The organism is Nonomuraea sp. NPDC005501 (assembly GCF_040605905.1).
Taxonomy (GTDB): Bacteria; Actinomycetota; Actinomycetes; order Streptosporangiales; family Streptosporangiaceae; genus Nonomuraea.
Genome location: NZ_JBEXDT010000079.1, coordinates 1 through 45,251 on the forward strand (window position 1 = coordinate 1; position 45,251 = coordinate 45,251).

The window sequence follows — 45,251 nt, forward strand, 5'->3', positions numbered from 1 at the left end:
CTGCCAAGCGGGCGGCGGCCGCGGGGCTCGGCGCCGCGGGGACGACCGGCTACGACGAGATAACCGGCGAGTACGACGTGGTGCTGGACGGCGTGGGCGGCGAGGTGGGCGTGGCGGCGTTCGGGCGGCTGGCGCCGGGCGGCGTGTTCTTCGCCTACGGCGCGGCGGACGGCTCACCGGCGCCCGTGGACCCGGCGGAGGCGGAGCGCAGGGGGGTGCGGCTGGTCGGCATGGAGCAGGTCCAGTTCACGCCTGAGGAGTTCCGGACGCTCGCCGGCCGGACGCTGGCCGAGGCGGCGGCGGGCCGCCTGTCCACGGTCGTCGGCAGGGCGGTGCCGTTGCGGGAGGCGGCGGAGGCCCACGCCGCCCTGGCCGGCCGCGAGCTGGTGGGCAAGGCGGTGCTGCTGGTCACGGGCGAGGCCGTGCGCTACCGCCGTCACGGCGGCCCGGAGGTGCTGGAGCTGGAGGAGGCGCCGCCGCCCGAGCCGGGACCCGGGCAGGTCCGGGTGGCGGTCAGGGCGGCCGGGGTGAACCCGGTCGACTGGAAGATCCGCTCCGGCCTGATGGGGGCGCCGCCGGACGGTCCCTCGGGCACCGGCCTCGAACTGGCGGGCACGGTGGACGCCGTCGGGCCGGGCGTCACGCGCTGGGAGGTGGGGCGGCCGGTGTTCGGCCGCGCCACGGGGGCGCTCGCCACGCACGCGCTCGCCTCCGCCGGTGACCTGCTGGCCAAGCCCGGGTGGCTGGCGTACGAGCGGGCCGCCGCGCTGCCCGTGGCGGCCGAGACCGCCTACCGCGCGCTCGGCCTGCTCGGCGATCCGGCCGGCCGCACGCTGCTGATCCACGCCGTGGCGGGCGGTGTCGGCCTGGTCGCCGCGCAGCTCGCCGTGGCCCGGGGGGCCACGGTCGTCGGCACGGCGGGCGAGCGGCACCACGCCTTCCTGCGCGAGATCGGCGTCCACCCGGTGACCTACGGCGACGGGCTGGAGGAGCGGCTGCCCGGTCCGGTGGACCTGGTGCTGGACGCCTCCGGCCGGGACGTCCTCGGGCTTTCGGTGCGGCTCACCGGCGATCCGGCGCGGGTGGTCACCATCGCCGACCCGGCGGGCGCCGCGCGGCACGGCGTCGTCTTCTCCACCGGGTCGCCGGGGGCGCCCCTGGAGGAGGTGTTCGCCGAGGTGCTGCCGCTGGTGCGCGCCGGGGCGCTGAGGCTGCCGATCGCCGAGGTGTTCCCGCTGGAGCGGGCCGCCGACGCGCATCGCCGCAGCGAGGACGGCCACCACCTCGGCAAGCTCGTCGTGGCCGTGGCGGGAGACCTGAACGCGGAAGCGGGCCTTCCTCGATAGGCGGCAGACTGGGCGCATGCTGGAAACGTCCGCGCGCCTGCTGAAGCTGCTGTCCCTGCTCCAGGCGCACAGGGAGTGGTCGGGCCCCGAGCTGGCCGGGCGGCTCGGGGTGTCGACCCGGACCATCCGCAACGACGTCGAGCGCCTGCGCAGCCTCGGCTATCCGGTCCACGCCACGCCCGGTGTCGCGGGCGGCTACCGGCTGGGGGCGGGCGCCGCGCTGCCGCCGTTGCTGCTGGACGACGAGGAGGCCATCGCGGTGGCGGTCGGGCTGGGCCGGGCCGCGGGCGGCGGCGTCGAGGGCATCGAGGAGACCTCGGTGCGCGCCCTGGCCAAGCTGGAGCAGGTGCTGCCGTCGCGGCTGCGGCACCGGGTGAGCGCCCTGAACGCCTACACCGTGCAGGTCCCCGGCAGCGCCCCCTCCGTCGCCCCCTCCGTCGCCCCGGAGGTGCTGACGACGATCGCCAACGCCGCCCGCGACCGGGAGCGGCTGCGCTTCGACTACACCGGCCACGAGGGTGAGGTGACGGCGCGCGACGTGGAGCCGTACCGGCTGGCGCACCGGCGCGGCCGGTGGTACCTGCTGGGCTACGACGTGCGGCGGGAGGACTGGCGGACCTTCCGGGTGGACCGGCTGCGCCCGCGCGTCCCGTCCGGGCCGCGGTTCGCCCCGCGGGAGCTGCCCGGCGACGGCGACGTGGCCATGTACGTGGAGAAGGGCGTCAACACCGCGATGTGGCGCTACCGGGCGACGGTGCTGCTGCACGCCCCGGCCGGGCAGGTGGGCCACCTGCCTCCCGGCCTGGAGCCGGAGCCGGTGGACGAGGCGACCTGCCTCCTGCGGCTGGGCGGGGACGACGTGGGCGGGATGGCCGCGTGGCTGGGGTTCCTGGGCGTGGACTTCGAGGTGCTGGACCCGCCGGAGCTGGTGGAGGCGGTGGCTGTGCTCGGCGAGCGGTACCGGCGGGCCGCGGCCCGCCGGCCGTCGTCATGAGCCGCCGTCGTCACGAGCCCGCCGGTGTCATGAGCCGCCGTCGTCATGAGTCCGTGAGCCGTGACAGGTACGCCTCGCGGACCTTGGAGCGCGACAGCTTGCCCGTCGGCGTGCGCGGCAGGCTCTCCAGGTACTCCACCACCCGGGGGTGCTTGAACCGGGCCAGGCGCGGCGCGCAGTGCTCCAGCAGCTCGGCCGTCAGCTGCGGGCCCGGCGTGGCGCCGGGGGCGGGCTGGACGAGCGCGACCACGCGGTGCCCCCACTCCTCGTCCGGCGCCCCGATGACCGCCACGTCGGCGACCGACGGGTGCTCCAGGAGCGCGGCCTCGACCTCGGCCGGGTAGATGTTGACGCCCCCGGAGACGATGAGGTCGCTGCGCCGGTCGCAGAGGAACAGGTAGCCGTCCTTGTCGAGGTAGCCGATGTCGCCGGGGGCGTACCACTCGCCGCGCATGCTGGCGGCCGTCTTCGCCGGGTCGTTGCGGTACTCGAACCGGCCGAGGCTCGACTTGACGTACACCATGCCCGGCTCGCCGGGCGGCAGCTCGCGGCCGTCCTCGTCGAGGATCCGCGCCTCGAACGTCGGCGCGGGACGGCCGACCGTGCCGGGCCTGGCCAGCCACTCCCGCGGCTTGACCGCGAACGCGATCGTGGACTCGGTCGAGCCGTAGTACTCGTACAGCACCGGCCCCCACCACTCCATGATCTCCCGCTTGACCGCCACCGGGCAGGCGGCGGCCGTGTGGATCACCTGCCGCAGGCTGGACACGTCGTACGACGCCCGGACCTCGCGCGGGAGCTGGAGCATGCGGTGCAACATGGTCGGCACCATCATGGCGTTCGTCACCCGGTGGCGCTGGATCAGCTCCAGCACGTGCACCGGCTCGAACCCGGCCGTGATCACCACTGTGTGCCCGAGGTGCAGCGCGAACTGCGTGTGCGCGCACGGCGCGGAGTGGTACATCGGCGAGGTCACCAGGTGCACGCCCTCGCCCGGCGTCAGGTCCACCACCTCGCCGAGGAACCAGGTGTAGAGGGGGGCGACCGCCTCAGGCTCCGCGCCGGACAGCCGGCGCTGCACCCCCTTGGGAAAGCCGGTCGTGCCCGAGGTGTACCACATGACCGCGCCCGAGGTGCGCCCGCCGGGCGCGGTGTCCGGCTGGCCCTGGGCGAGCCGGGCCGTGCCGATCTCGGCGCCGGCCGGCACCTTGTCCGCGTACGCCTCGCCGGTGACGACGAGGCCCGCGTCGCAGTCGCCGAGGATGTAGGCGATCTCCGGCTCGGTGAGGTGCCAGTTGACCGGCACGTAGAACAGGCCGATCTGCCCGGTGGCCATGAGCATGACGACGGCGTCGAGGCCGTTGGGCAGCACGCCCGCGACCACGTCGCCGGTGCCGAGCCCGCGGGCGCGCAGGCCGTGGGAGACCTGGTTGACGCGGGCGAGCAGCTCGCCGTACGTGGTCCGGGTGCCGTCGGCGTCGATCACCGCGAGCCGGCCGGGGTCGGCGGCGGCCAGCGCGTAGAAACCCGGCGGATGCCCTGCCGTGGGCTCGTCGGCCGCCATCACGCCTCCATCAGGGCGGCGAGGCGGGCGCGGTGGACGCGGGGCGGGCCGAGCAGCACCTCGTCGGCCTTGGCCCGCTTGTAGAACAGGTGCGCGTCGTGCTCCCAGGTGAAGCCGACGCCGCCGTGCAGCAGCAGGTGGTCGCGGGCCACCTCGAAGCAGGCGCGGCCGACGTACGCCTGGGCGAGCGCGGCGGCCTGCGGCAGCTCGGCGGGCGCCTCGCCGGCGGCCCAGGCGGCGTAGCGGACGATGGAGTCGGCCTGTTCGAGCTTGCAGTGCATGTCGGCCAGCTTGTGCTTGACGCCCTGGTAGGAGCCGATGTAGCGGCCGAAGGTGACGCGGATCTTGGCGTAGGCGACGATGGCGTCCAGCGCGGCGCGCAGCACGCCGAGCTGCTCGGCGGCGAGCGCGACGGCCACCAGGTCGCCCACGGCGGCGGCCCCGTCCGGGCCGAGCGGGCCGAGCACCCGGGCGGGCGCGTCGGCGAGCTCCACGCGGGCCTGGCCGCGCGTGAGGTCGAGGGTCTCCAGCGGCGTCCGGGTGACGCCGGGGCCGTCGAGGTCCACCGCCACCAGCACGGGGCCGTCCCCGGCGGAAGCCGTGGCGAGGAGCACGGCGGCCTCCGTGCCGCTCAACACCTGCGGCAGCGTCCCCCGCACGGTCACCCCGGCCACCCCGCCCCCCGCCACCCCGCCAGCCGCCACCTCGCCGCCCGCGGCCCGCGCCGTCACGTCGTGGGAGGTGACGGGCAGCGCGAGCGTGGCGGCGATCCGGCCCTCGGCGATCCCGGTCAGCAGCTCCTTGTCCGGTACGCGGGTGAGCGCGAGGGCGGCGAACGCGGTCGCCAGGAACGGTCCCGGCAGCAGCGCCGCGCCCGTCTCCTCCAGCGCCACGGCCAGCTCGGCCATGCCGGCGCCCGCTCCGCCGTACTCCTCGGGGACGATCAGCCCGGACAGGCCCAGCTCGCCGTTGAGGCGGGCGTGGACCGCGGGGTCGTAGCCGTCGCGGACCTTGGGCAGCGGCGAGACGGCGGCCAGGAAGGAGCGGACCGCCTCCCGGAGCTCCCGCTGCTCCGGCGTGAGCACGAGCCTCATCCCTGCGTCCCCACCTTCAGGTCCTTGAACGGCACGGTCTTGTCCACGCGCGGTCCGGGCGGCAGGCCCAGCACGCGCTCGCCGATGATGTTGCGCATGATCTCGTTGGTGCCGCCGCCCAGCGACATGGCGGGGGCCAGGGAGATCGCGTGCGCGAGCGGGCCCGCGTCGCCGGGACCCGCGACGGCGGAGGGGCCGGCCAGCCGGGTGGCGAGGTCGGCCTCGAACAGGGTCAGCTCGGCCAGCAGCAGCTTGGCGGCGCTGCCGCGGGCGCCGGGGAACAGGCCCGCCTCCGCCTCCTGGGCCAGCCGCTGGTTGAACAGGGCCAGCGCCCGGCTGCGGATGTGCAGCTCGACCAGCTCGTCGAGGACCAGCGGGTCGCTGGTGTCGGCGGTGCGGCGCAGGGCCTCCAGCGAGGTGGGGTCGTCCTTGGCGCGGCCCATGCCGACGCCGGAGGAGATCGACAGCCGCTCATGCAGGAGGGTCGTCACGGCGACGCCCCAGCCGTCGTCGACGTCGCCGACCCGGTGCGCGTCGGGCACCACCACGTCGTCGAGGAACACCTCGTTGAAGTGGGCGCGGCCGGTCATGTCCTTGAGCGGCCGGACCGTCACGCCGGGGTCGCGCATGCCGACGACGAGCATGGTCAGGCCCCGGTGCTTGGGCGCCTCGGGGTCGGTGCGGGTGAGCAGCAGGCCCCAGTCGGCGTGCTGGGCGACCGACGTCCACACCTTCTGCCCGTTGACGATCCAGCGGTCGCCGTCGCGGACGGCGCGGGTCTGCAGGGCGGCCACGTCGCTGCCGGCGCCCGGCTCGGAGAAGAGCTGGCACCAGATCTCCTCGCCGCGCAGCAGCGGCCGGACGAATCGCTCGCGCTGCTCGTCGGTGCCCCGGTCCACCAGGGTGGGCCCGGTCATGCCCAGCCCGATGGAGAAGACGTAGGTGGGCAGGGAGAAGTGGCGGGCCTCGGCGGCGAACGCTCGCTCCTCGGCCTGCGTCAGGCCCTGGCCGCCCCATCGCTCGGGCCAGGTGATGCCGGAGTAGCCGGCGTCGTACAGCCTGGCCATGAAGTCCTTGGCGTGGGAAACCGCGTCCTCGCCGGCGGTGTCGCCGGTGGGCGCGTTCTCGAGCAGCCATGCCCTGGCGGCCCGCCGGTACTCGTCGAGATTCACGTTCTCTCCTCCGGCATCAGTGTTCACTTACTCTAACCAGCCCCGCCGGACCGGCATAGAGCACCGACTTATGCACCTTTTATCCGGATTTGCCGGTGAATCTCCGTTGATTAGGACGAGAGCGACTTAGTGTGATCATCTGATCACCGGGGGGAAAGGATTGGTCACACGGTTCGGCAGGTCCATCCGGACGCGCCTGACGCTGTTCGCGGGGATCGCCATGGTGCTGCTCAGCATCGTGGTCAACGCGTTCGTGCTCTGGGCCGTTCACAGCACCGCGGAGGACTACCGCAAGACGGAGGTGCTGACCTCCGGCCTGCAGGTGGTCCACCTGGTCAAACGCGGCGCGCTGCCCACCGTGATCTCCAGCGACCTGGACGGCATCCAGGTGGTCGACGCCGATGGACGGGTGATCGCCTCCACCGACAACCTCGTCGGCAGGCCGCGCATGAGCGCCGTCGTGCCCGACGTGTACAGCGCCACCCGCATGCAGGTGATCTGCGACCTGCCCTACTGGCCGGGCCGGTGCGAGTTCATGTCCGTCTTCCGGGTCTACCAGCAGAACGGCGACTGGATGGTGTACGCCGTCGGGAGCACGGTGCCCTGGTACGTCCATCCGGCCGTGCTGGCGTTCCTCATCGGCATCTCGGTGGCCATGGTGGCGCTGGCCTGGTTCGGCGTGTCTCGCGTGGTGGCCGGGACGCTGGCGCCCGTGGAGGAGATCCGCGACAAACTCGCCGAGATCACCAGCAGTGACCTGGGCAAACGCGTGCCCGTGCCCGGCCGGGCGGACGAGATCACGTCGCTGGCCCAGACCGCCAACCAGACGCTCGACCGGCTGGAGGCGGCGGTGGAGCAGCAGCGCAGGTTCGCCTCCGACGCCTCCCACGACCTGCGCAGCCCGATCACCGCGATGCGCGCCCAGGTCGAGGAGGCGATGCTGCACCCCGAGGACGCCGACTGGCCGGAGATCGGCCGCGCCCTGCTGTCCAGTCTCGACCGGCTCCAGGCCATCGTGACCGACCTCCTGACGCTGGCCAGGCTGGACGCGGGGTCGCCCATGGTCCGGGAGCCGGTGGACCTCGCGGAACTGGTGGGCTCCGAGACGGCCAGGCCGCGCGCGAAGAAGCTCGCCACCACGCTCCAGCAGGGCGTGGTGGTGACCGGCGACCGGCTGCAACTCGCCAGGCTGCTGACGAACCTGCTCGACAACGCCGAGCGCCACGCCGAGTCCACGGTCAGCGTCACGGTGCGCAAGGCCGACGGCCAGGCGACGCTGGAGGTCGTGGACGACGGCGGCGGCATCGCTCCGGAGCAGCGCGAGCTCGTCTTCCAGCGTTTCACCAGGCTCGACGCCTCCCGCAACCGCGACGCCGGCGGCACCGGGCTCGGCCTGTCCATCGCCCGGGACATCGCCCACGCCCACCGCGGCACGCTCACGCTGGAGGACTCCGACGCCGGGGCCCGGTTCGTCCTGCGGCTGCCGCTCAGGGCGGTCTGACCGCACCTGCTGGTCACGCTCCCATACCCATGCCTGGTTTGTCCTATATCTCGCTGTGATCACTAGTTAGAGTGGCCCGCTGTGACACCAGGTTTCAGCCGATTACGACGTGAGGACTTGCTCAAGACAGCCTGCGAGGTGATCTCCTCCCAGGGGTTCGGGCACACCAGGACACTCGACATCGCCCGGGCCGCCGGCGTGAGCCAGGCGCTGCTCTTCTACCACTTCGAGACCAAGGACCGGCTGTTCGCCCAGGCATTCGCCTACGCGGCCCGCCTGCACCGCGACACGCTGGAGAGCATCGAGCGCCTGCAGCGGCCCCCGCTGGAACGGCTGCGCACGCTGCTCAGGCGCTGCTCCCCGGCCGGGTCTGCCGACGGCTGGCGGCTGTGGATCGACGCCTGGGCGGAGTCGATCCGCAGCGCCGAGCTGGAGGAGACCACGCGCAGGCTGGACCAGCAGGGCCGGCAGGTGCTGCGGGGCATCATCGAGGACGGGGTGAGGCACGGCCAGTTCGACTGCGAGGACCCGGAGGGGGCGAGCTGGCGCATCTTCGCGCTCATCGACGGGCTCGCCATCCAGATCCAGGTCCACCCCAAGGCGCTGTCGCGCCGCCGCGCCAACCAGCTCATCCGGACGGCCGCCGCGGCCGAGCTGGGCCTGACCCCCGCCGACCTGTGACCGCCGCCGGCCGCACCCCGCGGTGGTCCGGCTCAGGCCCGCCTGGCGAGCAGGTCCGTCACGGGTGGGAGCATAGACGGGTTTGGAACGCGTTCAAGGGAAGGTTCTCGATCGGTGAGGCGGCTACTCACGGTCCTGCTGCTCGCGTCGGCCGCGGTGGGGATCTCGCTCCCGGCCCGCGCGCACAACGTGCTCATCAGCAGCGACCCCAAGGACGGGGCGGCGCTGGCGGCGTCCCCCGCGCAGATCACGCTGGTGTTCGATCAGGCGGTGCGCCAGGGATACGCACAGGTGGGCGTCACGGGCCCGGACGGGGCGGCGATGGCCGACGGGGCGGCGTCCGTGGCCGCCGAGAAGGTGACGGTCAAGGTCCGGCCGCTGACGGCGGCGGGCGCGTACGTGGTGGGCTACCGGATCCTGTCGGCCGACGGGCACCCCGTGACAGGGAAGATCAGCTTCCGCCTCACGGCCGGGGCGGCGGCGTCCCCGGCGGGCTCCGCGGCCCCCGCGGAGAGCGCCGCGGCCGGCGAGGCGGACACCGCGCGGGCGGCCGAGGCGGCGGCCAACGGCGGAGCGGGCATGGCGGTGGTGTGGATCGTGGCCGCGCTCCTGCTGCTGGCGGCCGGCACCGGCGTCGCCCTGCGCCGCTCCCGGCTCGCCCCTGGTGAGCCCCCAGAGGGCGGCCCAGAGGGCGGACTCGCGGGCGGCTCCGGCGAGGAGGGGCGCGCGTGAGCGTCGAAGCTCCCCCGCGACGTGGCGTCGCCGTCGGCGGCGGCGTGGTGGCCGGCGTGTTCCTGGCCTGCGCCGTCGTCGCCGCCGTCGTCGCCTCCGGCCTGACCGCGCAGGAGGCCGTGCCCGGCATCCCCATGCCGGGCCCCCTCGTGGCGTACGGGCTGCCGGTCGTGCGGGTGGTGCTCGACCTGGCCGCCGTGGCCGTCGTCGGCACGAGCCTGCTGCCCAAGCTGCTCGGCTTCAACGCCCCCGAGCGCACCGAGCCGGTCATGCGCCGCGTACGGCCGCTGACCGTCACCGCCGCGTGGGTGTGGGCGGCGAGCGCGCTGCTCACGATCGTCTTCCAGACGGCCGAGCTCAACCCCGGCGTCGTGCCCACGCCCGCGATGATCGCCGGTTACGTCGACAGCGTCGGCACCGGGCAGGGACTGCTGTTCAGCGCCGCGTGCGCGCTGGCCGCGGCCGGCATCGGGCTCATGGCGGTGCGCTTCGGCGAGAAGGTGCCGGCCGAGTTGCGGATCGTGGTGGCGCTGTTCGGGCTGCTGCCGATCCCGGTGACCGGCCACGCGGTGAACTCGGTCTGGCACGACCCCATCATGATCTCGATGGAGACCCATGTGATGGGGGCGGCGGCGTGGGCGGGCGGCCTGGCCGCGGTGATGGTGTTCGTCGCGCCGCGCCGCGAGCTGCTGGCGGTCGTGCTCCCCCGCTTCTCCAGGATCGCCACGGTCTGCCTGCTGCTGGTGGGCCTGTCCGGGCTGGTGACGGGGCTCGGCACGATGGCGCTCACGCCCGGCGTCGAGCTGCCGGGAGCGCTGCTCACCAGTGAGTACGGCCTGCTGGTGCTGGCCAAGCTGACCCTGGTGGCGCTGCTGGTGCCGCTGGCCGCGCACATCCGCTACCGGCTGCTGCCGGCGATCCGCGGGGGCGCGGCCACGGCCGTGGTGGCGTGGGCGACGGCCGAGCTGGCCGTCATGGGCCTGGCCTACGGAGTGGCGGTGGCGATCACCCGGGCCTCGATCGGCTGACGGCCGGCCCGGCCGCGCCACCACTCGAAGGTCAGCCAGGCCGCCAGCAGCCCCGCCCCGGCCCAGACGGCCGTGCCGGTGGCCAGGGGCGGCGCGCCCAGCAGCCCCGTCTGGCCCTTGACCGCGCCGTACACCTGGCCCATGAGCGCGCTCTGCGCCGCGAGCGCGCCGTAGACGGCGGCGGTGACGCCCACGGCGCCGAGCAGCGCCCGGGCCGGCGCCATCCGCACCGCGAACGCGAGGTCCACGCACAGCCCGCCGACGACGAGGAAGAACGGCACGGCCGACGGCGGGAAGCCGGTGAAGGTGAGCAGCGGCCAGACCAGCGTCCGGAACCCGACATAGCCCGCCGCCACCAGCGTCGCCGCGCCGAACCTGCCGATGAGCATGCGCGCCACGACGAGCACGCTCAGCCCGGCGACCACCGCGTAGACGGGGTAGAGGGCGTCCGGCACGGGCAGCGCGAACGCGGTCATCATCTCCCGGTCGACGGAGCGGCCCATCTGGTCGGCCGCGAACCGCAGCAGGATCGGCTCGGCGTAGGTCGCGTGGTTGTCCCACGCGCCGATCGACAGCACGCCGTACTCCTGGTGCTGCTCGGGGAAGTGCACGTTCTCCAGGAAGAACGCGAAGAACGCGCCCAGCAGCACCGTGCGCTCCCGGCCCGGCGGCGCGCCGGTGTACCAGCCCCGGATGACGCCGGCGATCATGAAGAACGTTCCCAGGTAGAGCATGATGTGCGACGGGCTCCACGAGGTGATGTCGAGCCCGTTGACGCGGTGGTTGATCAGGTCGAGCGGCACCGCCACGAGGAAGATGCCCGTGCCCCACTGGATGAGCCGCAGCGCGGCCCGGTCGACGCCGTAACCGGTGTAGCCGTGGACGATGGTCAGCACGAGGGCCAGGGCGGTGCCGGCGGAGTTGAGCAGGTGGGGCGGGGCCAGGTCGTCGCGCAGCCACTTGAAGTGCCACGAGACGTCCCACGCCGAGCCGAGCAGCTTGAGGGTGAGCGCCACCAGCCACCCGTAGTAGAGGACCCGGAACAGGTCCTCGGGCGTCTCGCGGCCCGCCGGTCCCCGCGTCCAGTAGGGAACCGCCCAGGCGGCGGCCTTTCTGACGATTGCTGGTGCCTTCACGGGCTGAATCTTACGGCGATCGCGCCCACCGTCCACGCCTGGCGGAAGCGATGCGGCCAGGACGAGATCTCAGGGTCCTCTCAGGTGCGGAAAGTAGGCTCTCGCTCATGAAACGTGCGGTCGCCCTCCTCGTGGCGCTCATCCTGGCCGGAGTGGGGGCGTGGCTGGCGTGGCCGTCGGCGCCCGACGTGCGCGACAGCGAGCAGCGGATAGCCGTCCTCGACGGCCCTTCGGGCGACCAGCGCGTGGAGCTCGACACGACCTTCTACGCGCCGGCCGGCGGCGGGAAGGCCCCCGCCGTGCTGCTCGCCCACGGCTTCGGCGGCAGCAAGGACGGCATGCGCGACCAGGCCGCGCGGCTGGCCCGCGACGGCTACGCCGTGCTCACCTGGTCGGCGCGCGGCTTCGGCCGCTCCACCGGGCAGATCGCGCTCAACTCCCCCGACTACGAGGTCAAGGACGTCAAGCAGCTCGTCGACTGGCTGGCCAAGCGGCCGGAGGTGCGGCTCGACGGGCCGGGCGACCCTCGGGTGGGCATCGCCGGCGGCTCGTACGGCGGGTCCATCGCGTTGATGACGGCCGCCTACGACACCCGCGTCGACGCGATCGTCCCGCAGATCACCTGGGCCGACCTGGCCGACGCGCTGTTCCCCGACGCCACCGGCAAGGGGCCGGAGAACGGCGTGTTCAAGCGCATGTGGGCGGGTTTCTTCTTCGGCCGGGGCGGCGGCGAGATCCAGGGCCTGGGCGCGCTGAGCAAGCGCAGCGCCCGGCCGCTGACGGCCGAGGAGGCGCGCTGCGGCCGCTTCACGCCCGAGATCTGCGGCGTCTACCAGCAGGTCGCGCAGACCGGACGGGCCACGCCCGAGGCGATCGCCGTGCTGCGCGCCTCCAGCCCCGTCACCGTGGCCCGCCGCATCAAGGCGCCGACGCTGCTCCTACAGGGCCAGCGTGACTCGCTGTTCCCGCTCGGGCAGGCCGACGCCAACGCCAGGGCCATCGCCGCCGCCGGCACGCGGGTGAGCGTCGCCTGGTTCGACGGGGGCCACGACGGCGGCAACGGCGAGGAGGACTGGCTGTACGAGCAGACGGCCGCCTGGTTCGGCCGCCACCTCAAGGAGGACGGCTCTCCCGTCGCGCAGCCGTTCACGGTGACCCGCGACGCCGGGCGCGACCCGGGCACCCGCCAGCGCGTCCGGCTGCACCCGGAGACCGGCGCCTACCCCGGCCTCGGCGGCACCGCGGCCACCACCGTCACGCTGACCGGTCCCGACCAGAACGTCGTCAACCCGCCCGGCGGCGCGCCCGCCGCGATCTCCACGGTGCCGGGCGTCAACGGCCTGCTGGGCGGCGGCCAGACCAACGTGAGCGTGTCGCTCGACATGCCGGGCCAGAGCGCCTCCTTCGACTCCGCGCCGCTCACCGCGCCGCTCCAGCTCACCGGCAGCCCGTCCGTACGGCTCAAGGTGTCGGGCAAGGGACAGGTGACGCTGTTCGCCAAGCTCCTCGACGTGGCCGACGGCGTGCAGCCGCCCACGCTGCCCGCCGGGCTGGTCGCGCCGTTCCGGGTGACGATCCCGGAGGGCGCCACCAGCGCCGAGGCGACGGTCGCACTGCCGGCCGTCGATCATCTCTTCGCCGCCGGGCACCGGCTGCGGCTGACGGTGGCGACCACCGACATGGGCTACGCGACGCCGGCCGAGGCGGCCTCGTACCAGGTGGGGCTGGCCTCGCCCGCCCTGGCCGTGCCGACGGTCGCCGCGCTGGAGACGCCCGCGACCGGCGTCGCCTGGTGGGTGTGGGCCATGCCGCTGGCCGGTGTCGTCGTGGCCGTGGTCCTGCTGGCGACGGGCCGCGCCCGCCCCAGGTCCGCGCCGCGGGCCGCCTCCGTCACCGGGTCCGCGTCCGGCGCGGACGTGCCGCTGGAGATCAGCGGGCTCACCAAGGCGTACCGTAACGGCGAGAAGGCCGTGGACGGGCTGTCGTTCCGGGTGGAGAGCGGCCAGGTGCTCGGCCTGCTCGGCCCCAACGGCGCGGGCAAGACCACCACGATGCGGATGATGATGGGCCTCATCCGGCCCGACGGCGGCGAGATCCGCATCTTCGGCGACCCGGTCACGCCGGGCGCGCCGGTGCTGTCGCGGCTGGGCTCGTTCGTGGAGGGGCCCGGGTTCCTGCCCCACCTGTCCGGGCGGGACAACCTGGAGCTCTACTGGGCGGCGACCGGCCGGCCCGTCGCCGACGCGCACTTCGAGGAGGCGCTGCAGATCGCGGGGCTGGGCAAGGCGCTGGAGCGGGCCGTGCGCACGTACTCGCAGGGCATGCGGCAGCGGCTGGCCATCGCCCAGGCGATGCTCGGACTGCCCGACCTGCTCGTGCTCGACGAGCCCACCAACGGGCTCGACCCGCCCCAGATCCGGGAGATGCGCGAGGTGCTCAAGCGCTACGCCCGCGACGGCCGCACGGTCATCGTCTCCAGCCACCTGCTGGCGGAGGTGGAGCAGACCTGCAGCCACGTCGTGGTCATGCACCGGGGCCGGCTGGTGTCGGCCGGGCCGGTGTCCGTGCTCCTGGAGGGAGCGGTGCGGACCAACGGTCACGGCCCCCGTCTGGAAGACGTGTTCCTCGATCTCATCGGAGAGAAGTCGTGACCGCCTCCCCCAGCCAGGCCGGCGGTCACGCGCCGTCCCACGCCCCCGGCTACGCGCCCCGCCGCACCCTGCCGCTGCGCGTCGAGATCGTCCGGCAGTTCAAGCGCCGGCGGACGCTGGCCATGTTCGCGCTGCTGCTGGCGCTGCCGTGGGTCCTCGTGCTGGCCTTCCAGCTCGGCCCCCAGGGAGGGGGCCAGCAGCAGGCGACGCTGCGCATCTCCGACCTGGCGACCGCCGGCGGGCTGAACTTCGCGGCGTTCGTGCTGTCGGTGTCGGCCAACTTCCTGCTCGTGGTGGCGGTCGCGCTGTTCTGCGGCGACACGGTGTCCAGCGAGGCGAGCTGGTCGTCGCTGCGCTACCTGCTGGCCGCGCCGGTGCCGCGTGACCGGCTGCTGCGGCAGAAACTGATCGTGGCGCTCGGCTACTCGGCCACGGCCGTCGTGTGCCTGCCGCTGATGGCGCTGCTGGCGGGCACGCTCGCGTTCGGCTGGCACGACATCCAGGTGCCCGGCACGGGTGAGACGATCGCCGCCCTCGACGTGCTGCCGCGCTTCGGCATCGTCATCGCGTACGCGCTCGTCAGCCAGCTCGTGGTGGCGGCGCTGGCCTTCCTGATCTCGACGGTCACCGACTCGCCGCTCGGTGCGGTGGGCGGGGCCGTGGGGCTGTGGATCGTCAGCACCATCCTGCAGGCCGTGGAGGCGCTGGGACCGGTGCGGGAGTTCCTGCCGACGTTCTGGAACACCGCGTGGCTGGACGCGCTGGCGCCCGAGCCCGATCTGAGCGGCATGGTGAGGGGCGCGTCGGTGTCGGTCACCTACGCGGCGGTCCTCGTCGCGGTGGCCTTCCGCCGCTTCCGCCACAAGGACGTGGTCAGCTGACGGGCCCGCCCATCGGGCCCTCTCCGTCCGGCCCTCTCTGTCCGGCGCGTGAGGGTCAGGCCCAGTGCGGGGGCTTGTTGTCGAGGTAGAAGGCGTCCGGGTCCTCGTCGCGCTCGTCGCCCCAGCCGCGGTCGGTGTCGTCGGACGTCTGCTCCGGGAGAAGTTCACTCACGGCATCCATGCTATCGAGACGTACAAACCTGACCCACAAGGCCGCCCGAGCGGCCGGACATCCGCGGGCGGCGAGGGTACGATGCCAGGGCAGGTTGTCGCCTACCCCCACGTGAGGCTGCCCATGGCCACCCCGACCGGCTGGCGGCGAGAGGGCAATCTGCCGGCGGAGCTCACGAGCTTCGTGGGACGCACCCGCCTTCTCGCCAACCTCAAGCGTCATCTCGGCGAGTCGCGGCTGGTCACCGTGACGGGGATCGGCGGGGTCGGCAAGTCGCGGACGGTGCTGCGGCTGGCCCACCAGGTGCGCTCCCAGTTCCAGGACGGCGTCTGGTTCGCCGACCTGGCCCGGCTGCAGGACGCGGGCATGGTCAGGCACACGATCGCCTCCGCGCTGGGCATCGCCGACCAGTCGTCGCGGGCCGCCTCGGAGTCGCTGTCGGAGTGGGTGGCCGACCGCGACATGCTGCTCATCATCGACACCTGCGAGCACCTCGTGCAGAGCTGCGCCGAGCTGGCCGAGGAGCTCCTGGAGAGCAATCCCCGGCTGAAGGTGCTGGCCACCAGCCGCCAGTCACTGCAGCTGCCGTACGAGCACGTGGTGCCGGTGCCGCCGCTGCAGGTGCCGGGCGACGACCCGGCGGAGAGCCTGTTCACCAACGAGTCGGTGCAGCTGTTCGCGGCGCGGGCCGGGGCGGTGACGCCCGACTTCCTGCTGGACGAGCGCAACATCGGGGCGGTGGCCGAGCTGTGCCGGCGCCTGGACGGCATCCCGCTGGCCATCGAGCTGGCGGCCGTGCGCCTGCGCGCCCTGTCGGTGGAGCAGATCGTGGAGCTGCTGGCCGACCGCTTCAGCCTGCTGGCGGGCGCGAGCCGCACCGCGCTGCCGCGGCACCAGACGCTGCGTGCGGCGATCGGCTGGAGCCACGAGCTGTGCGACCCGGCGGAGCGGCTGCTGTGGGCGCGGCTGTCGGTGTTCGCCGGCGACTTCGAGCTGGACGCGGCCAGGTTCGTGTGCGCGGACGAGCGGCTGCCCGCCGCGCGGATCACCGACCTGGTGACCGGCCTGGTGGAGAAGTCGGTGCTGATGATCCGGAGCAACCACGCCGGCGTGCGCTACAAGCTGATCGACACGCTGGCCGAGTACGGCGAGGAGTGGCTGGAGAAGCTGGGCGAGCGTGAGCGGATGCGCCAGCGCCACCTGGAGTACTACCTGAGCCTGGCCCAGCGCGGCGAGGACGCCTGGTCCGGTCCCCGGCAGATCTACTGGTTCGTCCGGATGCGCCAGGAGCACGACAACGTCCGCGTCGCCCTGGAGCACGCGCTGCGGACGCCCAGCTCGTCGGTGCAGGCGCTGACGCTGCTGTCGTCGCTGTGGTTCATGTGGGTGTGCTGCGGCTTCGCCCGTGAGGGCCGCCTGTACCTGGAGCGGGCCCTGCACGCCAACCCGGGCGTGAGCAAGGAGCGCTGCAAGGCGCTGTGGGTGCTGTCGTACGTGCGCAGCGCCCAGGGCGACAGCGCGGCCGCGCTGGAGGCGGCCGAGAAGTGCAGCGCCGAGGCGGTCCGGGTGGGCGACTCCCGAGCGGTGATCCTGGCCTCCAAGATGCAGGGCACCGCCGCGCTGCTGCAGGGCGACCTGCAGAAGGCGAGCGCGCTGCTGGGCGTGGCCATCGAGTTCAACACCGACAACAAGGAGCTCAACCCGGGTCTGCTGCCCGCGATCGTCGAGCTGTCGCTGGTCCTGTCGTCGCAGGGCGAGCTGTTCGAGGCGGAGTCGCTGCTGATCGACTGCCTGCAGGTGTGCCGTGAGCGGGGCGAGCTCTGGGTGAGCTCCTACGCGCAGTGGGCGCTGTCGATCACCCGGCTGGCGACCAGGCGGACGAGCGAGGCGCTGGAGAGCTCACGCGAGGGCGTCCGGATCAAGCGCCACTTCCACGACACGCTGGGCACGCTGCTGGGCCTGGAGACCATGGCCCGGATCTTCGCCGCCGCGGAGGAGACGACGATGGCGGCGAAGCTGCTGGGCGCGCTGCACCAGAACTGGCGGACGGCCGGCCTGCCGATGCTCGGCGCCCCGTTCCTGACCAGCGACCACGAGCAGTGTGTCAAGGAGTGCCAGAAGGCCATGGGCGAGGCCGCCTACCGCGCCGCCTTCGACGAGGGCTCGCGGCTCGACCTCGACGAGGTGTCCGCGCTCGCGCTGGGTGAGCTGGACGGCCTCGACGCCTGACCCACCCCCATGGGCCGCGCGGAGACCGCCCGTCGTGTCAGTCGGCGTGCGGCCAGCGGGTGCCCGGGGGCCAGGCGTGCACGTAACGGGCGCTGCCCAGCGAGAACGCGATGTGTCCCCGCACCCAGTTCTCCAGGCCCCGCACATACCTGCGGACGGGCTGCGACGCCCACTGCTCCAGGGCCGCGCGCCGCGCGACGAACGCGGTGATCGCCGCCTCGTGCATGCGCGCCACCTCCTCCAGCGCCTGCTGCAGGGTGAGGCCCCGATGGGTGGCCAGCACCGTGACGAGGTTGTGCCGGGCCTTGTCCCGGTCGCGCTCCTTGGCGTACGAGAGCAGGTCGTTGTCCCAGCCGATGAGGTCGCACGCGAGGTCGGACAGGGCGCGCACGTCCGGGTGGTGCCACTCCTCCGCTTCCAGCCGGTAGCCGCCGCCCACGTCGATGAGCGCGAAGCAGGTGAAGGTGGCTCCGGTGATGCGGCGCATCAGGATGTAGTCGTCCGGGGCGGGGATCAGGTCGACCTCGCGGTTGGCCGCCTCCCAGATCTGGGCGAACAGGTACTCCTTCACCGTGATGCGCCACCGGTCCACCTGCGCCGGCGTGGCGTACTCGGAGATGCGGTGGAGGAGCTCGTCGAGGGCGACCCCGAACGGGTCGGCGAGGTCGGGCTTCCTGCGGCAGTCGACGATCTCCAGCATCGGCGGCAGGGCCCGGGCCAGCGCCGAGGCCCGGGACCCCATCAGCTCCCCCTCGCAGAAGGCGTCGTCGAACGCGAACAGCCAGTTGTACCAGTCGTTGATCAGCCGGAGGCTGTCGCGCGGGACGGCCGGGTTGGTCCGTGCGGCCAGCAGGCCGATCTGGGAGCGCCGGAAGTGCTCGATCGTGTCGGCGCCGGCGAGCATGCCGGAGGCGGCCAGCCAGGCGTGGCTCTCCGCGTCGACCTCCGTGGCGTGCACGTTGATCTCGTTGGGGAACGGGCATGGCAGCGGGGGGATGCGAAGGGGTCGCCTCGTGAACGGATTCGCAGAAGTAGCCACGCCTCCAGCATGACGAGGGACAGCCCGAAAGGCCACAGTAGATTACTTCAATGCCATTTCAGAGCATTTTCCCCCATTTGTCGCTATTTGCCCATTTGACGACACCATTCGAGAAATTGGTCGTCTGCGAGCATGCGGGCCGTGTCCTCCGCGGACGGGCGCCCGGCCCTGGGATCCGCTCCCGCGTCGAGCAGCGCCCTGACCACGGCCGACTCCTTCTTGGACACGGCGCTCGCCAGCGGCGTCCGGCCACGCTCGTCGGTCCGGTCCGGATCGGCCCCGTGCTCGGCGAGCATGCGCACAGTCTCGGCGTGAGCGTGACAGGCCGCCAGCATCAGCAAGGTGTCACCTTTGCCGTTGGTGAGGTCGGCGGGCACCCCGGCTTCCACATAGGCGCGCAGGGCTTCCGTCTCACCCCTCCTGGCCAGGTCGAACAGCTTGGCCGTGAGCTCGTCGAGCTCCGGATCCCCGTCCATGTGTCCCATTCTGCCTCGATAGGGTGCCGTGGACGGAATCGTTCAGGCTCGCCGTGGGTTTCAGGAGAGAGTAGCTAGGGAAAGGCTGTCCAAACGTGTTCGACCCGACGGATCTCTACAAGCTGGCCGACGACGTGCCGGAGCCGGCCGATCCGGTGCTGCTCTACCACTTCGAGGGCTTCGTGGACGCCGGCGGCGCCGGGCGGCTCGCGCTGGCGCACGTACTCGCCGAGCTGGATCACCAGGTGGTGGCCAGGTTCGACGTCGATCGCCTGCTCGACTACCGCTCCCGCCGGCCCGTCATGACGTTCGACACCGACCGGTGGGTGTCCTGCGAGACCCCCGAGCTGGCCCTGTACGCGGTGAAGGACTCCACCGGCGTGCCGTTCCTGGTGATGACCGGGCCCGAGCCGGACCGCGAGTGGGAGCTGTTCACCCGGGCCGTGGGCACGCTGGCCGAGCGGCTGGGCGTCAGCAGGCTGATCACCGTCCACGGCATCCCGATGGCCGTGCCGCACACCCGTCCCCTCGGCATCACCCCGCACGCCAGCCGTCCGGAGCTGCTCAACGCCGATCAGACCAGCTCGTTCGGCCGGGTGCAGGTGCCGGGCAGCGCCGCCGCGCTCATCGAGTACCGCCTGGGCGCCGAGGGCCGCGACGCGCTCGGGTACGCGGTCCACGTGCCGCACTACCTGGCGCAGGCGGAGTACCCCCAGGCCGCCGTGACGGCGCTGGAGGCGGTCACCCGGAGCACCGGGCTGGTGTTCCCCATGGACGCGCTGCGCGAGGCGGCGCGGCGCACCACGGCCGAGATCGAGGAGCAGATCCAGGCGTCGACCGAGCTGTCGACCGCCATCGCCGGGCTGGAGCAGCAGTACGACGCGTTCGCCGGCGGCGCGGACCGGGAGAACCTCATCGCCGAGGCGGCGCAGATGCCCACCGGCGACGAGCTGGCCGCCCAGTTCGAGCGCTTCCTGGCCGAGCGCGACGACGAGTAGGCGGAGGGACAGGGGGGCCGGCCGGCACCGGTTAGGCTGGCCCGATGAGCGACATCCGGGTCGGCCTGGTCGGATACGGCACGGCGGGCGCGTACTTCCACGCGCCGCTGATCCACGCCGCCGAGGGCCTGACGTTGTCGGCGGTGGTGACCCGCGACGCCGATCGCGCCGCCGACGTCTCCGCCCGCTACGGCGCGACGGCCGTGCCCGGCACCGACCGGCTCTGGGAGCTGTGCGACCTCGTCGTCGTCGCCTCGCCCAACCGCACCCACGTGCCGCTCGCCACCGAGGCGCTCACGCGCGGCAAGCCGGTCGTCGTGGACAAGCCGCTCGCGCGCACCGCCGCCGAGGCCCGGGAGCTCGCCGAGCTGGCCGCCCGGCGCGGCCTCATGCTCACCGTGTTCCAGAACCGCCGCTGGGACGGCGACTACCTCACCGTGCGGGAGCTGGTGAAGGGCGGCGCGCTGGGCGAGGTCCACCGGTTCGAGTCGCGCTTCGAGCGCTGGCGGCCTCGGCCCAAGGGCGGCTGGCGCGAGACGGGCGGCGAGGAGGAGATCGGCGGCCTGCTCTACGACCTCGGCAGCCACCTCGTCGACCAGGCCGTCCAGCTCCTCGGCCCGGTGCGCGAGGTCTACGCCGAGAGCGACGTGCGGCGCGCGGGCGTCTCCGGCGACGACGACACCTTCCTGGCCCTCACCCATGCCGGCGGCGCCCGGTCCCACCTGTGGGCGAGCGCGCTGGCCGCCCGGCCCGGCCCCCGGTTCCGGGTGCTCGGCTCGCTGGCCGCGTACGTGAAGGACGGCCTGGACGTGCAGGAGGAGCGGCTGCGAGCCGGGCTGGCGCCCGGCTCGGCGGGGTTCGGCGAGGAGCCCGAGGAGCGCTGGGGCACGCTCGGCACCGACGAGCGGCAGGGCCTGGTGCCCACGCTGCCCGGCGCCTACCTCGACTTCTACCGGGGCGTGGCCGCCTGCCTGCGCGACGGGGCGCCGCCGCCGGTCACGCCGGAGAGCGTGACCGAGGCGCTGGCCGTCCTGGAGGCGGCCCGCCGCTCGGCGGCCGAGCGCACGGTCGTCACCCTCGCCTGAGGAAGCCGCCAGGAAAGTCCCGAAAGTCCTGGAAGCGGCCCGCTCAGTCGCGCAGGCGGGCCCGCATGGCCCCGGTGTCCTCGTCCGTCCAGCCGTGTGCCGCCAGCCACCCCATCGGCCCGCCGAAGCGCTCGTCCAGCACCGCCAGGAACTGCTGGATGTAGCGGGGCCTCGGCATGTGGTCGTCGGCCGGCCGCGAGTCGAGGTCGTCGCGGTACGTGGCGCTGGAGCGCAGCCGCCGCAGCACCGCGTCCAGGCGCTCTCCCGTCGCCGCGTAGTCCGCCACGATCGCCTGCCGGGTGACGCCCGCCGTCTCCAGGGCCAGCGCCGACAGCACGCCGGTGCGGTCCTTGCCGGCCGCGCAGTGCACCACGGCCGCGCCGTCGTCCAGCGTCATGGCCCGCAGCGCGGCCACCACCGAGTCGGGCCGGTCGCGCAGATAACCGTAGTAGAACCCGGTCATCCGCAGGTCCTCGTCGAGCTGGCGCTCCTGCCAGGGCAGCACCTTGTCGGCGTCGATGGTGTCCGCCTCGACGTCCGTGTGCCTGCCGCCCTCGGTGAACAGCGTCAGGTGGTGGTGCGTCACCTCGGGCATCCGGGCCAGCGGGCCGGGACCCTCCAGGGTGACCTCGGCCGTCGAGCGGAGGTCCACGACGTGGCGCAGCTTGAGCTCGCCGACCAGGTGCGACACGTCGCGGTGCGTAAGCCCCTGGAGGTTGTCCGACCGCAAGATACGGCCGTAACGGGTGACGCCTCCGTCGACGGTGGGCAGACCGCCCAGGTCGCGGACGTTGACGGCGCCTTCCAGGTCGATCCATCTCGTCATCGCGTTCATCGCTTAGACCCTATATGTCTGTCGATCCTCAGCGGATTCGAGGTCCATAACGCAACATGAACATGTGACTCCACACGCTCTGCCTCCCCGGCTGGTGATCGATCCATCACTGCCCCGGGACGTCTGGGCCCGGCTGTGGTCGGCTCCTCACCTCCTCCGCATGGCCCGGACAGGCACGGAGCCCGCGTCCGCGCGGGGCCAGGTGGCGCTCATCCTCCTCACTGTCGTCACCCTGCTGGCCGTCCTGGTCGTCAGGCTGCCCGGTGGGCCGATCGTGGCGGCGGTCGCCGCGGCCGGCCTCGGCACGATCGCGCTCACCCGCGAGCTCAGCGTGGCGGCGGACCGGCGCGACCTGCGCCGGCGGGTGCGGCTGGCCCGCCAGTACGCCGCCCACTACGTGCTGCCGGAGGACCTCGACTACCCGTGCCAGCGGCTGCTGCGCCGCGCGCAGGACGCCGTGGACGCCGTCCTGTGCTCCGCGGTGCACCGGGCGGGACTGATCGACACCATCGACAACCAGGTGACGCTGCCCGAGGAGGTGTGGCAGATCGCCCACCGGCTGTCGCGGCTCTCGGCCATGCACGCCGAGCACCGCAAGGTCGTCCCCCGCGTCCTGCCCTCCGGCCTGGAGGACGCGTTCCGGCCGTACACGACGGCCCTCGACGCGGCGTGGACGTCGCTGTCGAAGCGGGTGCGGCACCTGGAGCAGTACGCCCGGCAGGTGAGCCGCGCCGACCAGGTGTTCCACGCGCAGCAGAGGCTGGAGACGCTGGCCGCCCGCACCCCCGACTACCAGCGCCTGATCGCCGACACCGTACGCGACGACCTGGCGCGCCGGCACACCAGGGAGCTGGAGGAGCAGGCGCGGCAGGTGCGCCGGCTGTTCGAGGAGAGCGTCCTGCAGGCGCGCCGCACCGCGGGCGAGCTCCTCAGGACCCCGCTCACCTGAGTGCTCCGGCGCAAGCACACGGCCGCCCGCACGACCCGCGGTAGGGGCCGGGGCCGGGGTCAGCCTTCCGCGCGGCGCAGGAGCTCCAGGGTGCGGCGCATGCCGGCCTCGTTGCCGAGGCTGCGGTAGATCTCCCGCGCCTCGCGCAGCGGGCCGACCGCCGACGCCGCGCCACCCGCGTCGAGGTGCGCCTCGCCGAGGTGACGCAGGCTGAGCGCCATCCACCACCGGTCGTCCAGCTCCTCGAACGCCTCCACGGCGCGGCGCAGCTCCCGCTCCGACTCCTCGACACGGCCCAGCCGGGCCAGCGCCCGCCCGGCGGACAGGGCGGTGCGGGCCACGCCCCACGAGTCGCCGAGCGCCGCGAGGATGTCCTCCGCGCGCCGGACGTACTCCAGCTCGCGCAGCCCGTTGGCGGGGTCGCCCACCTCGCCCGCGGCGCGCAGGCAGCGCGCCTCCTCCCACAGCTCGCCGCGCTGCAGGAACATCTCCGCGGCCCGGCTCAGGCTGTGCCCGGCCCTGGTGAACCCGTCGAGCGCGGCCCGGTGCTCGCCCTCCCGGCGCAGGCCGCGCGCCTGGGCGGCGAGCACCTCCCCGTACGCGCGCAGCGTCTGCGCCTCGGAGTACCGGTTGCCCGCCCGCTCGAACACGGCCAGTGAGTCCTCCAGCAGCTCCCTGGCCTCCTCCGGCCGCCGCTCGGACAGCCGCAGCTCGGCCAGGTTGCGCTGGGTGCGGGCCATCCACCACTGGTCGTCCTCGGCCCGGAACGCGGCGATCGCCCCGGCCAGGTGCTCCTGGGCGCGGTCGAGGTGGCCGTCGGAGAACAGCGACATGCCGATGGCCCGCCTGGCGCGGGCCGCCCACCACGTCTCGCCCAGCTCCACGAAGAGCTCCAGCGCCCGCTCGGCGTCCACGCGGCCCGCCTCGTGGGCGCCCAGCCCGCCCTGCACGGCTGCGCGGTCCAGCAGGGAGATGCCGAGCGCGCGCCGGTCGCCGGTGCGCAGCGCGGCCTCGCAGCCCAGCTCGGCGACCGCCCGCCAGTCGGACCAGTAGGCGCGCAGCGAGTGGCACAGCGAGCAGAACGCCCGGGCCAGCCCCCAGGTCAGCTCCCACAGCTCGTGCCGCCGGGCCAGCTCGGCCAGGGCGACGAGGCTGAGCCGCTCGGCGTTGAGCCAGTCGCCGGCGTGCACCTGGCCCTCGGCGCTGGAGCGGCGGCCGGCCTTGCTCCAGTCCTGCGGCCAGCGGTCCTGGGCGGCGGCCTCGGCACGGCGGCGGTAGCCCGACAGGACCCGCTCGACGGCGTCGCGCCGACGGCCCTCGTCCTCCTCGGCGGCCGGCTCGGCGGCGAAGACGCGGACCAGGTCGTGCAGCCGGTAGCGCATGGTGCCGGTCTGGTCGGTTCCCGAGCACTCGGCGAGCTGGGCGTCGATGAGCGCCTCCAGCTGGTCGGCGCCGTCGAGCACGGAGATGTCGAGCAGCTCGCCCGCCACCCAGCCGGGCACGTCGGGCGAGGTGAGCTCGGACAGCAGGCGCAGCAGGCGGCGCTGCATGCCGGTGCAGTCGTCGTAGCTGAGCTGGACGGAGGCGCGGACGCTCTTGTCCACGGTCGGGGCGAGCTCCAGCTGGTCGAGGATGCGGCGCTCGTCGAGCAGCCGGTTCGCCATCTCGCGCAGCGTCCACTGCTCGCGGGTGGCCAGCCGGCCGCCGCAGATGCCGATGGCCAGCGGCAGGCGGTCGCACAGCCGGACGATCTCCTTGGCGGCGTCCAGGTCGTCGACCACGCGGGCGCTGCCGGCCAGCCGGGCCAGCAACTCCACCCCCTGCGCCTCGCTGAACACGCCGAGCCGCGTGTCGTGCGTGCCGTTGAGGAACAGCGGCTGGCGCGAGGTGACCAGCACCGCGCAGCCGGGCTCGGCCGGGATGAGCGGCTTGACCTGGTCGGGGCTGTGCGCGTTGTCGAGGCCGATGAGGATGCGGCGGCCCTTGGTCCAGGTGAGCCAGAGCCGCCGCAGCTCCTCCAGGCCGCCGGGGTCGGTGGTGAGCCGGACGCCGAGCGCGCGCAGGAACCCGATCAGCACCTCCTCCGGGCGCACCGGGGCGTCCACGCCGCCGCGCAGGTCGGCGTGCAGCCGCCCGTCGGGGAACCAGCCGGCGACCTCCTGGCCGAACCGGGACATGAGCGCGGACTTGCCGACGCCGCCCCTGCCGTACACGGACACGACGAGCGGCGGTGTGACGTCACTGGCGTTGCGGCGGGCGGCGAAGACGTCGCGCAGCTCGGCCAGCGCCTCGGCACGGCCGGTGAAGTGCTCCGGCACGGGCGGCCACTGGTCGGGCGCGCGGGTGGCGGCGGCGTCGCCCTTCGGCAGCGCCCTGGGCTTGGCCTCGGTGGTGGCCCAGGTGGTCAGGCCGACGAGGAGCGCGGCGCCGGCCGTCACGCCGATCTTGGCGACGGACGGGATGTCCCACTCCAGGGAGGCGGCCAAAATGCTGGCGGCGGCCGCGGCCAGGCCCGCCGCGACGGGCGCGGCCACCGGGATCCGGCGACGCCGCGGCTCCGGCTTGTCCGGCGGCTGCCCTGTCAAGGAGACCTCTCTTTCCGTGTCTTCGCACGGGTCCGTGTCTTCGCGCGGAGGGAGGGGGTACGGCCGGGTGCCGGCCGTACCCCGCGACGGGGTCAGAGGCCGATGACGTGGCAGGTGGCCGTGGCCGTCCTGGCCGGCTCGCTCTCCGAGGTGGCGGTGAGCGTGACGGTGGCCAGCCGGTCGCCGCCGGAGGCGCGCACCGCGTTGACGGTCACGCCGGCCTGCTTGCCGAACGCGACCGACGCCAGCTCGTTGGGCAGCTGGGCGGTCCAGCCCTTGCCCTTGACCTCGGCCTTGAGCCGGTAGACGTCGGAGCCGAGGTAGGCGCTGACGTCCTCGGGGTGCTGCCCCTGCGCCGGCGCGGCCTTGCCGGTGTTGAGCAGCGGGAACGAGCACCGGGACACGTTCTTGCCGGCCGGGACCCCGGCGCCCGGCAGCACGCGGACGCCGCGCCTCTGCGGGCCGGCGCCGTCGAGCGAGCGCACCGCCACCGTGTACGACAGCACGCCCTGGCGGTCGCGCTTGACGTCGGTGACGTAGAAGTGCAGGCGGTTGGCCTGGTCGGCGAACTCGTACTCGCTGCCCGAGCCGGTGCCCGCGTGGAACAGCGCGTCGGACAGCTGCCGGTAGTCGCCCATGGTGATCGGCACCTTGGTGCCGTCGGGCAGCACGTAGTCGGTCATCCCGATGTCCTGCGGGTTGGCGTCGACCACCCAGATGAACGGCGACCGGTCCTGGTCCTTGGTCTTGGCCAGCAGCACGCCGGAGTCGGGGGTGAAGGAGTCGGTGCCCATCCGGTCGACGACCTCGACGGTGTAGTTGTCGTAGCCGCCGCCGTCGCACAGGGGGTCGGTCCTGGTGTCGCAGGCGGGGCTCTTGTCGCCGCTGCCGAACGCGATGTTCAGGCCCATGAGCCCGTCCTGGCCGGGCCGCACGGCGCGGGCCGTCACCCGGGCGGTCACGAGGCCCGACTCGGCGAGCGCGTCGCGGGACAGGCTCAGCACGTTGCGCTCGTCGACCATCTCCAGCTTGATCTTGTTGCGCAGCATGTGCTGGGCGCCCATGGAGGAGCCGGACGTGGGCGGGATCAGCCAGCGGCTGTGCGGGCCGCCGGGTCCGTTGAACGTGCCGCGGCTGAGCATCTCCCAGATGCCGGAGTACGCGCGGCGCAGCGGCGTGCCGTAGGGGTTGTTGTAGTTGTCGGCGACGCCCATGATGTGGCTCAGCTCGTGGGCGTAGACGGACATGCCGGAGCTCTCCGCCTGGACCGAGTCGACGCCGAAGCGGGCGTTGGGCCAGAACGTCGAGCCGGACTGCCAGGACGTCCAGTCGACGTAGCGGGTCTTGGACGCGTTGGGCAGGGCGGGGTCCGGCGGGCCCCACTCGTCGGGCACCGACTCCTTGTCCGGGAACTTCATCATCCCGAACTCCTGCCAGGTGGACGACTCGTCCTGGCCGGCGCTGAGGTAGAACACGAAGTCGAACTGCTTGACGGTCTCCTCGCCGACGGCGGCCAGCCAGGCGGCGTTGCCGTCGGCGCGCAGGTTGCGGTTGCAGGTGTCGCCGGCCGGGCAGGCGTCCGCCTGGTACTCCATGGCGTACTCGTGGTCCTTGCCGGGCATCGTGTACGGGCCGAAGCCGGTCAGCTCGACGCCGACGCGTCCTCCGGAGTCCTCCATCCAGTACTCGTGGATGGTGTGACCCTTGTTGAGGTCGTTCGGGGTGTTGAGGAAGTCCTGGTAGAACTTGGCGACCTGGTCGCGGGGGACATCGTGGGCCTCGGCGCTCGGGTTCTGGAAGATGGTCGAGCCCTTGGGCTGGGTGACCACGAACGGCTGGTTGGGGTAGTCCAGCAGCACCAGGGCGCCCCGGAAGGTGCGCTTGGAGCCCTTGACCGCCGGGTCGTTCCAGCTCGTGCCGGGCGCCTTCTTGTAGTCCGACCACGTCATGTGGTCGGGGTTCTCCCAGTTCTGCGGGTCGATCGGCGCGATGTCGGCGGTGGGCCGGGCGCGCAGCTCCTGTGTGTCGGGGCCGTCCTGCTGCCACGGCTGCGTCTGGGGCCACAGGGCCCGGCGCCAGGGGAGGTCGGGGTCGTCGGTGGGGGGCGCGGCGGAAGCGGGGGTCGCCATCAGGCTCACCGGTACGAGTACCAGGGCGGTCAGGAGACCTCGTAACAGCTTCTTCGGGGCGTTCACGGATGGGACGCTATAGGCGATGTTGACAGAGATCATCGCGCAGTTGTAGGGAAGACCTGTGGCAAGTCTTCCGACATATGTTGAAATTCCCAGGTGAGCTGTGGCGGCCCTGCAGCAGAGCGTGGACGACCTCGCCGCGCGCCTCGGACATCCCCTGCTGGTGGAGGACCGGCTGCACCGGGTGCTCGCGCACAGCGAGCAGACCGGCGCCATGGACGACGTCCGCCGTGACTCGATCCTGCGCCGCCGCGCCACGCCTGAGGCCCGCCGGTGGCTGGCCGCCGCCGGGATCCACGACGCGCCCGGCCCGCTGCGGGTCCCGGGCGCGCCCGCCCTCGGGCTGCTGCCGCGGGTGTGCGTCCCGGTACGGCACGACGGCGGGCTGCTGGGTTTCCTGTGGTTCATCGACGCCGGGCCGGCCCTGACGGAGGCGCAGGTGGCCGAGGCCGCGGCGGCGGCTCCCGCGCTGGGCCTGACCCTGCTGCACGAGAGCCTGGCCGCGGGACTGCCCGCGCACCGGGAGCTGGAGGCGATGGCGGGGCTGATGCTCGGGGAGCACGACGCCGCCCGCCGCCTCGTCGAGGCGGGCGCCTTCCCCCGCGCCCAGCCGGTGACGGCCCTGGTCGCCCGCCCCCTTCCGCGCCCCGCCGCCGGGGGAGCGCCGTCCGGCGGGGAGACCGGGGCGGCGCTGGAGCAGGGCGCCCTGACGCTGCGGCGCCGGCTGACCGGCCACCACCCGCTGCACCTGGTCCGCCACGACCACGTCGTCCTGCTGATCGCCGCCGGCGGCCCCTCCGGCGGCGGGGTCTCGGGCAGCGGGGTCTCGGGCGGTCCCGGCGAGTCCGGGGCGACGGCGGCGCTCGCCACGGCCGAGGAGCTGCACGCGGCCATGCCCGTCCCGGTCACCGTCGGCGTCGGACGGCCCCGGCCCGCCCTGGACGGGGCCGCCGCCTCGTACGCCGAGGCCCGGCACGCCGCCGAGGTGGCCGCCCGCGTGCCCGCCACCGGCCGGACGGCGGAGTGGACCCGGCTCGGCGTCTACCGGATGCTCACCCACCTGCCGGGCCACGACCTGCACCCCGGCCTCGAACCCCTCCTGGGCGACGACCAGCACCTCCCCCTGCTGGAGACCCTGGAGACGTACCTCGACCTGGCGGGCAGCGCGGTGGCCACGTCCCGGGCGCTTCGCCTGCACCGCACCTCCCTCTACTACCGGCTGCAGCGCGTGGAGGAGCTGGCCGGCACCGATCTGAAGGACGGCGGCGAGCGGCTGGCCCTGCATCTGAGCCTCAAACTGGCCCGGCTGTCGGGCCGCTACCGGCCGAGGGGGCAGCATCCCGGAAGCTGATTGCGCCCCTGGCCATGGTCACGTTTAATACGAAAAGGGAAGATTTGACGGGAGCCGAGATGCCGCGTGGGAAGCGTGCCGGACCGGTCCTCGGCAGGCGCGCTCCCGTCCCGATCGTCCTCCACTCCGCTCCCCTGGTGCTGCCGATCACCACGGAGCCGATCCGCGAAGGCGGCGTGGCCATCCGCGGCGACCGCGTGCTCCAGGTCGGTCCACGGGCCGACCTGCTCGCGTACTTCCCGATCGCCGAGGAGCGCCGCTGGCCCGGCATGATCGTGGCCGGCCTGGTGGACGCCTGCTCCGGTCCCGGCGTCCCTGCTCCGGGCGTGACGGCGCGGGCCGAGATCGTCGCCGCCCCCGCCGACCAGCCGGGGCTGCCGGGCCTCTCGTACGTCGAGGTGGCGTGCGCGTCGGAGGAGGAGTGGGAGCGGATCGGCCGGGACGCGGTCATCACCGCCATGAGGGAGCTCGACCGGCCGGGCGGCGTCGGCGTCGCGCCGCGCACGGCCGACCCGCAGGTGCTGGAGGACGTGGCGCTGCTGGCCCGGACGTTCGGGCTGCGCCTGCTGGCCGACCTCGGGCTCGACTCCCCCGCCGCGCTGGACGAGGCGGGCGCCCTCGGACCGCACTGCCACGTGGCCCGCGCCCGCCCGCTGGATCCCGGCGAGCGCAAGCTGCTGCGCCTGCGCGGCACCCGGGTGACGGTCTGCCCCGCACCCGGCGAGGCGCTCGACGACGTGCCGGCGCTGCTGGACGAGGGCGACCGCATCGCGTTCGGCACGGGGCCCTCCCCGGCGGGTCCGGGCCTGCTCGAACAGGCACGCATCGTGCGGGAACGCGCCCGTGCCATCGGTGCGCGGACACGAGGGCTCGACCGCAGGCTCGTGGAGGCGCTCACGCTGGGCGGGGCCGGGGCGCTCGGCATGGACGGCGGCGTGGGCCGGATCGGCTCGCTCGGGCCGGGCGGCCGCGCCGACTTCGCGGTGTTCGACGCGCGCGGACGCTATCCGTACTCCGCCCTCCTGACGTGCCCGCCGTGCCTGGCCACGGTCACCGGCGGACGGACCGCGTCACGCCGGCCCTGAGCCGGCTCCCGGACCGGGCCGCCCCGACCGGGCGACCGGTGACGGCGCTACCCGAACTGGGCCTCCACCGCGCCGAGCAGCTCCTTGAGCTGGTCGCGCTGCTCCCCCGTGAGCACCGCGAACAGGTCCTGCCCCGCCTGCCGGCGGGCCTCGCGGGCGCGTTCGTACACCTCCCGGCCGGCGTCCGTGATGACCACCAGCGTCGAGCGCCGGTTGGCCGGGTCCACCTCCCTGCGCACCAGCCCCGCCTCCTCCAGCGCGTCGATGACGGGCGTCACGGAGCGCGGCACGATCCGGAGCTGGTCGGCGAGCTGCACCATGCGGAGCGGCCGGCCGGCGTCGATGAGCGCGCGCAGCGCCCGTGCCTGCCCGGGGGTCAGCCCGAGCGGCTCCAGCCGGTGGAGGTAGCCATGCCGCAACCGGCGGGTGACCAGGTGCAAGAGCTCGGACAGCTCCACGTCGTCCATGGCCCAAGCTTAGAGTCGGGAACAATTATGAGTTAACCTCTGTTTGAGCGAACATCCGAAAGGAGTCTTCTTGGCAGACGAACCACGCGCGCCGTTGCGGCGCGTCGTCACGCTCTTCAGCGCCTACCGCGGCCGTCTGGGCCTGGTGGGCGTCCTGATCCTGCTGTCGTCGCTGGTGTCGCTGGCCTCGCCGTTCCTGCTGCGCGAGGTGCTGGACGTCGCGATCCCCCAGCGCGACCCGCTGCTGCTGACGCTGCTCGCGCTCGGGATGATCGTCGTCGCCGTGACCACCAGCGTCTTCGACGTCGTGCAGACGCTGGTGTCCACCACGGTGGGCCAGCGCGTCATGCACGACCTGCGCACCTCCGTGTACGCCCACCTCCAGCGCATGTCGCTGGCCTTCTTCACCCGGACGCGGACCGGAGAGGTCCAGTCGCGCATCGCCAACGACATCGGCGGCATGCAGTCCGTGGTCACCAACACGGCCACCTCGATCGTCTCGAACCTCACCACCGTGATCGCCACGATCGTGGCCATGGTCGCGCTCGACTGGCGGCTGACCGCGATCTCGCTCGTGCTGCTGCCGGTGTTCGTGTGGATCAGCCGTCACGTCGGCGCCGAGCGCAGGCGCATCACCTCCGAGCGCCAGCGCACGCTCGCGGTCATCTCCTCCATGGTCCAGGAGTCGCTGTCGATCAGCGGCATCCTGCTCGGCCGCACCATGGGCCGCTCGGCCGAGCTCACCCGGCGCTTCTCCGGTGCCTCCGACGAGCTGGCCGACCTCGGCGTGCGCTCCAGCATGGCCGGGCGGTGGCGGCAGGCGTCCATCCAGATCGTCATGGCCGCGATGCCCGCCGTCATCTACTGGGCGGTCGGCTACACCGGCGCGATCTCCGTGGGCACGCTCGTGGCGTTCACGACGCTCCAGGTGAGCCTGTTCCGGCCCGCCGTGTCGCTGCTGCGGCTCGGCGTGGAGGTGCAGAGCTCCCTCGCGCTGTTCGGCCGCATCTTCGAGTACCTCGACCTGCCCGTGGACATCCACCCGGGCACCCGGACGCTCCCGTCCGTGCGCGGCGAGGTGCGCTACGAGGACGCCTCCTTCTCGTACGGCGAGGCGCCCGCGCTGACCGGCGTGGACATCACCGTGCCCGCGGGCACCAGCCTGGCCGTCGTCGGCGAGACCGGCTCGGGCAAGACCACGCTCGGCTACCTGCTGCCCAGGCTGTACGACGTCACCGCCGGCCGGATCACCATCGACGGCGTGGACGTCCGCGACCTCACCTTCGAGACGCTGGCCGACACCGTCGGCGTGGTGTCGCAGGAGACGTACCTCTTCCACGCCTCCATCGCCGACAACCTCCGCTTCGCGAAGCCCGACGCGACGGACGAGGAGCTGCGGGCCGCCGCCGAGGCCGCCCGCATCCACGACCACATCGCCGCGCTGCCCGACGGCTACGACACGCTGGTCGGCGAGCGCGGCTACCGCTTCTCCGGCGGAGAGAAGCAGCGCCTCGCGATCGCCCGCACGCTGCTGCGCAACCCGCCGGTGCTGGTGCTGGACGAGGCGACGAGTGCCCTGGACACGCAGACCGAGCGGGCCGTGCAGGAGGCGCTGGACACGCTGGCGGAGGGCCGTACCACGATCACCATCGCGCACCGGCTGTCCACCGTGCGGGACGCGGACCAGATCGTGGTGCTGGACGGGGGCCGGGTCGTGGAGCGCGGCGGGCACGAGGACCTGCTGGCCCTCGACGGCCACTACGCCGCCCTGGTGAGCCGCGACCGCCCCCTCGAACCCGTCTGACCGGCCCCTCCCCGCGGCCCCGCCGCCTGCGAACTCGCTTGGAATCCCGCCCGCGGCCTTGCCCGGACCGGGAGCCACCGTAAGGTCGTGAAGGTGCATGACACCCGATACGCGACATCCGGCATGGTGTGCAGCGTCGACCACCTCGCCTCCGCGGCGGGGGTGGCGGCGCTCGACCGGGGCGGCTCGGCCGCCGACGCCGCCATCGCCACGAACGCCGTCCTCGCCGTCACCGCGCCCCACATGTGCGGGCTGGGCGGCGACCTGTTCGCCCTGGTCCACGACGGCTCCCCCGGCGAGGTGACCGCGCTCAACGCCTCCGGCCGCGCCGGGTCGGGAGCCGACCCCGACCGGCTGCGTGCCGAGGGGCACGAGCGCATGCCGCACCTGCACGACATCCGCTCGGTCCCCGTGCCCGGCTGCGTGGACGGGTGGCTCGCGCTGCACGAGCGGTACGGCCGGCTTCCCCTGCCCTCACTGCTCGAACCCGCGATCAGGCTGGCGAGCCAGGGCTTCGCCGCCTCGCCGCTGATGCTCGCCGGCGCCCGCGTCGCGGCGGGACGGCCGGGCGGCGGCGACTTCGCCGCGGTCCGCGCGGCCGGCGACCGGATGACGCGGCCGGGCGTGGCCAGGGCGCTGAGCGCCGTCGCCGCGGACGGGCGCGCCGGCTTCTACCTCGGCGAGTTCGGGGAGGGCCTGCTGGAGCTCGGCGGCGGCGAGTACGACCGCGCCGACCTCGCCCGGCCGAACGCCGACTGGGTCACCCCCCTCGCGGTGCGGGCGTTCGGCCACGACGTCTGGTCGATGCCGCCCAACTCCCAGGGCTACCTGCTGCTCATGGCGCTCGGCATCGCCGACGGGCTCGACCTGCCCGCCTCCCCCGGCGATCCGCTCTGGGCGCACCTGCTGGCCGAGGCCGCCCGGGTGAGCGGCCACGACCGGCTCGCCCTCCTGCACGAGGACGCCAAGGACCTCCTGTCGTCCGGGGAGATCGAGCGGCGCCGGGCGCTGGTCGACCCGGCCCGGAGGCTGCGCCTCACCGCTCCGGCCGAGCCGGGCGACACCACGTACCTGTGCGCGGTGGACGGCGACGGGATGGGCGTCTCCCTCATCCAGTCGAACGCCGCCGGTTTCGGCAGCATGCTCTTCGAGCCTCATACCGGGATCAACCTCCACAACCGCGGCATCGGTTTCTCGCTCACGCCCGGACACCCGGCCGAGTACGGCCCCGGCCGCCGGCCGCCGCACACGCTCGCGCCGGCGCTGGTCACCCGGCCCGACGGCGCGCTGCGCTCCGTCGTGGGCACCATGGGCGGCGACGCGCAGCCGCAGATCCTGCTCCAGGTCATCACCCGGCTGCTGCGCCACGGCGAGCTCCCGGGCGAGGCCGTCGCGGCTCCGCGCTGGCGGATCGGCGCGGCCGGCACGGGGTTCGACACCTGGTACGCGCCCGACGACACCGTCCTGGACCTGGAGGACGGCACGCCCTGGTCGGACGGGCTGGCCGCGCTCGGCCACCCGGTGACCGCCCGCCCGTACGGGAGCACGTTCGGCCACGCGCACCTCATCGACGTACGGCCGGACGGCGTGCTGGCGGGCGCGGCCGACCCGCGCGCGCTCATCGGCGCGGCGATCGGCCGCTGAGAACGTCGCGATTGGACGCCCGTCGCGCGGGTAGCAGGTGCCGCCATGGCGAACAATGTCATCACCCTCATCACCAGTGACCACCGCGAGGTCGAGGCGCTCTTCGAGCGGCTCAAGAAGAAGCAGGGCGACCGGCGGGCCACCGTCGCCGAGCTGTACGCCCTCCTCACCGCGCACGCCCGCGCCGAGGAGGACCGCGTCTACCCCGGCATCGACGCCCACCACGGCGTGGAGGAGCACAAGGAGGCGGAGGTGCTGCTCGACGCGCTCAAGCGGGCCGACCCGGACGGCGCCGAGTTCGAGGAGGCCCTCGACAAGCTGGTCGAGTCCGTGAACCACCACGTGCAGGAAGAGGAGAGCACGATCCTGCCGACCCTGGCCCGGACGGCCGACGCCAGGAAGCTGGAGGAGCTCGGCGCCGCCTTCAAGCAGCGCCGCCAGGAGGAGCTGACCGCCCTCACCAAGGCCGCCGGCACCTCGAACGGCTCCAAGAGCGGCTCCAAGGGGGGCTCCAAGGACGGCGCCGAGCCGACCAAGGCGGAGCTGTACAAGGAGGCGCAGAAGGCCGACCTGCCCGGCCGGTCGCAGATGGACAAGGAGGAGCTGGAGCAGGCTCTGCGGAAGGCCGGATCCTAGGGTTCCGGTCGCGCCCAGGGGTATGGGTGCCGTATGAGCGAACTACCTCCGGACAGGTTCGGGCTCGCCGACGAGCAGGAGATCGAGGTCGAGGAGTGGACCGACGACCTCGGCCTCGATCACCGCATCGACGAGGACGACCCCCAGCACGAGGACACCCTGGACGAGCGGCTGCGGCGGGAGAAGCCGGAGCGGGAGCGGACGCGCCGGGAGGAGCACCGGCTCACCCAGCCCGACGAGGGCCTCGCACCGGACGTCGAAAGTGACGAGGTCGGCGAGGACTGGGGCGGGGACTCCGGCGACCTGTCGGCCGAGGAGCGCGCGGTCCGCGTCGACCCCGACACGCTGGACCCCGACGCCCTCTACTCGGGCGACCAGGACACCGGCGACCCGGGCGAGCCGGGCGGGGCCGACGGCGGGACCGGCCGGCTCAGGTGAGGCGCGACAGGGCCGGCAGCAGGGCGTGCAGGTCGTCGACGACCACGTCGGCGGCCCCGGCCTGCGGCCGCTCGGCGTGCAGATACCCCCACGGCCCGCGCCGCAGCAGCGCGGTGCGCATGCCCGCCCGCCCGGCGGGCAGCACGTCGTTGTCCAGCCGGTCACCCACGTAGAGGATCTCGGACGGCTCGCGCCCCGCGACGGCGGCGACCTTGGCGAAGAACCCGGGATCGGGCTTGGACACGCCCCACCCCTCGGAGGTGTGGACGGAGTCGGCCGGCAACTCCATGGCCACCAGTGCGCCGTGGGCGCGGGCGGGCTGGTTGCCCGCGACGATCACCTGGAGACCGGCGTCGCGCAGCGTGGCCAGGGCCTGGCGCACGTCCGGGTAGAGGTCGTCGGCGTCGAAGTGGTTGCGCAGGCTCTCCGGCTCGTCCCGCTCCCACGCGGCCAGCTCGGCGGCGATGTCGATGCCGGGCCGGACGAGCTCGAACGCCTCGCGGTGCGAGCGGTCCAGGGCCGCCATGCCGCCCAGCGCGCCCATCATCACGAACCTGCTCACGCCGAGCCGGTCGGCCCAGCGTGACCAGATGCGCGTCTCGTCGATGAGCGTCTCGCCGACGTCGAACACCACTGCCTTGATCATGCCTGTCCCTTCTCGTCGGCCCCCACTGTACGGGCGGGCGGTAGGCGCCTCAGCGGAGGGTCAGGACATGCAATACTTAGCGTGCCCGTTCGACTACGGAGGGACGGCCCATGGTTGCGGTCAGAGTCATGGATGAGCGCCGACGCGCGAAGCCGATGTTCACCCTTGAGGGGCCCTTTCCAAGGACGGGCCGCGAATTGTTCGATGCACTACCCCCCCTTCCCGGATTCCGGGCAGAGGTCATCGAAGGGACTGTGATCTTGAGCCCGTTGGGCACTCCTGAGCACAGCTGGATCGCCGCTGACCTGCACGACGCGCTGCTTCCCGTGCGCAGGCAGCGCGGATGGCGAGGATCCGTGGGCGGCGTCAACATCTGCATCGAGGGGCCTCGTGAGCCCGTCGCCCCCGACTATGTCCTCTCACCGGCCGACTGTCCGCGCTGGGGACAGCTGGAGCTGATGTCCTCGGGCGTCATCCTGGTCGCCGAGGTCGTCTCACCGAGCAGCGTGGCGCGCGACCATGAGGAGAAACCGCGCCTCTACGCGCAAGGCCACGTGCCGATCTACCTGCTGATCGACACCCTGGCCTCGCCTCAGATCGTCACGGTCCACCACAACATCCAGCACGGCACCTACCGGACGATCACCACCGTCGACGTGGGCTCGCCGATCATGCTGCCCGATCCCGTCAACCTGGAGCTCGACACCTCGATCTTCAAGGGCTGAGCTTCTCCATCGCCTTGGCGATGCGCTTCTCCGACACCGGGGTGGGGGTCCCGAGCGTCTGGGCGAAGAAGCTGACCCGCAGCTCCTCGATCATCCACCTGATCTCCACCACGTCCGGGTCCGAGCGCCGGGCCGGGTGGAGCCTGTCCAGCAGGTCGTGGTAGTCGTCCTCGACCTTGTGCACCCGTGCCATCCACTCCTCGTCGCGCCAGGGCTCCTCCGGCAGCTTGGTCAGCCGCCGCTCGATGGCCCGCAGGTAGCGCAGCACGTCGGACAGCCGCCGGTTGCCGGTCGCGGTGACGAATCCCGCGTACACGAGCCGGCCGAGCTGCTCGCGGACGTCCTCCGTGGAGGCGCTCGACGGCAGCGGGTCCAACCGGGTGCCGATCGCGTGCCACACGCTCAGGATCTGCTCCACCTTGGCCAGCACGTCCGCCGCCGTGTCGTGCAGCTCGGCCCGTACGTGCTGGTAGAGGCGGTCGAAGGAGACCGGGTCCCAGGCGGGGCCGCCCCGGTCGAGCATGAGCTTGTCGGCCGCCGCGTTGACCACGTCGTCGAACAGCGCCACGGCGCCGCCGTGCGGGCTGCGTGACAGGGCCAGCTTGGCCTGGTTGGACAGGCCGGCGAGCAGCGACTTGGCCGGGTTGGTGACGTTGAGGAGCAGCAGGCGGCGCGTGCCGGGCCAGTGGGAGCGGCGCTGCTCCGCCTCCGTCTCGAAGATCTTGACGGAGACCGAGTCGCGGTCGTCCACCAGGGCCGGGTAGCCCTTCATGCGGCCCTGCTCGAACACCTTGGGCAGCGTGCCGAAACTCCACGTGCGCAGTCCGGTCCGCTCCAGGTCGTCGGCCGCCGCCGACAGCGTCTGGCGCAGGCGGGGCGCGAGACGCCGCTTGAGCGCGTCGAGGTCCTTGTCCTCGGCGATGGTCCGCTTGCGCTCGTCGATCACCCGGTACGTGACGCGCAGGTGGTCGGGGAGCTGGTCGAGCTGCCAGGCGTCGTGCGGCACGCGTACCCCGGTGAGGCGCAGCAGCTCCCGCTCCACGGCCTCCAGCAGCGGCTCGCCGCCCGGCCTGGCGTTGGCCAGCACCTGCCTGGCGTAGTTGGGGGCGGGCACGAAGTTGCGGCGCAGCGGCTTGGGCAGCGACCTGATCAGCTCGGTGACGAGCTCCTCGCGCAGGCCGGGGATCTGCCAGTCGAAGCCGTCGGAGCCGATCTGGTTGAGCACCTGGAGCGGCACGTGGACGGTCACGCCGTCGGCGTCGGCCCCCGGCTCGAACTGGTAGGTCAGCTTCATCCGCTGGCCGAGCTGCCGCCACGTGTCGGGGTAGTCCTGGGTGCTGACGTCGGCGCCCTCGTTGACGAGCATCTCCGGGGAGAACGTCAGCAGGTCGGCGTCGTCGGCGCGGGCCTTCTTCCACCAGGCGTCGAAGTGGCGGGCCGAGACCACGTCGGCGGGCACCCGCCGGTCGTAGAAGTCGAACAGGGCCTCGTCGTCGACCATGATGTCGCGGCGGCGGGCGCGGTTCTCCAGCTCCTCGACCTCCTGGAGGAGCCGCCGGTTGGCGCGCAGGAACTCGTGGTGGCTGTCCCACTCGCCCTGGACCAGGGCGTGCCGGATGAACAGCTCGCGCGACAGCTCCGGGTCGATGCGCCCGTAGTTGACCTTGCGGCCGGTGACCAGCGGCACCCCGTACAGGGTGACCTTCTCCAGCGCGATGACCGCGCCCTGGTCCTTCTCCCAGTGGGGCTCGGAGTAGGCGCGTTTGACGAGGTGCTGGGCGAGCGGCTCGACCCAGCCGGGCTCGATCTTGGCGTTGACCCGGGCCCACAGCCGGGAGGTCTCGACGAGCTCGGCGGACATGACCCACTGCGGCTGCTTCTTCGCCAGGGCGGAGCCGGGGAAGACGGCGAAGCGGGCGTTGCGGGCGCCGATGTACTCCTGGATGGGGCGGCGGCCGTCGGCGGGGCGCTGCTTGTCCATGACGTCCTTGACGCCGATGTGCGACAGCAGGCCGGCCAGCAGCGACACGTGGACGCTGTGCGGGTCGCCGGGATGGCTGTTGGGCTGGACGCCGAGCGCCTGGCGGAGCTGGCTGTAGATGTCCTGCCACTCGCGTACGCGCAGGTAGTTGAGGAACTCGGCCCTGCAGAGCCGGCGGAAGGCGCTGGAGGACAGCTCCTTCTGCTTGTCCTGGAGGTAGTGCCAGAGGTTGAGGTAGGCGAGGAAGTCGGACTCGGGGTCGGCGAAGCGGCGGTGCTTCTCGTCGGCCTGCTGCTGCTTGTCGGCGGGGCGCTCGCGCGGGTCCTGGATGGACAGTGCGGCGGCGATCACCATGACCTCGCGCAGGCAGCCGTGCTTCTCGGCCTCCAGCACCATGCGGCCGAGGCGCGGGTCGACCGGCAGGGTCGCCAGCTTGCGGCCGACGGGGGTGAGCCGGCCCTCGGCGTCGAACGCGCCGAGCTCGTGCAGCAGGTTGACGCCGTCCTTGACCTGGCGGCGGTCCGGCGGCTCGACGAAGGGGAACGCCTCGATGTCGCCCAGCCCGATCGAGGTCATCTGCAGGATGACGGAGGCGAGGTTGGTGCGCAGGATCTCCGGGTCGGTGAACTCCGGCCGGCTCAGGAAGTCCTCCTCCTCGTACAGTCGGACGCAGATGCCGTCGGAGGTGCGGCCGGAGCGGCCCTTGCGCTGGTTGGCGCTGGCCTGGGAGATGGCCTCGATGGGCAGCCGCTGCACCTTGGTGCGGTGGCTGTAGCGGGAGATGCGGGCGTAGCCGGGGTCGACGACGTACTTGATGCCGGGCACCGTCAGCGACGTCTCGGCCACGTTGGTGGCCAGCACGATGCGGCGGCCGGTGTGGCGCTGGAAGACGCGGTGCTGCTCGGCGGCGCTCAGCCGCGCGTACAGCGGCAGCACCTCGGTGTTGCGGAAGTCGGCCTTGCCGAGCGCGTCGGCGGCGTCGCGGATCTCCCGCTCGCCGCTGAGGAAGACGAGGATGTCGCCCGGCCCCTCGGTGACCAGCTCGCGGCAGGCGTCGACGATGCCCTGCGTCTGGTCGTCGTCCTCGGCGAGCGGCCGGTAGCGGACCTCGACGGGGTACGTGCGGCCGGAGACCTCGACGATCGGCGCGTCGCCGAAGTGGCGGGAGAACCGCTCGGGGTCGATGGTGGCGCTGGTGATGATGACCTTGAGGTCGGGGCGCCGGGGCAGGAGCTGCTTGACGTAGCCGAGGATGAAGTCGATGTTGAGGCTGCGCTCGTGGGCCTCGTCGATGATGAGCGTGTCGTACTGCTCCAGCAGCCGGTCGTGCTGGAGCTCGGCCAGCAGGATGCCGTCGGTCATCAGCTTGACGAGCGTGCGGTCGCTGCCCTGGTCGGTGAAGCGCACCTTGTAGCCGACGACCTGGCCCAGCTCGGTGCCGAGCTCCTCGGCGACGCGCTCGGCGACGGTGCGGGCGGCGATGCGGCGCGGCTGGGTGTGGCCGATGAGACCGCGGACGCCGCGCCCGAGTTCGAGGCAGATCTTGGGGATCTGGGTGGTCTTGCCGGACCCGGTCTCACCGGCGATGATCACGACCTGGTGGTCGCGGATGGCCGCGAGGAGGTCGTCCCTGCGCTGGGAGACCGGCAGGTTCTCGGGGTAGGTGATCGCAGGCACGGCCTCGCGGCGGCGGGCCAGCCGCTGCTCGGCGCGCTCGACGTCGGCGAGGATCTCCGCGGCGATCTTGTCGCGGGCCTCGCGGGAGCGCACCCGGCGCGCGCCGTCGAGCCTGCGCCGCAGCCGCCGCTGGTCGCGCGGCATGAGCTCGGGCAGGCGGGACTGGATGTCGGTGAGCGGAGAGGACAACGCGGAGGTTCCCATACTGCTTCCAGGATATTTGAGCCCCGTGCACCGGGAGCCAACGGTCCATGCTGCCGGACCGCGCCGCCGCCGCGCATCCCAATAACCGGCCCGCGCCATGACCGCCTCTGCCATGACCGCCTCTGCCATGACCGCCCGCGTCATGACCGCCCGCGCCGCAGTCTGCCCGCGTCGTCGCGGGCGGTCTTCCGGGCATGGCCGTGGCCGTCCACGGCGGGCCCACTCTCCCCAGAGTTGCGTCGTGAACGGCCACGCCCATCAATGAGACTCCCGAAACGCGGTTCCGGTTGCGTCCGGGAGCTCAATATCTTGATCGGCGAGCCGGACGGCGCGCGGATCAGCCCGCCCGGGTGCCCGCCATCTGGGCGGCGCCGATGATGCCCGCCTCGTTCTGCAGGGCGGCCGGCACGATCGGCGTGTCGATCCGGACGTGCGGCAGCCACTTGTGGGCCTTCTTGCTCACGCCGCCGCCCACCACGATGAGCGACGGGGAGAACAGCATCTCCACGTGCCGCAGGTACTCCTCGACCCGCTCGGCCCACTTGTCCCAGCCCAGGTCGTCGTCCTCGCGGGCCTTGTCGGAGGCGCGGCGCTCGGCGTCCTTGCCGTGCAGCTCCAGATGGCCGAGCTCGGTGTTGGGCACGAGCACGCCGTCGATGAACAGGGCGCTGCCGATGCCCGTGCCGAACGTCAGCATGAGCACGGTCCCGCGCCGGTCCCGGCCCTCACCGAAGGTCATCTCCGCGATGCCGGCCGCGTCGGCGTCGTTGATCACCGTCGCGCCGCCGAACAGCTCGGCCGCGTCGACGCCGATCCACGAGTGGTGGACGTTCGCGGCGGTGCGGACCACCCCGTCCCTGACCACGCCGGGGAACGTCACTCCGATGGGCCCCGACCAGCTGAAATGGTCGGCGATCTGCCGCACCACCTCGGCGACGGGCTCCGGCTTGGACGGGTGCGGGGTGGGAATGCGCAGGCGCTCCTGGGCGAGCTTGCCCGCCGAGACGTCGACGGGTGCGCCCTTGATGCCCGAGCCACCGATATCAATCCCCAAAACTTCCATATCAACCCTTCTCCCCAACAGGCGACAAGAAACGCCTCGCCGGATATTTCCGGACCATACTGAACCCTTCCCCGGGGCGCCCGCGTATCTCGCGTCACAAGCGCTAACAAGGAGGCACGGATGCGGTTACGCATCATCACACTCTGCGCTGTCGCGGTCGGCCTGGGCAGCACTCTCGCCACTCCCGCGCACGCCAACGCCACTCCCCGCGCGCGGTTCGACGTCGTCAGCCTCGTCTCGGACGTCCGGGGCAAGGCCGCCCTCACCGACCCCAAGCTGGTCAACCCCTGGGGCCTGGCCATGGGCAAGACCCTGTGGGTCTCCGACACGGGCACCGGCAGCGCCACCGTCTATTCGGGCGCCGGCAAGAAGGAGCAGACCGAGGTCGCCATCCCGGGCGGGGCCCCGACGGGCCAGGTGTTCAACCCGACCGACGGGTTCACCGTGAAGGGCAAGCCCGCCACGTTCATCTTCGCCAGCCCCAGCGGCGCGATCAGCGGGTGGAACGCCGAGGCGGACCCGAAGAACGCCCTCATCGCCGCGTTCACCCGCGGCGCCGACTACAAGGGCCTCGCGCTCGCGCAGACCGACGACGGCGACTTCCTGCTCGCCGCCGACTTCGCCCACGGCCGCATCGCCGCCTGGAACTCCGACTTCGAGAAGATCAAGCTCCGGGGCTGGCAGTTCAGGGATCCGGCCATTCCCTCGAACTACTCCCCGTTCAACGTGGCGGTCGCCAACGGCAACATCTGGGTGGCGTACGCGCTGCGTGACCCGGCGACCGGCAAGTCCGTCGCGGGCGCGGGCAAGGGCTTCGTCAGCCGCTTCAACGCCGAGGGCCGCCTGACCGGCCGCATCGCGCGTACCGGGCTGAACGCGCCGTGGGCGATCACCGCGGCCCCGCGCGGCGCCTACGCCGGATCGCTGCTCGTCGGCAACTTCGGCGACGGCACCGTCCACGCCTACCGCAACAGCCGTCACCTCGGCGCGCTGCGCACCGCCGACGGCAAGCCGATCCAGCTGCCCGGCCTCTGGGACCTGGAGGTCGGCACCGCGGCCAACGGCGGCGAGAACGCCCTGTGGTTCTCCGCCGGCATCGACGGCGGCCGGCACGGCCTGCTCGGCGTCATCCGGCCCGCGGGCTCCGGCGGCTCGACGGCCACCACGCCGACCTCGACGGCGACCCCGGCGCCCACCTCCACGTCCTCCCAGCACTCGAACCACTCGTACGGAGGTTACTGACCGGCCGCTGACGTTTCCGGCACGGTCGGCGCGGCCGTGCCGGAAACACCTCCGGGCCTTCCCCGCCCCTGCCCTGACGACCGGCCGCACCGCTTCCGCAAGTGATTCCCGCCGCCCCCGATGATTCGCGCCGCCCCCGATGAGTGACGCCGCCCCCGCTAAGTCCCGCCGCCCCCTGGCCATGTCGGTGGGCGGCACTACCATCTCCCCGACGGGTCCGTACGGAGACGGTAGGGCATGACAGATCATCGGCTGCCACGCGAGCTGGGCCGGCTGTTCGCCGACGCCGGCAGGGGCCGCACGCTGCGGGTCGCTCTGCCGCCGGGTGACCTCGTCTGGCCCGACCCGGGCTACACCGGGCAGGGGGAGGCGGCCAGACCGGCGTTCTGGATGAGCGACGAGCCCGTGTCCGGCCGCGAGTGGGCCCGCCTACGCGACGAGCACGCCGCGAGCGGGCTGTGGCCGGTGCTGCTGGACGAGTCCGCCCAGCCCTGGTCGATCGGGCAGGTCGTGCCGGACGAGCCGGCGATGATCGACCACTTCACGGCCGAGGGGTTCATGCACGAGGTGTGGCAGGAATGGGTGGCGCAGATGCCGCCCGACGCCCTCACCGAGCTCGACCCCTACGGCGCGCTCTGCCCCGGCCCGGCCGCGCCCGGCGTGCCGAAGGCCGATCCGGGCGAGGTGGCCGACTGGTACGCCGACCAGCTCGCGCCGCGCGGGATGCCGCTGGGCCTGGTCGCCGCCCGGCGCGGCGCCGACGCGCTGGCCGTGATGGGCTGGCAGGGGGCGCTGCACCACAACGAGTGGATGGTGCCGCTCGCGGCGGTGGTCCGCAGCTGGGAGGAGCGGTTCGGGGCGCGGGTGGTGTGCGTGGGGTTCAACACGCTGGAGCTGAGCGTCGCGGCGCCTCCGGTGGACGCCGAGCACGCGCTGCACGTGGCGGCCGAGCACTGGGCGTTCTGTCCCGACAACGTGGTGCAGGGGCCGGGCGACCTGCACGGCTACGCCGAGCAGATCATCGGCAGGCACGCCTGGTCGTTCTGGTGGGACTGACCGCCCCGCGGACGGGTCACAGGACGCGGGCCACGGCGCCGTAGTTGCCCGAGGCGCTGGGCAGGGCCGCGCACGCCTCGTCGCGGCCGTCGGGCCGCCACTCGGGCACCCACACCAGCCCCGGCTCGACCAGCTCCAGCCCCTCCAGCAGCGCCGCCACCTCCGCGCGGGTGCGGACGACGTGCCCCGGCAGCGTCATGGCGAGCAGCTCGCCGACGGCGGGCAGCAGCTCCTCGGGGATCGCGTCGAAGGTGGTCTGCAGCAGGGCCAGGTAGCTGCCCCGGGCGGCGGCGTGGCACAGGCACTTGATCGCGTGCCGGGCGTCGTCGTCGCCGGCTCCCGCGACCGAGACCAGCAGCACGCCCACGGGCCGGTCCCAGTCGATGAACGTCTTGACCACCCGGTCGCCGAGCAGGTCCTCCACCTGCCGCACGTCGCCCTCCACCACGCGCACCAGGTCCGTGACGGGCTCGATGGTGGCCTGGGCGTACGCCAGGACCATCGGGTCGTTCTCCACGTACAGGACCCGGGCGCCGGAGCGGCCCAGCGCCTCGCGGGCGAGATCGTGCAGCTGACGGCCGGGGGGTAATCCGCTGGGCACCCCGCTGCCGACGATCACGAACTGGTCGATCCCGCCGGCCGCCAGGTGGCGGACCACGCGGGCCAGGAAGGCGAGCACCGCGCGGGCGGCGGCGGTGGTCACGGGGGCGGCCTCGTCGTAGCGGCGCACGGCGTCGCGGTCGGCCACGAAGTTGTTCTTTCCTCCGGCGGCGGCGTCGAGCATCCGGGTGACACGCGCCTGGGCCGTGTCGAGCCTGGCCAGATTACGGATGGCACGTTGACGCATTTGACGTATCGCCCCTTTCCCCTCACCTTGCCGTACGGGAAAGTTCCGCGGCCTTCGACCCCACTCGGAGGACCAAGTTGAAAATGCTCCAAATGTCCCAACAATACAACCTATTGGAGCGAAATAATCGGGAAATATACGTTTCCCGGGTAATTATCGATCATCCTCGGGCGATGCGGTCACGGTGGGTGTTCAGCAGGTCGAACGTCTCCTCGCGGGTGGTCGTGGTGACCGAGAGTTTGGCGAACGCCTGGTGGTAGGCCTCGACGGCCCCCGGCTCGATGATCAGCTCGTCGCGTTCGACGGTGTGCGCGCAGGCGATGTCGGGCTCGAACGCCTCGGCGTAACGCCAGAGCGTGAACGGCCCCGTGCGGGGCAGATAGGCCGGGTCGTTCAGAGGCACCAGGTGCAGGGAGACACCGGGACGCTTGGCGAGGTCGATGAGGGAGTCGAGCTGGGCCAGGTGGACGGGCGGCTCGGCGATGGAGCGCAGCAGCACGCCCTCGTCCATGATCGCCCACACGACAGGCCCGTGCCCGGCCCCCTGCCCGGCCCCGTGGCCGGCGAAGACCATCTCCTGGCGGGCCAGGACCAGCCGCACCGCCGCCTCGACGGAGGTCTGCCCGAGCGTGGCCGGCCCGGCCGCGCCGATCGCGGCGCGGGCGTACGCCTCGGTCTGGAGCAGCGGCGGGACCGTCCGCGGGTCGTACACGCGGATCACCGAGGCCCGCTGCTCCAGGGCGAAGGCGGTGGCGAGCCAGACGGGCACCGCGCTCGTGTCCCACCAGGCGGGCTCGCGCTCGCCGCGGGCCAGGGACAGCACGTGCTCGCGCGCCGGCAGCGCGGTCACCCCGTACAGGTCGAGCAGCCGCTCCACCATGGCCGGAGCGGGGGCCGCGCGGCCGGTCTCCGCGGCCTCGACGCGGATCGCGCCGCGGCCCAGCGCGCTCTCGACCTGCTCGGCCGTCAGCCCGGCCGCCTCGCGCAGGCCGCGCAGCCGCTCGCCGAGCGCCACGCGGACCGGCTCGGGCGGCGCCGTCCTGGC

36 protein-coding genes and 1 pseudogene are annotated in these 45,251 nt (G+C 73.1%); 22 read left to right on the plus strand and 15 right to left on the minus strand.

The window, feature by feature from the left end; genetic code table 11:
- Window positions 1–110 precede the first annotated feature (110 nt).
- The 3 genes and pseudogenes from ABZS51_RS31140 to ABZS51_RS31150 all read left to right on the plus strand — a co-directional run.
- Window positions 111–344, plus strand: a pseudogene (locus tag ABZS51_RS31140) (NADPH:quinone reductase); the annotation flags it as partial.
- A 60-nt stretch (window positions 345–404) separates the two neighbouring features.
- The gene (locus ABZS51_RS31145) at window positions 405–1,346 is read left to right on the plus strand and encodes an NADP-dependent oxidoreductase (RefSeq protein WP_355448494.1); all 942 of its coding nucleotides are present in this window, start codon (window positions 405–407) and stop codon (window positions 1,344–1,346) included.
- 16 nt (window positions 1,347–1,362) lie between these two features.
- A complete protein-coding gene (locus ABZS51_RS31150; protein WP_355448411.1) occupies window positions 1,363–2,340 on the plus strand; it encodes a YafY family protein in 978 nt (325 codons plus the stop codon).
- Window positions 2,341–2,383: 43 nt separating this feature from the next.
- On the opposite strand, the gene ABZS51_RS31155 is transcribed toward ABZS51_RS31150, so the two are convergent.
- Genes ABZS51_RS31155 through ABZS51_RS31165 form a run of 3 tightly spaced genes read right to left on the minus strand, consistent with a single transcriptional unit; the run spans window position 2,384 to window position 6,170 of the window.
- Entirely contained in the window at window positions 2,384–3,904 is a 1,521-nt protein-coding gene (locus ABZS51_RS31155) for an AMP-binding protein (RefSeq protein WP_355448413.1), read from the minus strand.
- Window positions 3,904–4,998, minus strand: coding sequence for an acyl-CoA dehydrogenase family protein (locus ABZS51_RS31160; RefSeq protein WP_355448416.1), 1,095 nt, complete (start codon window positions 4,996–4,998; stop codon window positions 3,904–3,906). Before ABZS51_RS31160 ends, ABZS51_RS31155 begins: the two co-directional genes overlap by 1 nt.
- Window positions 4,995–6,170, minus strand: coding sequence for an acyl-CoA dehydrogenase family protein (locus ABZS51_RS31165; protein WP_310710892.1), 1,176 nt, complete (start codon window positions 6,168–6,170; stop codon window positions 4,995–4,997). Before ABZS51_RS31165 ends, ABZS51_RS31160 begins: the two co-directional genes overlap by 4 nt.
- 160 nt (window positions 6,171–6,330) lie before the next feature.
- On the opposite strand from ABZS51_RS31165, the gene ABZS51_RS31170 reads away from it, so the two are divergent.
- The 4 genes from ABZS51_RS31170 (at window position 6,331) to ABZS51_RS31185 (ending at window position 10,112) form a co-directional block, all read left to right on the plus strand.
- A complete protein-coding gene (locus ABZS51_RS31170; RefSeq protein ID WP_355448420.1) occupies window positions 6,331–7,671 on the plus strand; it encodes a HAMP domain-containing sensor histidine kinase in 1,341 nt (446 codons plus the stop codon).
- Between the two features lie 117 nt (window positions 7,672–7,788).
- Window positions 7,789–8,352 carry a TetR family transcriptional regulator C-terminal domain-containing protein gene (locus ABZS51_RS31175; RefSeq protein ID WP_310710890.1) on the plus strand — a complete coding sequence of 188 codons (564 nt, stop codon included), beginning with the start codon at window positions 7,789–7,791 and terminating at the stop codon, window positions 8,350–8,352.
- A 114-nt stretch (window positions 8,353–8,466) separates the two neighbouring features.
- Complete coding sequence (locus ABZS51_RS31180) at window positions 8,467–9,084, plus strand: copper resistance CopC family protein (RefSeq protein WP_355448424.1); 618 nt, start codon at window positions 8,467–8,469, stop codon at window positions 9,082–9,084.
- Window positions 9,081–10,112, plus strand: coding sequence for a CopD family protein (locus ABZS51_RS31185; protein ID WP_355448427.1), 1,032 nt, complete (start codon window positions 9,081–9,083; stop codon window positions 10,110–10,112). The genes ABZS51_RS31180 and ABZS51_RS31185 overlap by 4 nt, the downstream gene beginning before the upstream one ends.
- Here ABZS51_RS31185 and ABZS51_RS31190 read toward each other — a convergent pair.
- Window positions 10,070–11,248: a hypothetical protein gene (locus ABZS51_RS31190; RefSeq protein WP_355448430.1), complete on the minus strand. Its 1,179-nt coding sequence runs from the start codon at window positions 11,246–11,248 to the stop codon at window positions 10,070–10,072. The two genes, ABZS51_RS31185 and ABZS51_RS31190, sit on opposite strands and share 43 nt — an antisense overlap.
- Window positions 11,249–11,355: 107 nt before the next feature.
- On the opposite strand from ABZS51_RS31190, the gene ABZS51_RS31195 reads away from it, so the two are divergent.
- The 3 genes from ABZS51_RS31195 (at window position 11,356) to ABZS51_RS31205 (ending at window position 17,181) form a co-directional block, all read left to right on the plus strand.
- Complete coding sequence (locus ABZS51_RS31195; RefSeq protein WP_355448433.1) at window positions 11,356–13,899, plus strand: CocE/NonD family hydrolase; 2,544 nt, start codon at window positions 11,356–11,358, stop codon at window positions 13,897–13,899.
- Window positions 13,896–14,780 (plus strand): ABC transporter permease, encoded by an 885-nt coding sequence (locus ABZS51_RS31200; RefSeq protein ID WP_310710885.1) that lies wholly within the window; start codon window positions 13,896–13,898, stop codon window positions 14,778–14,780. The genes ABZS51_RS31195 and ABZS51_RS31200 overlap by 4 nt, the downstream gene beginning before the upstream one ends.
- Window positions 14,781–15,063: 283 nt before the next feature.
- Window positions 15,064–17,181 carry an AAA family ATPase gene (locus tag ABZS51_RS31205; RefSeq protein ID WP_355448436.1) on the plus strand — a complete coding sequence of 706 codons (2,118 nt, stop codon included), beginning with the start codon at window positions 15,064–15,066 and terminating at the stop codon, window positions 17,179–17,181.
- Window positions 17,182–17,218: 37 nt separating this feature from the next.
- On the opposite strand, the gene ABZS51_RS31210 is transcribed toward ABZS51_RS31205, so the two are convergent.
- Window positions 17,219–18,139, minus strand: coding sequence for a hypothetical protein (locus ABZS51_RS31210; RefSeq protein ID WP_355448439.1), 921 nt, complete (start codon window positions 18,137–18,139; stop codon window positions 17,219–17,221).
- Window positions 18,140–18,303: 164 nt separating this feature from the next.
- Window positions 18,304–18,696 carry an ankyrin repeat domain-containing protein gene (locus tag ABZS51_RS31215; protein ID WP_355448442.1) on the minus strand — a complete coding sequence of 131 codons (393 nt, stop codon included), beginning with the start codon at window positions 18,694–18,696 and terminating at the stop codon, window positions 18,304–18,306.
- A gap of 95 nt (window positions 18,697–18,791) precedes the next feature.
- Here ABZS51_RS31215 and ABZS51_RS31220 point away from each other — a divergent pair, with 95 nt between their 5' ends.
- On the plus strand, window positions 18,792–19,694 hold the full coding sequence (locus ABZS51_RS31220) for a PAC2 family protein (RefSeq protein ID WP_355448444.1): 903 nt from the start codon (window positions 18,792–18,794) through the stop codon (window positions 19,692–19,694).
- A 44-nt stretch (window positions 19,695–19,738) separates the two neighbouring features.
- The gene (locus tag ABZS51_RS31225) at window positions 19,739–20,779 is read left to right on the plus strand and encodes a Gfo/Idh/MocA family oxidoreductase (RefSeq protein ID WP_310710880.1); all 1,041 of its coding nucleotides are present in this window, start codon (window positions 19,739–19,741) and stop codon (window positions 20,777–20,779) included.
- 43 nt (window positions 20,780–20,822) lie between these two features.
- Here ABZS51_RS31225 and ABZS51_RS31230 read toward each other — a convergent pair whose 3' ends face one another.
- Window positions 20,823–21,614: a tyrosine-protein phosphatase gene (locus ABZS51_RS31230; RefSeq protein WP_355448447.1), complete on the minus strand. Its 792-nt coding sequence runs from the start codon at window positions 21,612–21,614 to the stop codon at window positions 20,823–20,825.
- 160 nt (window positions 21,615–21,774) lie between these two features.
- On the opposite strand from ABZS51_RS31230, the gene ABZS51_RS31235 reads away from it, so the two are divergent.
- Window positions 21,775–22,563 carry a hypothetical protein gene (locus ABZS51_RS31235; RefSeq protein ID WP_355448449.1) on the plus strand — a complete coding sequence of 263 codons (789 nt, stop codon included), beginning with the start codon at window positions 21,775–21,777 and terminating at the stop codon, window positions 22,561–22,563.
- A 59-nt stretch (window positions 22,564–22,622) separates the two neighbouring features.
- On the opposite strand, the gene ABZS51_RS31240 is transcribed toward ABZS51_RS31235, so the two are convergent.
- Both ABZS51_RS31240 and ABZS51_RS31245 read right to left on the minus strand, forming a co-directional pair.
- Window positions 22,623–25,148, minus strand: a complete 2,526-nt coding sequence (locus tag ABZS51_RS31240) for a tetratricopeptide repeat protein (RefSeq protein WP_355448452.1) — start codon at window positions 25,146–25,148, stop codon at window positions 22,623–22,625.
- A 92-nt stretch (window positions 25,149–25,240) separates the two neighbouring features.
- Complete coding sequence (locus tag ABZS51_RS31245; RefSeq protein WP_355448455.1) at window positions 25,241–27,343, minus strand: M6 family metalloprotease domain-containing protein; 2,103 nt, start codon at window positions 27,341–27,343, stop codon at window positions 25,241–25,243.
- A gap of 100 nt (window positions 27,344–27,443) precedes the next feature.
- On the opposite strand from ABZS51_RS31245, the gene ABZS51_RS31250 reads away from it, so the two are divergent.
- Together ABZS51_RS31250 and ABZS51_RS31255 are read left to right on the plus strand one after the other, a co-directional pair.
- Window positions 27,444–28,691, plus strand: a complete 1,248-nt coding sequence (locus tag ABZS51_RS31250) for a helix-turn-helix domain-containing protein (protein WP_355448458.1) — start codon at window positions 27,444–27,446, stop codon at window positions 28,689–28,691.
- Between the two features lie 59 nt (window positions 28,692–28,750).
- Window positions 28,751–29,776, plus strand: a complete 1,026-nt coding sequence (locus ABZS51_RS31255) for an amidohydrolase family protein (RefSeq protein WP_355448461.1) — start codon at window positions 28,751–28,753, stop codon at window positions 29,774–29,776.
- 47 nt (window positions 29,777–29,823) lie between these two features.
- On the opposite strand, the gene ABZS51_RS31260 is transcribed toward ABZS51_RS31255, so the two are convergent.
- Window positions 29,824–30,243 carry a MarR family transcriptional regulator gene (locus ABZS51_RS31260; protein ID WP_310710873.1) on the minus strand — a complete coding sequence of 140 codons (420 nt, stop codon included), beginning with the start codon at window positions 30,241–30,243 and terminating at the stop codon, window positions 29,824–29,826.
- Window positions 30,244–30,313: 70 nt separating this feature from the next.
- On the opposite strand from ABZS51_RS31260, the gene ABZS51_RS31265 reads away from it, so the two are divergent.
- The 4 genes from ABZS51_RS31265 to ABZS51_RS31280 all read left to right on the plus strand — a co-directional run bounded on the left by ABZS51_RS31265 (window position 30,314) and on the right by ABZS51_RS31280 (window position 34,765).
- Entirely contained in the window at window positions 30,314–32,047 is a 1,734-nt protein-coding gene (locus ABZS51_RS31265; protein ID WP_355448464.1) for an ABC transporter ATP-binding protein, read from the plus strand.
- 93 nt (window positions 32,048–32,140) lie between these two features.
- On the plus strand, window positions 32,141–33,691 hold the full coding sequence (locus tag ABZS51_RS31270) for a gamma-glutamyltransferase (RefSeq protein ID WP_355448467.1): 1,551 nt from the start codon (window positions 32,141–32,143) through the stop codon (window positions 33,689–33,691).
- A 45-nt stretch (window positions 33,692–33,736) separates the two neighbouring features.
- Window positions 33,737–34,327 carry a hemerythrin domain-containing protein gene (locus ABZS51_RS31275; RefSeq protein WP_355448470.1) on the plus strand — a complete coding sequence of 197 codons (591 nt, stop codon included), beginning with the start codon at window positions 33,737–33,739 and terminating at the stop codon, window positions 34,325–34,327.
- Between the two features lie 33 nt (window positions 34,328–34,360).
- A complete protein-coding gene (locus ABZS51_RS31280; protein ID WP_355448473.1) occupies window positions 34,361–34,765 on the plus strand; it encodes a DUF5709 domain-containing protein in 405 nt (134 codons plus the stop codon).
- Here ABZS51_RS31280 and ABZS51_RS31285 read toward each other — a convergent pair.
- Window positions 34,758–35,411, minus strand: coding sequence for an HAD family hydrolase (locus ABZS51_RS31285; protein WP_355448476.1), 654 nt, complete (start codon window positions 35,409–35,411; stop codon window positions 34,758–34,760). The genes ABZS51_RS31280 and ABZS51_RS31285 overlap by 8 nt on opposite strands.
- Window positions 35,412–35,566: 155 nt before the next feature.
- Between ABZS51_RS31285 and ABZS51_RS31290 the strand changes: the two genes are divergently transcribed.
- Entirely contained in the window at window positions 35,567–36,136 is a 570-nt protein-coding gene (locus ABZS51_RS31290) for a Uma2 family endonuclease (protein WP_355448497.1), read from the plus strand.
- Here the strand turns inward: ABZS51_RS31290 and hrpA are convergent.
- Both hrpA and ppgK read right to left on the minus strand, forming a co-directional pair.
- On the minus strand, window positions 36,126–39,998 hold the full coding sequence (hrpA, locus tag ABZS51_RS31295) for an ATP-dependent RNA helicase HrpA (RefSeq protein ID WP_355448479.1): 3,873 nt from the start codon (window positions 39,996–39,998) through the stop codon (window positions 36,126–36,128). The genes ABZS51_RS31290 and hrpA overlap by 11 nt on opposite strands.
- 337 nt (window positions 39,999–40,335) lie before the next feature.
- Entirely contained in the window at window positions 40,336–41,061 is a 726-nt protein-coding gene (ppgK, locus tag ABZS51_RS31300) for a polyphosphate--glucose phosphotransferase (RefSeq protein ID WP_355448482.1), read from the minus strand.
- 120 nt (window positions 41,062–41,181) lie between these two features.
- Between ppgK and ABZS51_RS31305 the strand changes: the two genes are divergently transcribed.
- Window positions 41,182–42,303, plus strand: a complete 1,122-nt coding sequence (locus tag ABZS51_RS31305; protein ID WP_310710864.1) for a TIGR03118 family protein — start codon at window positions 41,182–41,184, stop codon at window positions 42,301–42,303.
- Between the two features lie 237 nt (window positions 42,304–42,540).
- Window positions 42,541–43,359, plus strand: coding sequence for a DUF4253 domain-containing protein (locus ABZS51_RS31310; RefSeq protein WP_355448486.1), 819 nt, complete (start codon window positions 42,541–42,543; stop codon window positions 43,357–43,359).
- A gap of 16 nt (window positions 43,360–43,375) precedes the next feature.
- Here ABZS51_RS31310 and ABZS51_RS31315 read toward each other — a convergent pair whose 3' ends face one another.
- Window positions 43,376–44,206 carry an SAM-dependent methyltransferase gene (locus tag ABZS51_RS31315; protein WP_355448489.1) on the minus strand — a complete coding sequence of 277 codons (831 nt, stop codon included), beginning with the start codon at window positions 44,204–44,206 and terminating at the stop codon, window positions 43,376–43,378.
- Window positions 44,207–44,366: 160 nt separating this feature from the next.
- The coding region (locus ABZS51_RS31320) for a helix-turn-helix transcriptional regulator (RefSeq protein ID WP_355448491.1) at window positions 44,367–45,251 on the minus strand (885 nt) is incomplete at its 5' end.

Bases quoted from the DNA above. Each gene is read 5' to 3' on its own strand.
- ABZS51_RS31255 (WP_355448461.1), top strand. From the start codon at position 28,751: ATGCCGCGTGGGAAGCGTGCCGGACCGGTCCTCGGCAGGCGCGCTCCC.
- ABZS51_RS31195 (WP_355448433.1), top strand. From the start codon at position 11,356: ATGAAACGTGCGGTCGCCCTCCTCGTGGCGCTCATCCTGGCCGGAGTG.
- ABZS51_RS31225 (WP_310710880.1), top strand. From the start codon at position 19,739: ATGAGCGACATCCGGGTCGGCCTGGTCGGATACGGCACGGCGGGCGCG.
- ABZS51_RS31315 (WP_355448489.1), bottom strand. From the start codon at position 44,206: ATGCGTCAACGTGCCATCCGTAATCTGGCCAGGCTCGACACGGCCCAG.
- ABZS51_RS31155 (WP_355448413.1), bottom strand. From the start codon at position 3,904: ATGGCGGCCGACGAGCCCACGGCAGGGCATCCGCCGGGTTTCTACGCG.
- ABZS51_RS31150 (WP_355448411.1), top strand. From the start codon at position 1,363: ATGCTGGAAACGTCCGCGCGCCTGCTGAAGCTGCTGTCCCTGCTCCAG.
- ABZS51_RS31235 (WP_355448449.1), top strand. From the start codon at position 21,775: ATGGCCCGGACAGGCACGGAGCCCGCGTCCGCGCGGGGCCAGGTGGCG.
- ABZS51_RS31160 (WP_355448416.1), bottom strand. From the start codon at position 4,998: ATGAGGCTCGTGCTCACGCCGGAGCAGCGGGAGCTCCGGGAGGCGGTC.
- hrpA (WP_355448479.1), bottom strand. From the start codon at position 39,998: ATGGGAACCTCCGCGTTGTCCTCTCCGCTCACCGACATCCAGTCCCGC.
- ABZS51_RS31305 (WP_310710864.1), top strand. From the start codon at position 41,182: ATGCGGTTACGCATCATCACACTCTGCGCTGTCGCGGTCGGCCTGGGC.
- ppgK (WP_355448482.1), bottom strand. From the start codon at position 41,061: ATGGAAGTTTTGGGGATTGATATCGGTGGCTCGGGCATCAAGGGCGCA.
- ABZS51_RS31215 (WP_355448442.1), bottom strand. From the start codon at position 18,696: ATGGACGGGGATCCGGAGCTCGACGAGCTCACGGCCAAGCTGTTCGAC.
- ABZS51_RS31230 (WP_355448447.1), bottom strand. From the start codon at position 21,614: ATGAACGCGATGACGAGATGGATCGACCTGGAAGGCGCCGTCAACGTC.
- ABZS51_RS31290 (WP_355448497.1), top strand. From the start codon at position 35,567: ATGTTCACCCTTGAGGGGCCCTTTCCAAGGACGGGCCGCGAATTGTTC.
- ABZS51_RS31285 (WP_355448476.1), bottom strand. From the start codon at position 35,411: ATGATCAAGGCAGTGGTGTTCGACGTCGGCGAGACGCTCATCGACGAG.
- ABZS51_RS31310 (WP_355448486.1), top strand. From the start codon at position 42,541: ATGACAGATCATCGGCTGCCACGCGAGCTGGGCCGGCTGTTCGCCGAC.
- ABZS51_RS31260 (WP_310710873.1), bottom strand. From the start codon at position 30,243: ATGGACGACGTGGAGCTGTCCGAGCTCTTGCACCTGGTCACCCGCCGG.
- ABZS51_RS31280 (WP_355448473.1), top strand. From the start codon at position 34,361: ATGAGCGAACTACCTCCGGACAGGTTCGGGCTCGCCGACGAGCAGGAG.
- ABZS51_RS31275 (WP_355448470.1), top strand. From the start codon at position 33,737: ATGGCGAACAATGTCATCACCCTCATCACCAGTGACCACCGCGAGGTC.